Raw genomic sequence first — 55922 nt, forward strand, 5'->3', positions numbered from 1 at the left:
CCTGAACGGTTGATCCCCGATCGGGCGTTGCAGCTCAGCAGTTCCGAAGCGCACTATCTCCGTCGGGTGTTACGGCTCAGGCCCGGAGACCCCATTGCGTTGGTCGATGGACGGGGCTCCCTATGGCAAGCCTCACTCCTGGATGGTGAGCAGCTTCAACTCAGCAGCGGTCCCTCCCTGCAAATGTCGCCTCTTTCACCACGACTCGGACTCGCCGTGGTGGGCGTCCGTCGCGGCATGGATGACCTGATGCGGATGGCCACCGAGTTGGGAGTGGACCAGATCCAGCCACTGCGTTCCCAGTGGCGCACGCTGCAGGCGGAGGATCGGCCGGACCGGTGGCAGGTGATTCTTCAGGAGGCGGTGGAGCAGAGCGAGCGACTTTGGAGCCCGAAGCTTGCCCCTTGTCTGGATGTGAACGAGTGGTGGGCTGCTCAGGCACCGGATTCGGCACTCGCGCTCCCAACAACCCGTCAGGACGGGCTCGTTGACTTACACGACTGGCTGCTTCAGCTGCCTGCTGCAAGCGATGCCGGGGCACCGCGTGAAGTCTGGGTGGCCATCGGCCCCGAGGCGGGTTGGAGCGCTGCTGAGGAGGAGGAGGCGATCAGACAGGGCTGGACCCCTGTCAGTATCGGCGACACGATTTTGAGAACCTCGACTGCTGCCATTGCGGCGGCCACTCTGATGACCGCCTGGCGTCGCCAGCCAAGTCCCGGCACGTAGGTCCTTAGCTCTTGAACAGCGAGGCAGCCATTGACTTAAAGCCGCGAAGGTTGGCTCCGGGGCGACGACGCTGGGGCCTGAGGCCATTGCCAGGCTGCAGAGCATCCGGGGCGTAAGTGGCCACGGTCATGGGCGGCCGGGCCGCAGCGGATGCTGCGAGTTCGGCCGCGATGGCTTCGGCGGTGGTGAGGGAGGGACCCTTGGACTCCGTGGAGTCAGTCGCCTCGATTGGAGCGGGTGTTGCGGTGGCCTTGGCTGTCGCCTTGGCATTGGCCTTGGCAACATCGGGTTTGCTTGGTTCCGCTTTGACGGGTGCAACCGTCACGGCTTTCACTGGCGCAACGGTGACCGACTGCTTGACGGCCTTCTGTTCCGAGTTGGCGTCCGCGCCCTCCAGATCAAGGAAAAAGCTTTTGTTGTTGAACACCATGCCAAGCAACGGACAGTGACGTGTGTCGATTATCCGTCGGCCGGTGGCCCTGACGGTCGATCCTTAGGGCAGTGCAACACAGATCGATGCCTCTGCCGAGTTCCGATGGCTCCTCCTGGCTGCTGGCTCTGGTGATCAACGGGCTGTTGATCGCCATGGCCCAGCGCCTGCCCTTGCTCACTCGATCCGGATGGGTTCATGCCGCTGCCTTAGGAACAATGTTGTGGGGATGCCTGGGCTGGCGCGGTTGGCTGGCGGTTGTCGCCTATCTAGCCCTGGGTTCCCTGGTCACCAAACTTGGGTTCGCCCGCAAGCAGGCCGCCGGTCTTGCGGAGGCCCGTGGTGGTCGGAGGGGACCCGCCAATGTCTGGGGTTCGGCATCCACAGGCGCTTGGCTCGCCCTGATGGTTGGAGCCGGCGTGCAACCCTTTGGCCTTCTGCTGGTGGGGTTCTCGGCCAGTTTCTGTGCCAAGTTGGCGGACACCTTCGGCAGCGAAATCGGTAAACGCTGGGGGCGCACCACGGTGTTGATCACCACCTGGAGGTTGGTGCCCGCTGGTACGGAGGGGGCGATCAGCCTGGAAGGGACCGCTGCCAGCGTTGTGGGTAGCGCTCTGATGAGCCTGATTCTGTTGTTGCTGGGTTTGCTCGATAGCTGGCCGCTCACGGTTTTGGTGAGCGGCATCGGTGTTCTCGCCACCCTGCTGGAAAGCGTGATGGGTGCGCTGTTTCAGCAGCGCCTGCCGTGGCTCAGCAATGAGCTGGTCAATGCCATTCAGACCGCAGTAGCCGCTTTGTTGGCGATCGGTGCGGCTTCCATGCTGTCGCTGGTGCCTTGAGCCATGGTCTTGAGCTGCGCGAGGGTCTTTTTCAGCACCCGAGACAGCATGGAGGGATGAACTCCTTCGCTCGCTGCCAGGGTCCTAAGGGGACGGCCCTCCAGGTAATAGGCGAGTAGCCAGCGGCGCTGGACTGGTGGGATGGTCATCAGCGCCTCACCGAGCCAGTCCAACGCTGGGTCTGGTTGCTCCAATTCAATGGCTGCGAGTCGATCGAGCCTGCTGACGCGTTCAGCTTCATCGGGATCGCAGTTCTGAGCTGGACCATCGAGGCTGAGCACCGGTTGCTGCCAGGCCGCCTCAACGGCCTGGCGCCAGCGGTCCGGTGTCACGTTGAGGCGTCGGGCCAGCGTTTGGTCATCCAGTAAGCAGCCATTGGTGTTGAGTGAGTTTTCCTGGATCCGTTGGCCCTTGGCGTGGAGATCGCGGAGCCGCCAAGGGATGCGGAGTGTCGCCTGACGATCGCGCCTGAAGTGCAGGACCTGACCGTGGGCGCGGCTCATCGCATAACTGCTGATCTTCAGCCCTCGGCTGCTGTCGAAGCCATCGACAGCGGCGATCAGTCCAAGCGTTGCCTCCTGGAGTAACTCATCGCGTTCGCCGCCGCCGCGTCTCCATTGGTGGGCACTGGCGTGATGGGCCAGCCCCAGATGTTCCAGAACGGTGGCGTTGCGCCGGCCAATCGAAGCAGGCAATTGGCGCCTTAGCTCCTGGCGTTGGCGACGGGCTAGTCGTAGGGCCTGGGCGGTTGCGTTGGTCGCAGAGTCTTGGTCGATGGTTGGCATGACGGTCGTCAGGGCTCCAGTGGGGGGCTGCTGACACCCTCATCGCCTTGCCCTTGGGAAACCTCATCTTTTGGGGTGATGTTTTTGCGCCCCGGATTGATGTCAGGCCAGGGTCGGTGTGAGTTGCCCCTGCTCCATCAACCCCGCCCATCGCAGCAAAGCAGACCAGTGTTTCACCCGCTGATGCAGCCAGTGATGCCCCTCGGTGTTCAGGTGGATGCCATCAGGTTCGATCCATCGCAGCCAATCCGGCTCCGCAAGCATGGCCTGATGTAGAGCCAGAAAGGGCACGTCTGCCTCCAGGCAGGCCTCCTCCAGGGCTGCCTCATACAAGGCCACGGAGTCGTTGCCGTACCAGAGACAGTCGGCGAACGGCATCACGCCCTCATCGACTGCGGTGAGTCCAAGAACGAGCACTTGGGTGCTGGATGCCATGCCATTGAGCAGTTGACCGCAGCCGAAGCGGAAGGCCTCAAGGGAGAGTTGGGGGCGTCCGTTGGCTCGACCCACCCTGGCGGTGTCATTCAGGCCGACGGAGAGCAACAGTCCCTCGGGCTGTTGACGTCGCAGCTCGCCGCGGACAGCCCATTCCCGCTGCCAACGCTCCGCAACTTTCTCAAGACCATCACCGCGCACCCCTAGGGGATAGATCACCGGTGCGGATGGGGTTTGCATCCAGTCGCGACGCAGTCGCTCACACCAACCTCCCCCTTCCCGATCTCCCCAGCCGTAGACACCGCTATCGCCGATGACCGTCAATTGACGGGGTCGTTGCTCCATCCCTGCTGTGTCAGGCCCGATCAGCTTTGCAGCCAACGCTGCCGTTGGCGGTCGCTGAGGGCTTCTCCCGTCAAAGTGAGAAGGGAGAAGGCGCCGATCAGCAGCCAGACCGCTGCCCAGTGGAAGGAACTCAGCGATTCAATGAGCGCCCAGCCGAGCCCTGTTCCGCCGACCAGCCCCACCACGATGGTTTCGCGCAGGATGACATCTGCGCGATAGGCGCCGTAGGCGAGATACGCGCGACTTTGCGGGGCTAGCTGGCCATAGAGCCAGCTGCTGGCGCTGTCTGCTCCTGCCACTGTCATGGCTTGATGGCGCCGGTGATCCTGTTGATCGAGCCCCTCCCGGAGCAAACGGCCAAGCACCCCAGCGTTTTGGAGGCCGAGCGCGAGAGCCGCCAGGGCAAGGCTGGGTTGGTTCGCCAGCAGCAGCATGAGCAGCGTCAGGGGAGGGGGAAGCAAGCGCAGGGCACTCCAGATCAAACTCTGCACATGGGGTGCGGCGCCCCTGTTCCAAAGAAGTTCGACGAGAGCTGGCAGTCCGATGGCCAGTCCGGAGGCGAGCAGGGTGAGCCTGAGGGTATCGACGATCAAGCTTCCCCAGGCCAGCTCCGTGCTGGCTTGCAGAAGCTGGTCCCTATCGGGTAGTGGCGGCCATTGCCATGCGAGCGCAGCTCCATCGTCGGGAAAGAGTTGCTGCATCCACAGGCCCCCGACGACTGCACTGATCAGCAACAGGCCCAGAAGGAGCAGTTGACGACGTTCGGCTGCGCCGAACCTCTCCTTCGGTCGAGTCCGCCAGAACCGCAGTCCCTGTTCGAGAGCAACGCTGCACACGATCAGCAGCCAAAGACCACTCCAGAACTCATGGAAGCGAAGGGATTGAAGGCTGAGCTGGAGCTCTGTGCCAAGGCCCCCCAGGCCGAACACCCCGAGCAGCGTGGCACTGCGCAAGGCGCACTCCAGGCGGTAGCCGCCATAGCTCAGAAGGCTTGGTGTCATCGCGGGCGCGAGGGCCGTGATCATCGCGGCGTCCGCCTGAGCGCCGGTTTGGAGTTGGGCGATCAGTGAGCTGCGGTCAAGGCTGTCCAACTGGTCACGCCAAACTCTTGCCACCAGGGCGCTGTAGGGAATCGCGATGGCGAGCACAGCCACCCATGGGTGGAGTCCGAAGATCTGCAGGAGCAGCAGACCCCAGATCAGTTCATGGATGGAGCGGGGCAGGGCGAGAGCATTGCGCAGGATCCGGGCGGGCCAGCGGGGGGCGCCACGACTGAGCCAGAACACATCAGCGCTGAGTAGAGCCAGTAGAGCTCCGCTGAGACCGCTAAGGCCCCAAGCTGCAAGCGCTGTGGCCAACGTCACCTGCAAGGCGCGAACCATCGCCTGCAGGACCACTGGATCCAGGCTTGGCTGCAAGGCTCCCAACAGGCAGTCCAGCCAAATTCCCAGTCCACCGCTGTGGATGGCCGGCAGCACTACGACCAGCACAGGAATCAGCGCGAGCGCAGGAAGCAGGCAGAGCAGCGGCGGCGCTGGACGCAATCGGATCATGAGCTGTAGAGGGCCTGCAGCTGGCCGGACTGCAAGTCCGATGGCCTGAGGTCGAGCACCAGTTGCCCCTTGCGTAGACCGATGACCCGATCGAAACGATGAATCAGATCGGGGCGATGAAGGCTGATCAGAACGGTTTCCGCGCTGGTCTGCCGTAGGAGCCGCGTCAGCAGTTCATCGATCAAGGCTGGGTCAAGGCTGGCCAAGGGTTCGTCGGCCAGCAGAACTTCAGGTTGTTGGCGCAGAAGTCGTGCGATCGCTACCCGTTGGCGTTGGCCGCCAGACAGTCGTGTGACAGGAGTCTGGAGAACGTCTGCCGGCAGGCCCGCCGCCTCCAGCACGCGTCGGCAGTGATTCGTTTCGAGGGGGATCAGAAGATTGAGCAGCGCCCAGCCCAAGGAGCGCTGTCCAAGGGCACCGGCGTTGATGTTCTGTTGGACATTCAGTTCTTCCACGAGACGCAGGTCCTGCCAGAGCGTTCCAATCGCTCGCCGCTGGCGTCGCCGCCGTGGTGGCAATCCTGTCCAGATCACCTGTCCTTCATCAGCGTTCAGGCTTCCATTGATGACTGCAATCAGTGTGCTTTTCCCCGAGCCGCTCGCTCCAAGTAGCGCGACCCGCTCGCCGGGCTGGAGGGAGAGAGAGACCCCCGTTAAGCGGGGCGCCTCTCTCCCGATGACACCGACGGAACGAAGTTCCAGCGTGATACTCACCGAATCTTGCCCAATTGACGGCCTACTTTTTTAATTGACTCGTACTGTGATTCCTTGGCTGGAATAAAGGAGTCTGCAGCGAATAGCTCGAGAATGGTTCGACCATTTTCGCTCTTTTTATTGATGTTAAGCAGAGCTTTCTGTAGTCGGTTTGTGAAACCTTTCCCGAAGCGCTGATCCAGGCCAGGGCGCACCACCCAGTGGTAGTCAACGTAGGTAGGGGTCTGCCAGATCACTCGCACCTTCTTGGTGTCGACTCGACCTTCTTTTAAGGCGCTGTTCCAAACCTGCGAATTGAGGGCACCAGCCTGGTAGGCACCACTCTGGACAAGGGCAATGGTGGCATCGTGGCTTTTGCTAAATCCAGCCCGTCCGCCAGCAAACTGGCTAGGGCTGACCCCTGCTTGTTGCAGAAAGTACTGGGGCATCAGGCGCCCTGACGTGGAGCTTTCGGAGCCGAATGTGAAGCGTTTCCCACGTAATTCGGTGAGTTGCTTTTGGCTTTGAATTGGTTTGAGCCCGCTGGCCGTGTTGGCGATGAAGACGCTGCGGAACTTGGCATCGATATCCCGTTGCGCCAGCACGCGGGCACCTGGAGTCTGCAGACGTGCCTGTACGCCTGTTAGGCCTCCAAACCAGACCAGATCAAGGCTTCCGCTGCGAAACGCACTCACGGATGCGGGGTAGTTGCTCACCGGCACGTAGCGAACGGCGACTTTGAGCTCATTGCTCAATTGAGTGGCCAGAACGCTGTAGAGGCGATTCAGTTTTTCAGGGTTCTGATCGGGGATGGCCCCGATGCGCAGCAGCTGCTGCGCCATGGTCGGAAGGGCCGTCGTCATCAGGCCGATCAAAAGGCCTAGGACGACAACGGCCCTTCGTTCTCGTGCTGGCATGGGATCAGAGGAATCTGGGATGGGTGATTAGTCCCTCAGTCGATCCAGCAGTCGCTCGAGTCGCTGAAGGCCATCGCTGATCGTCTCATGCGAGACCGCGCAAGACAGGCGAATGCAGCGCCCATCACCAAAGGCCTCCCCGGGGATCAGGGCCAGCCCTTCCTCGTCTAAAGCCAATCGACAGAATTCCATGGAATCCACCACTCCCTCCGGAAGCTGGGGGAAGGCATAAAAAGCGCCGCGGGGCGCTACCAGGGTCAAACCCTCGATGGCCTGGAGCCCTGAGGAGAGCAATTGCCGCCGGCTGCTGTAGGTCGAGGCCATGGCTCGGACGCAGTCGCGGGATCCCTCCAGGGCCGCCAGGGCTCCTCGTTGCGCGAAGCTGCACACGTTGCTAGTGCTCTGACTCTGAAGTGCCGCCGCGGCTTTGATCACGTCGCTGCGACCAGCGAGGTATCCCAGCCGCCAGCCGGTCATGGCCCATCCTTTGGCAAAGCCGTTGACGATGAACGTGCGCTCGGCAAGATCCGGGGCCACCGCAGCAAGGCTGTGATGGCTCTCGCCATCCTCGAGCAGCGCTTCATAAATTTCGTCACTCATCACCAGTAGGTCGGGATGGCGGCGGAGTAACTCGGCCAGGGCTTCCAGTTCCGTTCGCTCCATCACGCGTCCCGTTGGATTGCCCGGGGTGTTGAGCACCAGAAGGCGACTGCGCGGTGTAATCGCCGCCTCCAATGCCTGAAGGTCGAGGCGAAAACCGGTTTCGGCACTGGAACGAACAATCCGTGGTTCGGCCCCTGCTAAGCGAGCGATTTCCGGGTAGCTCAGCCAGTAGGGCCCCGGGATCAGGACCTGATCCCCAGGGTTGAGCAGCACCTGGAACAGGTTGTAGATCGCTTGTTTTCCTCCGTTGGTGACCAGCACATTGGCCGGCTCACTGGCTACCCCGTTGTCGTTGCTGAGTTTTTGAGCGATGGCCTCCCGAAGTAGGGGATCCCCCGCTGCTGGTCCATAGCGGGTCAAGCCGTCCTTCAGCGCTTGGATCGCAGCCTCAACGATGAAGGTGGGCGTGTCGAAATCCGGCTCGCCAGCGCTGAGACTGCAGATGTCCCGGCCCGCTTCCTGCAGTTCTTTGGCCCTGGCACTGATCGCCAGTGTCAGCGAGGGTTGCAGGGCTACGGCCCGTTGAGACAAAACTGACGGGCGTGACATCAACGCGGCACTCCCCCACCGGGTGCGCTGGAAAAATCCATCCTGCCTGATCTGGTGTTCCAGACAACCTTTTTTTATGACGTCAGGTTCAGCGAGCTCTCATCCTTCGCTCAGTTGGGTTCTGGCTGCCAAAGAGCCGAAGGCCCTCGCGGCGTTTTATGCCTCCTTGTTTCAGACCGCCCATCGCCCCGGTCTTGCTGCCACCCATTGGTTGGTGGATCTGCCCGATGGAGGGCTGCTTCAGATCTATCGACCCTCTAGACAACGATCGTGCCCGGTCCCTGGTCAGGCGTTGGCTCCCTGTCTTCAGCGCACTGAGGTGAGCCCTCATCAGGCTTTTGCTGCCCTACAGCGATGGATTGCTGACGCCTGTCAGCTCGGTGCATTCATCCGAGAGGAGCCTCGTCTGGAATCCTTCGGGGCGGAATGCTGGCTGGAGGATCCTGAAGGCCATGGGGTGTTGTTGCTCGTGCGTACCCCATGAGTCGCTGCGGTCCATAGGATCACGTCGGCAGCAGGGTGTGTGTTGGCCTGGGGATCCGCAAAAGCCACCGATCGGATCGAATTGGCTGCCGCAGCCCTTGCCCATGCCTGCAGCTCTTGCACGGCTTGTGAGCTCTCCGGTAGCCGCAACAGGGTGGTGGTCAGTCGTGGCGCATCCACGGCCTCGTTGATGTTGATTGGTGAAGCTCCTGGAGCAACGGAGGATCAGCAAGGACGCCCCTTTGTTGGACGTTCTGGACGATTGCTCGATCAGCTCCTCATCGAAGCTGGCTTGGATCCAGAGCGGGATCTCTATGTGTGCAATGCGCTCAAATGTCGCCCGCCAGGTAACCGCAAGCCAAAGCGTGGCGAACTGGAGGCCTGTCGACCTTGGCTTGAGCAACAGATCACCCTGGTGAATCCCTCCGTGGTTTGCCTGTTGGGGGCCACTGCTCTCGCTGCGGTCCTCGACCTGCGCGATCCGATCAGTGGACTGAGGGGTCGATGGATTGAACGGGATGGTCGGCGATGGATGCCTCTGTTTCATCCCTCCTATCTCCTGCGCAATCCCTCCCGTGATCCTGGAGGGCCATTCGCGCTCACGCTGTCTGATCTGCGTCAGGTCAGGGCTCGGCTGTGTCAGGGTGATGCCGCTTCCGGCGCTCCGCTCCCTTGACCGCCACGACCGTGACTCCCATCAACGACCAATCACGTCGTTACGACACTCAGATTCATCGGCGGGTAACACGCACCGTCATGGTGGGTGATGTGCCGATTGGCAGCGACCACCCTGTCGTGGTGCAGTCGATGATCAATGAGGACACCCTCGACATCGAGGCAGCTGTGGCCGGCATCCGACGCCTGGCAGACGCGGGATGCGAGATCGTGCGTGTGACCACTCCTTCCATGGCCCATGCCAAGGCCATGGCTGAGATCCGTGCTGCACTGCGTGGTCAGGGCTGCACCGTTCCGTTGGTGGCTGATGTTCACCACAACGGCATTCGGATCGCCCTTGAGGTGGTCAAGCATGTGGATAAGGTTCGCATTAATCCAGGCCTGTTTGTTTTCGATAAGCCCGACCCCAGTCGGCAGGAATTCACTCAGGAAGAGTTTGAGGCGATTGGTGAACGGATCAAGGACTCCTTCGCTCCGCTTGTTGAAGCTCTGAAGGCTGAGAACAAGGCGCTGCGTATTGGAGTGAACCATGGCTCACTCGCTGAGCGGATGCTCTTCACCTATGGCGATACACCGAGGGGGATGGTGGAGTCGGCGATGGAATTTGTGCGCCTCTGTGATGCGCTTGATTTTCACAACATCGTGATTTCCATGAAGGCTTCGCGGGCGCCTGTGATGCTTGCTGCCTATCGACTGATGGCCGATACCCTCGATGCCGAAGGCTTCAACTACCCCCTTCATCTGGGAGTGACGGAAGCCGGTGATGGCGACTATGGGCGTGTCAAGAGCACAGCAGGAATCGCCACGCTGCTGGCAGAGGGTTTAGGCGACACGATCCGTGTGTCGCTCACTGAGGCGCCTGAGAAGGAGATCCCTGTGTGCTTCTCAATCCTTCAGGCCCTTGGTTTGCGCAAGACCATGGTCGAGTACGTGGCCTGCCCGAGCTGCGGTCGCACTTTGTTTAATCTTGAAGAGGTTCTCCATCAGGTTCGGTCGGCGACCTCCCATCTCACGGGATTGGATATTGCTGTGATGGGCTGCATCGTCAACGGACCTGGTGAGATGGCTGATGCTGACTACGGTTATGTGGGTAAGACCCCTGGCGTGATCTCCCTGTATCGAGGACGCGAGGAGATCCGCAAGGTGCCGGAATCCGAAGGGGTGGAGGCACTGATTCAGTTGATCAAAGACGATGGCCGGTGGGTGGAACCGGCCTGAAGTCGTTAGGGTGAAGGATCAGTCCTGACGGGACGTCATGCCCTCAATCCCCAAGCCTCCATCAGCTCCTTCGCGGCGAAGCACCTGGCTGGTTTTGCTTGGCGCTGGGGGCTTGTCTGCTGCTGTGGCGATGGCAGCACCTGGGTTGGGTCTCCCCAGCAGTGGCTCCTCTTCGATCACCGATAGCCCCAAGGAAGTGATCGATCAGGTTTGGCAGATCGTCTACCGCGATTACCTTGACTCCACGGGCAAATACGATTCAGAACGTTGGCAGTCTCTGCGGCGTGAGCTGCTCGCCAAGCCCTATGCCGGCACCGCTGAATCATATGAGGCGATTCGGGGCATGTTGGCAAGCCTTGATGATCCCTACACGCGCTTCCTTGATCCGAAAGAATTCAAGGAGATGCAGATCGATACCTCTGGTGAATTGACTGGTGTAGGTATTCAGATCTCCCTGGATAAAGAATCAAAAGAGATCGTTGTTGTCTCACCGATCGAAGGGACTCCGGCTTCGAAGGCAGGGGTGCAGCCCAAGGACGTGATCGTTTCCATCGATGGCAAATCCACCAAGGGGATGACCACCGAAGACGCGGTGAAGCTCATCCGCGGTAAAGAGGGCAGCGAGGTTGTGCTGGGTTTACGTCGCAAGGGCCAGGTGGTGCAGGTGCCACTGGTACGCGCTCGAATTGAGATCCACTCAGTCAACAGTCAGCTCAACACGGCTCCCAACGGCAAGAAAATCGGTTACATCCGCCTGAAGCAGTTCAATGCCAATGCCGCCAAGGAGATGCGGGCTGCTATCCGCAAACTCGAAGCGGAGGGTGCTGAGGGATACGTGCTGGATCTGCGCAGCAACCCCGGTGGGCTTCTCGAGGCCAGCGTCGACATCGCCCGTCAGTGGATCGATGAAGGCACGATCGTGAGTACGAAGACGCGAGAAGGCATTCAGGACGTGCGCCGCGCGACCGGCAGTGCTCTGACCCAACGTCCGGTGGTTGTTCTCGTGAATGAGGGTTCCGCCAGCGCTAGCGAAATTCTCTCCGGCGCCCTTCAAGACAATCAGCGTGCTCAGTTGGTCGGCAACAAGACGTTCGGCAAAGGTCTCGTTCAATCCGTTCGCGGCTTGGCCGATGGGTCGGGGATGACGGTCACCATTGCCAAGTACCTAACCCCGAAGGGGACTGACATTCACAAAAACGGGATCAAACCCGATGTGTCGGTGCAGATGAGCGAAGAGGAGATCAAATCCCTCAAGCTCGAGGATCTCGGTACCGCCAAGGACAGCCAGTACCGCGTTGCTGAGACAACGCTCATCAAAGCTTTGGCTAGTCCGAACAACGGCCGTGCCTACCAACCCAATTCCGCCAATCTCAAATCCGCGCTACCTGTGCGGCCTGCTCAGCCCTAGAGCGACAGCCTGACATCGCTGCCATCACTAGGGTGCTGGCAGTTACCCACCAGGGCCTATCAGGCAACCGGTTGCATCAAGCCGCCACCGGGATTGGAATCGTCGTCGTCGTTCTGGGTGTCGTTCTGCCAAAGGGCATAGACGCCGAGAGCAGCAGCGCCAATGAGGCTTCCGAAGAGGCCCATGGATCCTGCATTGCTGATTGGATCGATGAACTCACCCACGACAACCCCTCGAATCCCCCGGACTGTAACGAAGAATTGCGCAATGTGTCGGGCTCTTCTCATTTTTAAGGGCCTTGGCGCTCGAGGCGGACGCAGGACGCGTCAGACCGAGAGCACCGCCTCATTACGCGCCCTGTCTTGAGCCTCACGCTGCTCTGCGTTGAGGCCCTCAGCATCGGGGATCTGAGCAGCCATTGGCTCGAGCCAGCCTTTGAGCTCTTCGAGTTGCTTCTCCATCGGCAAGACACCCAGGCCACGGGCGAGCACCTTGGCGGTGGTCCCACTGCCGGCCTGGTAGACCAACCGACCATGAAGATGCTGGGGCAAGCCTTGGCGGAGCAGGCGGAAGGCGGGTTCCTCCATTGGTGTTTCCAAAGCGATATTCGGCTTCTCCGGCCGAATGCGCGAGAACCCGCAGCGCTTGGCCAGTAATTTCAGCTCCATCAGTTGCAGGAGTGACTGAACCGGCCCAGGGAGGGCGCCGTAGCGATCGGCCCATCCGGCGGCCAGCTCCACAAGGCTTGCGGAGTTGGCGCATTCGGCGGCCGCTCGGTACGCCCCCATCTTCTCGTCGGCATCGGTGATCCAGTCGGCCGGGATGAAGGCGGTCACCTGTAGGTCCACCTGGGTGTCGTCCACAGCAGGAATGTCCTGGCCTTGAATCTCCGCCAATGATTCCTGCAACATCTCCATGTAGAGATCGAAGCCGATTGCTTCCATTTGGCCGCTCTGCTCCACGCCGAGCAAATTGCCCACGCCTCTGATTTCCATATCGCGCATGGCCAGTTGATAGCCACTGCCAAGCTGAGCAAACTCCTGGATCGCCCGTAAGCGTTGGCGTGCTGCATCGCTGAGGGATGCATCGCCGGGATAGAAAAGCCAGGCGTGGGCCTGAATGCCGCTGCGCCCCACTCGACCACGGAGCTGATAGAGCTGAGCCAGGCCGAACCGATGGGCGTCCTCGATCAGGATGGTGTTGACCCGAGGAATATCAAGGCCGCTCTCCACGATTGTGGTGCAAAGCATCACGTCGGCTTCGCCACCGTTGAAGGCCACCATGGCGCTCTCCAGTTCGCCTTCGGCCATCTGACCATGGGCCACCAGCAGCTTCAGGCCAGGGAGCATCTGGCGCAGCTGCCCGGCCACCTCGTCGATGCCCTCCACGCGCGGCACCACGTAGAACACCTGACCACCCCGATCCAGCTCCTGGCGGATCGCACTGCGTACTGCTTCCTCATCGAGGGCCGCCAGGTGCGTCTTGATCGGGCGTCGTAGCGGGGGCGGAGTGGTGATCAGGCTCATTTCCCGAACACCGGAGAGGCTCATGTACAGCGTTCGTGGAATCGGGGTTGCCGACAGGGTGAGGACATCGACGTCCTTGCGTAGCGCTTTGATTTTTTCCTTCTGGTTGACTCCGAACCGCTGTTCCTCGTCCACGACCAGCAGGCCGAGTTTGTCGAATGCTGTGCTCTTGCTGAGCAATTGATGGGTGCCGACCACGGCGTCGATCGTGCCCTTCTGAAGGCCTTCGAGGATGGCTTTGCGCTCTCCAGCGGTTCGGAACCGGTTGAGAAGAGCCACCTTGATTGGATAGGGCGCGAACCGTTCCGACAAGGTGCGCCAGTGCTGCTGCGCCAGCACGGTGGTGGGCGCCAGCATCGCCACCTGCTTGCCTGCAGTGATGGCTTTGAAAATGGCCCGTATTGCTACCTCGGTCTTCCCGAAGCCCACATCCCCGCACACCAACCGATCCATCGGTTGTGGTTTCTCCATGTCGCGCTTCACATCAGCTGTGGCCTTGAGCTGATCAGGAGTGGGCTCGTAGGGGAAGGAGTCCTCGAGCTCCTCTTGCCAGGGGCCATCACCAGGGAACGCGAATCCAGGAGCTTGATGGCGTTCCGCGTAGAGCTTCACAAGGTCGAGCGCCACTTTGCGAACGGCCTTGCTGGCGCGCTCCTTGGCCTTCACCCACGCGGAACCGCCCATCTTGCTGAGCTGCGGCGGCGCGTCACTGTTGGCGCGATAACGGCCAAGACTGCCGAGCTGGTCGGCAGCCACCCGCAGGATGCCATCGGCGTACTGCACCACGAGGTAGTCACGCACCTCGCCGCTGATCGCAAGTTTCTCAAGCTTCTGGAAGCGACCGATGCCGTGGTTTCGATGCACCACGAAGTCGCCGGGACGCATCTTGTTGGGATCCACGGTGCGACTGGCGGCCTTGCGGCGGCGACGCACATAGCCGTTGCTGCCAAGGTTGTGCTGGCCGAAGAACTCCCGGTCGGTGATCAACACCACCCGCCATGCGGGCAGTTGCAGTCCTTCGAGGTCCGCGGTGCCCTTGGTCTTGAGGGCGACTGGTGTCCCCTGTTCGATCAGGCGTTCGATGGCTGGTGCATCCGCCGCATTGGGCACGAAGCGGCTGATGCAGTCGTGTTCCTCCAGCAAAGCGACGGCACGGCTCGGTTGTGCTGAGAGCAGCCAGATAGCCTGCTTCTCGGCCTGGTACGTCTTCAGAAGTTCGCCGAGTTTGCCGAATTGGTTCGGGTAGGCCGGCACCGGACGGCTGGTCAGATCAAAGGCATTGGCGTGGTCGTCTTGCTCTTGAAGTTCCGCCAGGTCGAAACCGTTGAAGTCCTCTGCCAGTTCAAGCGCTGCTTCGATCGATCGGTGCAGGGCGGGGACCGCGGGTTGGAGCTCGGCGTAGTGCTCTTCGACATGCTCGAGCCACTGTTGGCCATGGGCACGCCCGTGGCGGCGCTCATCAATGGCGATGCAGCAGCCCTTCGGTAGGTAATCGAGCAGCGATGCCGGTTCGTTCCAGGCCAGCCCCATCAGTCGGCGCATCCCTTCTGGGGTTCCGCCTTCGAGTAATTCGTTGAGCCCCTGCTCGCTCAGCAACGCATCCAACCCGTCGGGCATCTGCTCGCGCAACTGTTCGGCGATCAGTGGGCTGAAGCCCGTGGGGGTGAGGCGCAGGCTGTCGATTGCATCCAGCGAGCGCTGACTCGCTGGGTCGAATTCCCGCAGCTTGTCGAGTTCGTCACCGAAGAACTCGAGGCGCACAGGAAGTTCGCTGCTGACAGGGAAGATGTCGACAATGTCGCCCCTTCGGCTCCAGGTTCCTTCCTGATCGATGCTGGAGACACGCTCGTAACCCAGCTGGCTCAAGCAGGTGGCTAGCTCTTCAAGATCAACCGTGTCGCCTTTGCGCAGGTTCCGGCAGCGGGCGGCTAGGGCCTCGGGAGGCGGGAGGTGGGGCTGAAGGCAGCGTTCGGTGGCAACGATCGCCAGATCTTTGCGTGTTTCAGCGCTTTGCAGCTCGCTGAGCACCTGAAGCTGCCCCCAGGTGATTTCAGTGGTGGGATCGAAAGGCTCATAGGGAGATCCTTCGCTAGTTGGATACAGCTGGGTGCTGTCCCAGCCCATGAGTTCCAGCAACGCCGTCCAGCGCCCCGCTTCCTCCAGGGTGGGGACCACCACCAGCAGTGGCTGGTCGCCTCGTTTCGCAAGAGCCGTTGTGACCAGAGCGCGGGCGGCACGGTTGCCACCGCGCAACAGCAATCGATCGTCCCGCCCGCAACGCTCCAGCAATTCACCGGTGAGCCCTGAGCTCTGCAGTAGACGCACCAGGGAGCTGAGGGGCATGGCGAGGTGTCAATCGGCAACGCATGATTGTCGCAATCGGCTGCCTGCGGCCGTGAACACGAGTGATACGGAGAGCTTCGATGCCCCGCTTCCGTTGCCCAGAATGCTGTTGCGGGCCGGCCATTGTCCTTCGCCCTCCCCGGGGAGCGACTCCGATCTGTTCCCGTTGCGGCACGGTGCTGGAGCGGCAGCCGGTGGTGCGGCCGATTCCACTGCTGGTGCTTCTTGCGGTGGGGTCGGTCCTGGTGGCCCTGTCGATTCCAGGCCTGTTTAGCCCTCCTCCACCGCCTCGGACACCGGCACCCGTTCGCTCGGTTTGAGATGAAGCAACTGCTCTTCAAGCAGCATGTTGAACTGCAACAGCTGCTCATCACTGAGCTGCTGTCTGGAGCTGGCCTGGAGCTGCCCTTGGAGGAATTCACGAGCCTGCTGAGGGCTCCAACTCAGTGTGGCGAGCATGGCGTCCCCCTGCTGGATCAGATCACTCCGGCGCAGGGGCACGGGTGCTTGGTCGCCGCTGATTCCTGGTTCAAGGCTCCGTAGGCGGTTCAGGAAGGCCACCAGGTCGCTGTAGCGGGTGAGCCGATGGCGGCTGCCATGGCCGAAAGCACGTTCGAGATAGCGGCGTTCCTGTTCACGATCCCAGCCGATGCGTTGCAGCTCAAGGTCGATCGCCGTCAGTTCATCGCTCCAGTCATCCGGATCGGTGGGGGCTTCGCTGGGTGGAGTCGGTTGCGGTTCAACGTCGCGCTGTCTCTCTTCAGCCGTTGACGCCGCCGTTGAATCGGGTGTGGTCTCTTGTTCTGGAGACGACTGAACGGTTGGTGTTGCCTTGACGGGTGCCGGGGCACTGGTTTGCTGGGGCCTCAGGCGTGCCTGGAGCCGTTGCAGGGCACGGTCCTCCGCCTCCTCGGCCGTCCTGCCTTCGCCTAAGGCGCTGGCGTGCAGCCCCTCGGCTCCGAGCCATTCCACCTCCACCACGCAGCGGCTGGTGTCGATGTGGCAAAGACGGGCCCGGGTGTTCATCCCACTGCATGGCGCTGCCCATTTCTAGGCTGATCCCTATGGATTCAGCAGCACTGCACTCGCTCACCCCCTGGTTGGATGGGGTCGATCGCTGGGGCGAACTCTTACCGCTCTTGCCGGTGCTGGTGTCGCTTGAGTTGATTCTCTCGGCAGACAACGCCATTGCTTTAGCCGCGATTGCAAGGCAGCAACGGGATCCACTGCGCGAGGGGAGGGCCCTCAACCTCGGCATCGCGATCGCCTTCCTGCTGCGCATCGCCCTGATCCTGATGGCCGGTTGGGTGCTTCGCTTTCAACCCCTGCAGTGGCTGGCCGGTGGCTATCTCCTCTGGTTGTTCTTCAGCCATCTGTTCTCTCGTTCCCAGGCGTCTTCCAACGCCACTGGAGAGCTCGAAAACTCGGATTCCACCCCCTTTCTGCGCACGGTGTTGGCCCTTGCCTTGACGGATCTTGCCTTTTCCATCGACAGCGTCGCCGCAGCGGTGGCGATTAGTGATCAGTTACTCCTTGTGATCTGTGGTGCACTGATTGGTGTCATCGCTCTTCGTTTTACGGCCGGTTTGTTTGTGCGCTGGTTAGAGCTCTATCCACGCCTCGAAACCGCCGGTTACAGCGCTGTGGGCTTTGTCGGCCTCAAACTGATCGTGGCCCTGATTCTTCCTGGTCTGGTGGTCCCGGAATGGTTCACCCTGGTGACCGTTGCTGTTCTGGTGCTCTGGGGTTTCTCCTCTCGTTCTCTCCCTTTGCTGGAGGAGCCTTGAAGCGATGCTTGTGGAATTGAGGCAGGCCGGCTCCGAACAGCCGATCGATCGCATTGAGCTTGAAGACCCGCCTCATCCAGGGCGTTGGTTTCTCCACGGCGAGCGAAGCTTCTTGGTGCTTCAGCGCCGTCACCGCTACACGCTGCGCTCCGGTCGCTATCAGCTTTCCAGCCTGGTGCTCCTGGTGACGGCTCAGCATCGCCCCCACGATGCTCGGCCTTGGCGTCATGGCTGGGTGATCGGGGATCCCTCCTGTGCCCTCAATGCCCTCAGTCCTTTGATCCGTTGTGCTGTCTTACCGGAGGGTCCCTGCGAGCAGTGTCTGCATCGTGTGGAGCGCTGATCCGCGGTGGTGTTGTCCTCCAATCAAATCTCAACCCGCCGAGATGGGCACTGGTTCGAGGCACGACTGGTGTCAGGTCATGGCGTGGCGTCTGGACGTTCCGCTGATTCGCCCTATCCGATGGGGACGATTGCGATGCAGCAACCCCTATTCGCGTCCTTGGGACTCGATCTCTCCGACTGTTGGCCTGGCACTCTGAATCTTTGTTTTCAACCGTTGGAAATCGGTTTGGAGGCTCCAGATCACACGTTTGTGAATCTCCATTGGACCGATCGACATCCCCCCGAGACGTTTTCCTTCTGGCGAATCGCGCTGCGATCGGATCGAGGGCAAGAGTGTCCCGCTTGGATCTACAGACCCCATCCCGAGACCAAGCAACGTCACTGGCAGCCACCCACGCTGGTGGAAGTTCTGGCACCGCCCATTGACCATCTCTCCCCAGGAGATTCCCTTTGGCTTCATGATCCGCAGGATCGGCTGGTTTTGATCGATGGGGTGCGTCTTCGGGCGCGGCTTCTGGAAGCCTTGAAGTTTCGTGTGTTGGCAGCCGAAGAACGCTTTTTCGAAGCCGATTCAACGGTTCAACGACGGCGTTGGTTGGCGACAGTCCACCCAGAAGCTCTGGCGCTCAGTGATGCTGATCTCGAGCGGGTCTGGTACCAGGCCCGCAGTCTTTATGGATCGCATTGAGGGTGCTGCAAGCTCCTAGGGTGACGGATCTGAGGGATTCGACCATCACGGCAGCTACCACACCTGAAAGCCAGACCGCTACCGCCTTTGAAGCATTGGGTCTGAGCCAACCCCTGCTTCGAGCTCTCAAGGAGAAGGGGTACACGACACCATCGCCGGTGCAAGCCCAGGCGATTCCTGCGGTGATCGGTGGTCGAGATGTGATGGCGGCAGCGCAAACAGGCACCGGTAAGACCGCGGGCTTCACCTTGCCCGTGCTTGAACGCCTCAGTCATGGAGCTCGGGCTGGCCGTCGTCAGATCCGCGCTCTCGTGCTGACCCCCACCCGCGAACTGGCCGCCCAGGTCCTCGAGAACGTTCGTCTTTACAGCCGCCACTTGCCCTTACGCAGTGATGTGGTGTTCGGGGGGGTAAAGATCAATCCTCAGATTCAGCGCCTGGCCCAGGGTGTGGATGTGCTGATTGCCACGCCAGGTCGCCTGCTCGACCTTCATCAGCAGGGGGCTGTTCGTTTCGACCAGGTGGAATGTCTCGTGCTTGATGAAGCCGATCGCATGCTCGACATGGGCTTCATTCACGACATCCGGCGGGTGATTTCGAAGCTTCCTGAGCGCCGTCAGACCTTGTTGTTCTCGGCGACCTTCAGTCCTCCGATCCGCAAACTCGCTACGGGTCTGCTTCACCAGCCGGTTCAGATCCAGGTCACGCCCGCCAATCAGACGGCTCGTTCCGTAGAGCAGGTGGTGCATCCCTGTGACATGGGCCGCAAGGCTGAATTGCTCAGTCATCTGATTCAGACCAATGACTGGCAGCAAGTGCTGGTGTTTTCACGCACCAAACACGGTGCAAACCGGGTGGCTGAACGACTCAGTCATGAGGGGCTCATGGCTGCGGCGATTCACGGCAACAAGAGCCAGGGTGCCCGTACCCGAGCCCTGCAGGGCTTCAAGGACGGCACGGTGCGTGTCCTGGTGGCTACCGATATCGCCGCCAGGGGCATTGATATTCAGCAACTCCCCCATGTGGTGAATCTCGACCTTCCGAATGTGGCTGAGGATTACGTGCATCGGATCGGCCGCACGGGCCGGGCTGGTGAACGTGGCCATGCAATCTCCTTGGTTTCTGCTGAAGAGGCCCTTCTGCTGAAGGCGATCGAACGCTTGACCGGTGAGTCCCTCTCCAGGGTCGAGGTGCCTGGCTTCGAGCCCACCGTGCTGAGTGCTCCCCCGTTGGACCTCAGTGGAGGTCGAGGCCGTCGGCCCAGGTCATCGATGTCCAATGGCCGGGCCTCTCGGGGGCCTCGAGCTGGAACAGGAGGCCGCGCCCGTCGGGCATGAGAGGCACGTATGCGTTACTGAATTGTAACGAAACCGTGTTGTTAAGTCGGTCTGTCTCCCAGCTTTTGTCCGGCTGATGCCTGCAGTTGTTGCAGCAAGGCCTGGCCGCTGCTCCGGCCCTTTCCTTCCAGTTGGGCTTCTCGAACCAGCAGCGGGCAGCCGCTGCTGCTGACAACAAGACCAAGATCGGGACAACAGGCCAGCACCGTGCCGGGCTCCTGCTCTCCTGTGGGCCAACGACCCACCAGGGCCCGGGCTTGATCCGACAACTGGTCTTTGAGGCGATCGATCAGCGGTTCTGTGGACAGCAGTTTCAGTCGCTGGCCCTGCCAGCGGGTCACGGCGTTGGGATAAAGCCCCATCACGCGCCTATGGATGGCTAGGGCTGATGTTGTCCAGTCGATCTGTGCATCCTCTTTGTTGAGCATGCGTGCGTAGGTCATGCCCATCTCGCCCTGGTCCTGAACTCCAAGCCGTAGCCATCGCTCTGATTCGCTGCCTGGGCCAGCGGCCTCAATCTTGGGTAAGGCTTCCACAATCAGCTCCGCCGTCAGTCGGCTGAGCCGATCAGCCAGTTGCTCGGCATTGTCCAGAATTCCAATGGCACAGCGTCGCTCTAGCAGCACAGGGCCTGTGTCCAGTCCTTCTTCCATGGCCATCACACCCACGCCCGTTTCCAGATCGCCCTCAATCAGGCTCCACTGAATCGGTCCTGCCCCACGCCAGCGGGGCAGGAGGGAACCATGGCCGTTCCAGCAGCCCAGGGGCGGCTGCTGCAGGATCGCAGGAGGAAGAATCTGACCGAAAGCCACCACCACATAGACATCAGCACCGAGCGCTGCCAGCTGCTGCTGGCATTCCAGGTCGTTGCGGATGCGTTCCGGCGTGTACACCGGCAGCTCCAGCGCCTGGGCCCTTGCCTTCACCGGTGAAGGCATCAGCTGTTTGCCACGACCACGACGACGATCCGGTTGGCTCACGACGCCAACGACGGTGTGACCTGCATCCACCAGCGCATCAAGGGTGGGCACGGCGTAGTTCGGCGTGCCCCAGTAGAGGATCTTCACCGCTTGAGTCCCCTTAAGCCTCGCCGGTGATGGCCAGTCCGTCGACCCAAACATGGGGGCAGACACCCTGGTGGGTCACGATCGCTTCCTCCAGATGCACGATGCCCTTCAGCACGTCTCTGAAGTCTCCGGCGACGGTGGCCGCCTCGACGGAGATGCGTTCTCCCCCTCGAACGAGCCAACCGTCGAAGGGCAGTGAGAACGCTCCCTGACTGGCCTTGACCCCAGCGTGGAGAGCACTGAGGCTTTCGATTAAGACGAAGGTCTCGTTGCTCTGGGCGTGATGCAGATGCGTGGTTCCACTGCTGGTGCCCTCACTGGTCCCCACCTCAAACCAGTCCGGGCCAACCGAGACCTTGGCACCCAACCCGGCATGGCCAGTCGGCTCAACGCCGAAATGACGCGCCGTTGCCTCGGAATGCAGGAAATTCACCAGTGCACCGTCCTGAATCAGGCAGAGCTTGCGTGTGGGTGTTCCCTCCCCATCGAAAGGGGCTGCTCCGATGTGATCAGGATGCAGCCCGTTGTCGTGAAGGGTGAAAAAAGGAACGGCGACTTGATCCCCGATTGAGTTCTCACGGCTCAGGCTCACACCATCAAGCACTGCGCGGGCATTCACCATGCTGCTGAAGGCTCCGAGCAGGTCCAGAAATGCCTCCGGTGTGAAGCACACCAGATACCGACCCGTGTCGATCGGTTGGTAACCGAGATGGCTGATGGTGCGTTCTGCGGCTTCCTTGATACAGCCCTGCACATCCAGCTGATCACTACCGAGCGCCAGTCGGACAGCTCCGCCGCTACGGGGCTTGCGGCCGGTTTCCTCCGCCCTTGCATAGAGGTAAAGACTCGCCTGGCTCCGCTGCATCTGCCGCAGGGCACCATCGCTGTTCAGATAGATCCGCTCACTGCAGCCCTCGCTGAGTCCGTTGTAAGGAACGGTCTCAATGGCTGCGTGGCGTTCAAGTAACTGATGCTCAGCGTCCTTGAGCGTGTTCAGAAGGGTCTGAATCCCTTGGGCTGGTTGCAAGGGGCGGTGGAGCTCCGGCGTTGGCGCTTTGGCCAGGGGTGAAAACGCTGGGATGTCCTCACTGTTGCCGTAGTCACTGGCTCGGCGTGCTCCCTGGAGTGCCCGCTCCAGTCCAGAGGCAGAGAGGTCGGTGCTGCTGGTCATACCCACCAGCCCCTTGTCGTTCCAGACGCGCACGGTGATCGAGCTGCGTTGGGACGCCTTCATCTGTTTGGCTTCTCCGCGATCCACCTGAACCGATGCGCTGGTGCTCCGGCTTGCCCCGAGGTCCCACTGGTGGATTCCCTCTCGCTGGGCAAAGGACTGAAGGTGTTCGCGCAGGGCGGCGGTATCGATGGCGTTGCTCATGATCAGCGGCCTCCCACGGTGATCGAATCCACCTTGATGTGTGGCTGCCCCACCGTGACAAAAACGCTTCCGCTCACTGAGCCGCAGAAGCCAGCAGCCAGATCCAGGTCGTCTGCACACATGGAGATCCTTGGCATCACCTCTTTCGCTTCACCGATCAAGGTGGCCCCCTTCACAGGCCTGCCAAGGGTTCCGTTTTCGATCAGGTAGCCCTCCTCCACTGAGAAGTTGAATTGACCGGTGGGGCCGACACTCCCGCCTCCCATGGATTTGCAATAAAGGCCTTTGTCGGTTGAGCTGATCAGATCTTGCGGGCTGTGCGGGCCTGCCGCGATGTAGGTGTTGCGCATGCGACTGGCGGCTGCAAAACCGTGGTTCTGGCGTCGTCCGCTACCGGTGCGGGGATGACCAGTTCGCAATTCTCCGGCGCGATCACTAAGGAACCTTTGCAGCACACCGTTCTCGATCAGAACCGTGCGCTGAGATTCCATCCCTTCATCGTCCATCGCAATGGAGCCAAAGGCGCCCTGGCTCAGGCCTTCATCAATGGCGGTAACAGCCGGATGGGCGATGGTTTCCCCGATTCGGTCCGCGAACGGTGTGGTTCCTCTCTCCACCTGGGTGGTCTCCAGTAAGTGGCCGCAGGCTTCATGGAAGATCACCCCACCGAAACGGTTGGCGAGCACCACGGGCATTTGTCCGCCATCTACGTAGTCGGCTCGCAGCATGGTTGAAGCGCTCTGGCAGACATCAGCAGCTGATGCATCAAGATCCCAGCTCTGGAGATCATCGGGACGATCGGTTGATCCGTAGCGGCGTCCGATGCTGGCGCGGTGATCACCGTCAGCCGCCAACACACTGAGGCCAGAGGATTGATGAAGACGAATATCTCTGGCGAACGTTCCATCACTGGCTGCCACGAGCACCTCCTGCCAGTCACGGGCGTAACTGCCGCGGCGGACCTCGAGGTGCTGGCCAAGGCGCTGCAGAACAGCCGTGCCTTCGAGGAGCCTTTGTGTACAGAGATCAAGGTCTGGTGCGCGTCCTAACCAATCGGTCTTGCCGACGGAGAAATCGCGGAACTCTCCGAGACCGTTGAAGTTGGAGAGGTGGGCTCCCGATGCTGAGCTGAGATCCAAGCCGAGCATGGCCAGCGCCTGCTCGAGTGCCTGGAGGAGACCTGACTCACTGAGGTCATTGGTGCTGACGAACCCATCGCGGTCTCCGCGAAACACGCGCAGACCGGCACCCATCGAGAAGGCAGGGCTCACGCTGGTGATTCGATCCTGTTCCGCAAGAAGGTTGAGGTGGTCGGTGGTTTCGAGAAACACCTCCACGAGGTCAGCTCCCGCTCGCCGGCCAAGACCGAGGAGTTGTTCCAGCTTGTCTCGCCAGGGAGTCAGTGTGGGGTCCAAGCCAGTTGCCTGAACATGAGCGGGATGGGAAGCGACCAAGCCCCTCGTCTGCATCAGCTTTCAATTATGGGGAAGCGGAAAGGTCGTGGTGACCCCGCTTCCCCTAGAACGCCGACTGATCTCAGCGAACGGCCGGCTGGAGCGCCTCGCTGCGCACGGGTTTCATCAGGAAGAGCGTGGCCATCTCGAGACCGTTGCCCACCCAGTAAGGAAGCTTGCGGAGCAGCTTGATCGAGGCTGGAGCTTGACTCTCGTCGGCAGCGCTCAGAGCAGCGTTGTTTTGCACCAATCGCTCCAGGCCTTCCCAGAAGCGGGGATTCTTGACATCAAGAACCACTGGGAACACCCGGGCCGAAGTCTCATTGGTCTTGTCAATCACCACCCGGTCGTAGTCGCGCGCATCAAGACCAAGGGCCTCATAAAACTCCTTACGGGCAACGTCGCGCACGTACATCGTCGCGAAGACGGCCAGCAGGAAGAAGCGGCACCACAGCCTGGCGGTCAAGCCACGCACGGTATCGGGCTGGGCCTTCATCAGGGCGTCGAAGAAATCGCCATGACGGTTTTCGTCCTGGCACCAATTCTCGAAGAAATTGAAGATCGGGAATATCTTGCTGTCTGGATTCTGTTCCAGGTGACGGAAGATCGTGATGTAACGCCAGTAGCCAATCTTCTCGGACAGATAAGTGGCGTAAAAGATGAACTTCGGTTTGAAGAACGTGTATTTCTTGTTGGCAGTCAGGAAGCCGAGGTCGAGCTGTAAGCCGAAATCGCTCATCGCCTTGTTCAAGAAGCCAGCATGGCGGGCTTCGTCGCGGGCCATGTGCGCGAAGCACTCGGCGAGCAATGGGTTGCGGTTCTTGATTCGACGGCTGAGTTCCTTGTAAAGCAGGAATCCAGAAAATTCAGAGGTGCAGCTCTGCTCCAGAAACTCAACGAAGACTTCGCGAGTTTGTGGATCGAGTTTGTCGGCTGCGCCGTCAAATTCGCCATTGCGAACGAAATGATGGCGGTTGTAATCCTTGCGGAATTCCTCGCAGATCGCCTCGAGCTCCGCCTCGTTCGGGCGGAGGTCCATGGCGGCCATGGCCTCGAAATCCGTGGTGTAAAAGCGTGGCGTGAGGATCGTGTCCTTCACGGGGTCCTTCACGGCAACGGACGAGCCGGCGTTAGCCGCAGCTTCCGTTACGGCGGTGGGAGGCACCATCGGATCTCAGTCTTGGTGACATCCATCGTAGGTGCCGCCGCCCTGCCTCCGATGGTTGATGTAACGGCTCAGTTGCCTCCCAGCCACTTCTGTCCGTTGAGGCGTTGCAGAAGGCGTGAGAGCAGCAGCGGGAGGCTCATGCGCTTTTCATCAATCAGAAACGACTCCAGGAGGCTGGGTTCGGTGCCCGGGTCGGCCAGGGCAATGGTTTTGCCGGCATTGATCGAATCGTCGTTGAAGCAGAGCCAGAAGCGCCGCCCGGGCGGCAGGCTCCCCGTCACCATCCAACAGTCACCACCCACAACAGGCCGTTCACCCTGGACGAGTTCCAGGCTTTCGGGCGTGATGCCATGGCTCTGGAGGCCCTTCAGCAGGCCCGGGATCAAATCGTCATGAATGAAGCTCGTGAAGGGCTTGTCTTCCAGCTTCGGGGGTTTGACCGGCTTGTCCTTTTTGGCGGCAGCGGACTGATCCGCCTGAGCCGGACTGGTTCCGTCAGCTTGGTTCTCCAGGGCTTTGTCTGCCTGAGGTGTTTCGCTCACGGGACCGTTATCGCTGGCGGAACTGTAATCAGTGCAAGGCGGCCCTCACCAGTCATCGTTGACCTGGCTCGACCAGTCGTCGTGTCCCGTACCCATGGAGCTGGCTGCAGCCGTTGGTCCACGCTGCTCCCCTCGTTTGATCACCCGATAGGGCACGGCAACGGTGGGTGCTGGGTCGCGCACATCCCGTTCAGGCCAGACCTGAGGGGAGTCATTGGATGGGTTGGGCTCACGGGACCTGTGCTCGGCATCGACGTCGCCGGAACCACGACGATTTGGATCTGGCCAGGGAGCCCAGGGTTCTCTTGAAAATGGCTCTCGACGTACATGGCGTTGCAGGGGCCTCTGCTGAGTGCTGAGCAAGAAGGCGCCAGCGCCGCTCACGAGGGCGCCTCCCGCCGCCGCGATTGCGATCCAGGCGCCCAGGGGCAGCACCGGCGATCGCCAGGTCAGGAAGCGCAGGGAGCTGCTTTGGCGCCCGTTCAGGCTGGCAACAAGAGCCAGTGCCACCAACGGGGTCAGAGACGGAACCAGGAGCAGTCTCTGCAGTGGTGTCATCGCTGATCCCCTGTCCAGCGCTGGATTGGTGCGAGATCTTCATCCAATCCGTCAAAGAGGCGAACGACCAGAAAATCGACCATGTCGTCGAGGGTTCTTGGCTGGGTGTACCAGGCGGGGATCGGAGGGGCAATCCGCGCACCAGCTTCCGCAAGGTTGGTGAGGTTGCGCAGATGAATCAGATTCCATGGCATCTCCCTTGGCGCAATCACGAGGGGACGGCCTTCCTTCAAGTGCACATCGGCGCAGCGCTCGACCAGGTCCGTGGCCACACCCGCGGCAATGCGCCCGACGGTGCCCATGCTGCAGGGCACGATCACCATGCCCCGAGTGCGGTAGCTGCCGCTAGCGATGTTCGCTGCCTGGTCATTGAATCGGTGGCATTGGAGGGCCCCGGTCTGGCAGTCAAGACGATCGCGCCAGAACTGTTGTTGCTGTTCGGGATCGAGTGGGACGCTTTCACCCCGCTCCGCTTTCCATACCTCATGGGCACCGCGACTGAGAACGAGATGAACGCTTCGCCCCCGTTGAAGCAACAGTTGCAGCGCCCTTTCTGCAAGCGGTTGGGCTGATGCCCCTGTCACCGCGAGCACGTAGGGGTGATCAGCGCTTTGCTGGGTGCTCGAGGCTGAGGTGGCTGGCATGCTCGCTGTCCTCAGTGCTCATTCACTAAGACGGGAATCGATGCTTCCTGCCCGGATCCAGGGGCTGTGGAGACGACCTCCGCCGCGTCATCGGCACTCGCTACGACCTCGAGATCAATCTGGTTGCGCAGCACATCCACTTTCATGATTTTCACCGTCACGGCATCCCCGAGTTGATAGCGACGCCGATTGCGACGACCGACGAGTCGGTTCTGCCTGGAGCGGTACTCGTACCAGTCATCGTTGAGTGAACTGACGTGGACCAGTCCTTCGATCATCGAGGGTGGCAGCTCCACAAAGAATCCGTAGCTCTGCACGCCGCTGATCACTCCGGGCTGCTCCTGGCCCACCATCGGTTCACAGTGCCGCGCCTGCATCATCGCGACGACATCCCGGCGCAATTCAGCCACCTGACGACGCCTGGCATTCAACTTTTGCAGCAGTCGCTGGGGCGCTAATTCAGAAATTTTTTGGCTCTGAGATTGGCTGAAGAGTGGCCACTCGATCCTGCTACCGCAGCCGCGTTCACCAAGGACAACCTTGTCCTTTTGTCGGACACTCGGCCGGTCCTTGCCCTCCAGAAGCACCGCTGAAAGCAACTGCTGATTGATGAGATCAGCGGCGTGCAAGGTGGGGCAGCACCAGGGTGCCGTTCGTCTGGGTGTAGAGCTCGACCTATCGGTCTCAGCACTGGCGGTCACCTCACTGTCGTCATTGGCTCCTCCTTCCCCAGGTTCTGTTGTGGCGTCGATCTCGAGGAGCGGTGCGGGAAGAGCCTGGCAGAGCTGACGGTCGAGCACACGTCGCTGGGGGCAGGATGCAATGGCCTGGGCCAGCTCCACGGGAGATGGTGTTCCGTCCTCCTCGAGTTCCAGAGGAAGCTCCAGGGCCACGGCCGCTTTGGCAACGTCCGTGAGTGCTGAGGCCTCCGCTTCCGGGGCCAACAGCTCCAGCGCCTTGACCTGGAGATCTTGGCTGTGCTGTGACCAGGTCCGATCGGCGGCCATGACGAGAACGGCCAGAATCGACTGCGGATCTTGTTCGTTCAGCGGGCTGATCCATTGCTGACGATCTGCATCGGGCCATGAACGGCCCAGGTCTCCCAGGCTTTCAAGCTCAGGTGCCGCGAGGTCCAGCTCCAGCACTCCATTGCGGATTGCTTCGGCCTGCAGGCTGCGAGCGCAGAACAGGAGTGTTTCCAGCTGACCGATCTGGTCTTTGATCGGTTTGAGGGCTGCTGGCACGCTTCTGGCCTTTGGCTTTCGGGCGCCGAGAGCCTCGAGTTGCGCTGGGGTGATCTCGGCGACGGGCCGGATCCGGCTGAGGCAGAACAGCCAGTCACGCACATCACCCTCAGCATTGATGTCGAGCCGGAGAGTGATGGCATCCTGCTCTTCACCGACGGTGAAACGGCAGGCCTCGTCGAGGGGCCCGTTGAGCAGAGGTTGCCAAACCTCTCCAAGGCAGAGGGCTTCCCCCCGCTCCTTGATCCAGGCATCAAGAGCCTGTCCGGGTGCGAGACGTTCGGCCACGGTGGGCGCATGGACCCACAGGCGGGATCCTCCCTCGTGGGGCTCGACGTGAACCGCAGGGAGTGCCGGGGCCCCTGCGCCGCTCCAGCTCCGCAGAAGAAGACTGGGTTGATCGCAGAGCTGTTGGCGTTTTTTGGCGTTGGGAGTCTTGAGACTGGATCGAGGTGCTTCCGGTCTCTCATGCAGATTCGCCTTGGTCAGCAGGAGCTCCCGATCACCTGCGGCTCCTGCATCCAGTGGTAACGGCCTTGCTACATGACCTCGGGCTGCAAATTGCGCCACTGGGTAGCGATCAACCTTCACTTCCACAAGGGAGCCGCTGTGCTCTCCCGCTTCAGCGAGTTCAATCGTGGCCAGAAGCCTGTCATCAAGAGGCAGCGCAACAACCCTGTTCTCCTGCTGGTCGAGATGGGCGAGAAGACTTGTGGTTTGGCGCTCGAGAATGCACTGGACCCCGCCCTCCGGTGAGCGACGACGCCCACCCTCGCGGGTGACTTTCACCAGCACTCGATCGCCATTCCAGGCGTGATTGAGCTGGTGGTCGCGGATATAGATGTCTTCACCACCGTCATCACGGATGGCAAAGCAAAAGCCTTTGCTGCTGCATCGCAGCCGGGCCTCGATCATGTCCGGATTGTCGGTCCGCTGGATCGAGCCTTCCTTCGGACAGGTGATCACACCAAGTTTTTCAAGCCCCTGAATGGCGAGTTGCAGGGTGTCTTTTTCCGAACGGTTGCTCAGTCGGAAGATCTTTTCGAGTGTTTCGGATTCAACTGAACCGGAAACAGGGACCTGGTCGAGCAGATCAGCGACCGTGAACTTCATCGTGGAAAGTGTGCTGGCCGGCCTTCAGGACCGGGAGAACGATCACCCTGGAACGTTCAAGGACGAACCTCCCAAGGGAGTTCTCCAAGAATGGTGCAGCGTTGTCCGGGTGAAATCAGAGTTTAGGCGAAGCCCCATCCTCGACGTCCTGGGCTAGCTCAGCCCCTTCTTGGCCGCCTGGAAAGCCGCCAAGGAGGGGCCATAGAAGCCGAAGACCGATCACGAGGAAACCCAGGGATGCCAACAGCTGAAGCAGATCAGCTGGTATGAAATTGGCCATTGACCCACCGGCGATGGCGCCGATGAGACTGGCCACGACAAGGGCTGAGGACGAGCCGAGAAACACCGCCAACGGCCTGTTGGATGTTCCACTGATCGCAACGGTTGCTAACTGCGTCTTGTCCCCAAGCTCCGCCAAAAACACGGTCACGAAGGTGGAGATCAGGAGCGTGAGATCCATGGTTGATCAGTTGTTCGCGTTTTGAAGCATCGATTGGAGGGCCTGGACCCCCAGCCAGAGTCCGAGACCCACCATCAACAGGCCCGCCATCTGCTCGAGTCGCTCAGGTGGCAGCACCTGCGAGAGCCAGCGACCAACCAGAACCCCCACCAGGCTCGAGCAGATCAGTGCCATAGCCGCGCCGAGGAAAACGAGCCAGGGCTGGCCCGATTGGGCAGAGAGAAGCAAAGTTGCTAATTGGGTTTTGTCACCGAGCTCCGCCAGAAACACCGTGGTGAAGGTGCTGAGCAGCACGGCGGTGAAGCTCATGGAGCCGCTGGACTCCTCAGCTCGCTGGAGTTCAGCCATTCGATCGCCGCAGACTGCGATTGAACTTACGTAGTTCGCGGCTGTTGCCGCCATGCTCTGAGCGGATTTGTTGGCGGCAGCAGGCAATCGCGAAGTCATTCGCTTTTTCGTCCGCTAGATCAAACAAGCCCGCCAGGTTGCTGACGCGGCAAAAATCTGGGCGCTCGTCATAAATCCTGCAGCTCCTTGCACCGGTGTCGTAGTGCTTGCACCAACCATCGGGGCCGGCCATCTCTAAATACAACGCTCGCTGCGCTTCTGATAAGGCCGCTAGGGCCTCCGGGCGGTCATCAGGGGACAGCCGGCAGCAGGCACCGCAGAACCGGATACAGGTCCAGGTGTCTTGGCGCTTCGACATCAGCAGCTGCTGTGACAAGCCATCACAGTGACAGGCCCCCTAGAACAGCGAATGGGCAAAGGCCCCGTAGCCTGGTAAGACGATTGCTCCGGTTCACCGCGCCGACCCTATGGGACTCGATTTTCACCTGATCGCCAATTTCGCTGCCCTGGCTCTGATCACCCTGGCGGGTCCGGCGGTGATCTTCATCCTTTTCTACCGACGCGGCGCTCTCTGAAGCTCCCCCAAAGCGTGGTACACAGGCTTTCTGGCGATCAGCCGTCCGACATAGGCGGCGATCACCGCTGCCATCACCACCCCAGCGAACAATTGTTGATCGCCTGTCAATCTCCAGGCGAAAACGATTGAAACCAGCGGCAGTTGGGTCGCTCCTGAAAGTCCTGCGGCCATTCCTAGGGCAATGCCCAGATCTTGGCTCATGCCCAACACGGCACACACGGTGTAACCCAGCATCGCTCCAAAGGTGAGTGAGGGGTCGATGAGTCCTCCAGGGACTCCAGGTGCCAGAGCGATCATCGGTGCCACCACACGGGTGAAGGTGATCCACAGACTGGTGACACCGGCGATCAGATCCCCTCCTTGAGGGTCGAAGCTGGGCATGCCTTCATGAATCAGCTGGCGAATCAGGGCTTCCCCATCGGCCGTGCTGGTGCCAAAGCTCAGGAGCCCTAATGCAGTCAGGCCAAAGCCAAGGGCCAGGCCAATCCTGACCGGCTGTCGGCGCACCACGCCCATCAGCCGTTTTGTGGACCATACGAGGCCTCGGTTGAACAAGCCACCCACGAGTCCGCCGACAATGCCGATCGGCAGGGCCATCATCAGTTGATCCGCCTCTGGCGTCATCACATTGATCACGCCTAGCCCGAAGATCGGTTGCCCCCCGAAATGGCTAAATCCCGCGGCCGCAACGGAAATGACCAGAGCGGGCCAAATCGTCACGATGGCGTAATTGGCGGTGAGTTCCTCGAGCATGAACACCGCCCCCAGTAAGGGAGTGTTGAAGCCACCGGCTAATCCGGCTCCTCCACCGATCGCCACCATCTGTCGTTCGGTGAGGCTTGGAAGCCAACCACCAAGACGACGCTGGAGCGCCCTGGCGACAGCCGCCCCGAACTGCACCACAGGCCCTTCTCGGCCCAGGGGGAACATGGCCACGGTGGCGATCGACCAGAGCAATCCTCTCTCCACCGTCCCCGCTGCTGCCATCGCTCGCTGCAGCTTGGATGGGTCTTCAAGACCATTCATGGTGGAGGGGATGCCAGAGCCAGCACCGTCTCGCCATGGCCCCCGCTGCAGCAGTAGAAGCGCTGGCATGACGGGCATCGGCAACAAGATGATCAGAAGCCCCAGGGGTGTCCAGGACTCGAAATGGGTGGGGAGCTGGTTGTAGAGGAGCTGCTGCAGTCGATCGATCCAGTTGAGGGGCAGGCAGGCAAGGCCGATCAGAGCGCCAACAAGGATCAGCCCAACAAAGTGCCGAATCTGCGAGGGAAGGGCCGAGGCTCCCGAATCAATCAGACCTGGAAAGAGCCCTTCGCTTCTGCGGGTATCAAGACTCATGGGTGAAGACCAAGGCCGATGGCGGCGTCCTGCAGCAGGCCTGCAACGTAGGCGTGGCTGGAGCGAATGTCGTCGCTATCCAACACGCCGTTGTCAAGACAGTTGACCTTGAGGCGGTCACCGGTCTGATTGACCAGCTCCATGCCCCGATCCCCATGGCGCCGACAGGTGTAGAGCAGATTCCCTCGCTGCAGCACCATGCTGCTGAAGTGCTCTCTTAAGGCCAAGACCTCGAGTTGAAGGCGTTCTTCCCCCTGCCAGCGATTCAGCGAGAGGCGGAAGATGACATCCACCCGTCGAGGAATCGGCTGCTGGGGGTCCCAGCGCCAGGCGATCGCCTCGCGGCATGAATCCCCTTGTTGCAGGCTCAAGCGCTTATGGCCTCCCCTGAGCGTCTGCTCTCGGGTGACTTCACAATCTCTTGCCCAGAACAGTGGCGCTGGATGGCCGACCCCAAAGGGCTCCAAGGTCTGAAGCTCCTGCCAGAAGGCTCTGGTAATTCCCTCGAGAGGCAGCAGTGCTTCAGGGAGGATCCTTCGCGCACTTCCCTGGTCGTCTAGCCATTCCGCGGCAAGCCCATTGAGTTGTTCATGCAAGACGTGCACATGCTCGGCGCGAACGCTGAACCCAGCCGCTGCTGGATGGCCTCCGAACCGTTCCAGGTGCTTGGCGCATTGCTGCAAGGCTCGATCGACCGCAAACCCTTCCGGGGAACGCACTGAAGCGCGTAGAAGCCCTTCTCCATCGCCAGCTAGTAAAGCGACGGGTCGTCGATAACGCTCCATCAACCTGGAAGCCACGATGCCGATGACCCCGTGATGCCAGTGGCCCTGGGCGAGCAAGACAAAGGGGGGGAGTCCCTGCGTATCGGCTTCGAGCAAGGCCAGCGCTTCTGCCTCGATCGCGTCGCATAGCTCTCGCCGCTGTCGATTCAGAGCATCACAGCGGCGAGCAAGCTCGACGCCTGCGTCACGATCGTCCTCGGTGAGTAGCTCCACCACGAGGCGTGGATCTCCAAGCCTGCCGACCGCATTGATCCTTGGTGCGAGCTGAAAGCCAATGTCGTCGGCGCGGAGGGGGCGTTCTTCCAGGCCGGAGAGTTGCTGCAGAGCGCGAAGGCCGATGCAGCTGCTGCGATGCAGATGGCCAAGCCCTTCGCGGAGCCAGGTGCGATTCGCTCCTGTCAGCGGCGCCATGTCGGCAATGGTGCCAATACAGAAGAGATCTCGGGCGGCGCCGATCGCATCCGGTTGACCCAGCGATTCGGCAAGGGTTCGCGCGAGCACGTAGGCGAGGCCCACCCCCGCAAGCCCCCGATAGGGCGAGTCCTCCGGAGTGGTGGAGGGGTGAATTAATGCCAGGGCTTGAGGGGCTTCAACCGGCAGGGTGTGATGGTCCGTGAGGATCACGTCCATGCCGAGCTTCTCTGCAAGCGAGAGCGCTTCCTGGGCGGAAACACCGTTATCAACGGTCACCAGCAGTCGGATGCCCTGCCCATGCAAGCCAGACACCATGCCTGCATTCAAGCCGTAACCATCGTCCATCCGGCTGGGGATCGCTGGTTGTGGCTTGGCTCCGAGGGAGGACAGCGCTCTGATCAGCAAGGCTGTGCTGGTCATGCCGTCGGCGTCATAGTCCCCACAGATCGCCAGGGATTCACCCCTTAGGCAGGCCTGAGTCAGCCGCGCCACTGCTGTCTCCAGCTGGGGGAAGTGCTCGGTGGTGGAAGGCAGCGCGGGGGCATTGAGCAGAGCCTGCGCTGAATTGAGATCGTGACCTCGACGAAACAACACCGCCCGAAGGGCCAGTGGCAGCGGTAACCCGTTCAATGGATCTCTCCCACAGGGCGGCGGGAGCTGCCAAGCCGATGGACTGGAGGGGGGGGGCACGGCTGCAGCGTTCGGGTGAGTGCATTGTGCGCTGTGGTTCAAGCTGGTTTGCAGCGGTGGCTGTCTTGTTGTGTTGGCTCTGGAAGCCGTCTTCTGGGATGTGGATGGAACCCTGGCAGACACAGAGATGGATGGTCATCGGCCAGCCTTCAATGCAGCGTTTGCGGAAGAGGGACTGCCCTGGATCTGGGATGTGCCGCTCTACGAACAGCTGCTGCTCATCGCGGGTGGACGTCAGCGCATGGCGGCCTATGCCGATCAATTGGGGACTCCTCTGGCCAATGCCCAGCTCGATCGATTGCGGGCTCTGAAGCAAAAGCACTATCGGCAACGTTGTCAGGAGGGGGCGATCGCTCTCCGTCCTGGAGTTGAGCGCTTGATCGAAGCCTTTTCAGAGGCTGGATGTAGCCAGTGGATTGTTACCAGCAGCGGCCGATCGTCCGTTGAGTCCCTCCTGATTGGCCTTTTTGGAGCCAGCCGACATCCCTTCAATGGCTTGATCACCGCCGACGATGTGCGATCAGCGAAACCGGATCCAGAGCCTTATCTCAAGGCGCTGACGATCAGTGGCTGCAATCCCTCATCCGTGTTGGCGATCGAGGATTCGCAGGCCGGTCTCGAAGCGGCGACAGCGGCAGGTCTCCCTTGTCTTCTGACCCCTTCGCCCTGGGAGCATGAGCTGCTTGCTCGTCTTGACGGGGAGGTTCCTCCCGCCGCCGCAGCGCTGCTGCACCTTGGTGAAGCAGACCTTCCGGCCCGGCAATTGTCAGGTCCCCCTTGTCCTGGAGGGGTTGTCACGCTGGAGTACGTGAACGGTCTTGTGCAGAGCAGTCGTTGATGCTTCGGCAGCGCACCCGCTACGCCCAGCTTGAGGAACGTCTCGGATCCCAGCTCAGCATGAGTTTGGTGGGGCCCTGGAGACGACGAAGCCTTGGTTTGCTTTGCCTGTTAATCGGCTTTTTTTTAGGCAGCATCCTCACCACCTACTACCTCCAGATGATTGGTCAGCGGCCCTTGGTGGTGCTGGTGTTGGTTCTGGTGCTTGAGCTTCTGGTGCGCTTGCGCAGTCGTGTGCAGGCCAATCCCTGGCCATTGTCCTGGATCGCTCTCGACAACCTGCGTCTTGGCGTGGTTTATGCCGTGGTGCTGGAGGCTTACAAACTTGGTTCTTGAGCCCTCGCCTTGTTCAGATCCTCTCTCCGTGCCAGGCCTGGAGCCGGTGCTGAACAGCCTGGGGATCAGCGATAGCCGCGCTTGGCGCACGCGCTGGGCAGATGTCGGCGGCTCCTCTTTGGCCCTTGAGGCCTGGGGACACCCAGTGACGGATGCTTTTGTCTGGTCTGTGGGGTTTCCGTTACTGACAGCGCTTGAGGGGGCCGCGGACCATCCTCAGCGTCAGTTGTTCGGCCTGAGCGGTCTACCGGGCTGCGGAAAAAGCACATTGACCCGCTGGATTGCTGCTGCAGCGAAGGTGATCGATCTTCCAATTGCGGTGATCTCTCTGGATGATTTCTATTACCCAGGCGAGGAGCTTGATCGGGTCATGGCTGGCAATCCCTGGCGCGTGCCCCGTGCTTTACCGGGAAGCCATGATCTGTCTCTTCTTCAGCGGGCGATGGAGTCATGGCGAACGAGCGGTCTCCTGCGTGCGCCCTGCTTTGAAAAATCGTTGAGACATGGCAAGGGTGATCGCAGCGGCTGGAGCGAACAGCGCGGTCAGGTTTGCCTTCTGGAGGGATGGTTCGTCGGCGTTCGCCCCAGCAGCCAGCTGGGTGACGACCCCCTTCTGACTACCGCGGAACGGGACTACCAACCGCTTGTTCAGAAGCATCTGGGTCGCTATGTCCCTCTTTGGGAGTCACTCGATGGCCTTTGGCATCTACGGGCCTCAAACGTGGAGGCCACCCGCCACTGGAAACGTCAGCAGGAAGAGACCATGCACCGGCGCACCGGTGTCCAACTGCCCGCTCCTGCGCTCAACAGCTTTGTTCGCATGATCGAAACAGCAATGCCCCAGGCGTCGTACCAACACCTGGAGCATGCCAACGTTGTCGTGCACCTCAACGACACCCGTGAGGTACTCGAACTGACTCGTGCCTGAAATCAGGCTTCGCTATCGCTGTCGTCCACGGGATAGACAAATCCCTGTGCGCGGCCGCTGAGCACGGACTTGCCGATGGACAGGGCTCGCTGGGCCGCTGTGGCGGCTTTCGCTTTCCACACGGCATGACGCTGATTGCGCTTGCTCTTTGAGGTCTTTTTCTTGGGTACGGCCATCGCCGGCGATTTCTGCCAAACAGCGATCTTCCCCTGCCGAGAGTCCCTCCGTCAAATCGCTAGGCTTCCGCCAATGCAGCGTTGCCGTGAGTTCAGGTCAATCGGACCCCGCACAGCGTGTTGATCCACTGGCACGTTTCAAGCCGGAGCCCCCACCCTCCTACAGCGAGCTTCTCCAGCAGATCAAGGCTGGTGATGTTGAAGAGCTTCAGCTCGTGCCGGCCCGGCGCGAGGTCATCGTTCGCTACGACGACGGCCGTCAGGCCACGGTGGCGGTTTTTGCTAATGACCAACAGGTCTTGCGAACGGCCGAGTCGGCGGGAGTTCCCTTGACGGTTAAAGACATCCGCGGTGAGCAGGCCCTGGCAGGGCTGGCGGGCAACCTCGCCTTAATCGCTTTGGTGGTGATTGGCCTCTCCCTCTTGTTGCGTCGTTCCGCTCAGGTGGCGAACCGCGCCATGGGGTTTGGGAGGAGTCAGGCGCGAGTGCGCTCCCAGGATGACGTGGTGGTGCGTTTCGAGGACGTCGCTGGCATTCAGGAGGCGAAGGAGGAGCTGCAGGAGGTGGTCACCTTTTTGCGTCAGCCCGAGAGCTTCATTCGACTCGGAGCGAAAATTCCCCGTGGTGTGCTGCTTGTGGGCCCCCCCGGAACTGGAAAGACGCTGCTTGCCAAGGCAATCGCCGGTGAGGCCGGGGTTCCCTTCTTCTCGATGGCTGCGTCGGAATTCGTCGAATTGTTTGTCGGTGTCGGTGCCAGTCGTGTTCGCGATCTCTTCCGCAAGGCGAAGGAGAAAGCCCCCTGCATCGTGTTCATCGACGAGATTGATGCGGTGGGTCGTCAACGCGGAGCCGGAATCGGTGGCGGTAACGACGAGCGTGAGCAAACCCTCAACCAGCTGCTCACAGAAATGGATGGATTTGCCGACAACTCCGGCGTCATCCTTCTCGCCGCCACGAATCGTGCTGATGTCCTCGATTCAGCCCTGATGCGTCCAGGCCGGTTTGACCGACGCATTCATGTCGACCTTCCTGATCGCAGGGGCCGTGAAGCCATCCTTTCGGTTCATGCACGGACCCGCCCCTTGGCAGAGGATGTCAGCCTCCAGGATTGGGCCCGTCGCACCCCGGGATTCTCCGGAGCCGACCTGGCCAACCTGCTCAACGAAGCCGCCATTTTGACGGCTCGTCAGCAGCAAACCTCGATCGGGCATGCGCAGATCGAGGCTGCATTGGAGCGCATCACCATGGGGCTCACAGCGGCTCCGCTGCAGGACAGCGCCAAGAAGCGTTTGATTGCTTATCACGAGATTGGTCACGCCCTCGTGGCTGCCTTGACCCCCCATGCCGACAGGGTCGACAAGGTGACGTTGCTTCCTCGCAGCGGCGGTGTCGGTGGATTCACCCGCTTCTGGCCTGATGACGAACGTCTCGATTCCGGTCTCATCAGCAGGGCCTCTCTGGAAGCACGTCTTGTGGTGGCTCTCGGTGGTCGTGCCGCAGAGACCGTCGTGTTCGGTGCAGGCGAGGTGACCCAAGGGGCAAGTGGAGATTTGCAGATGGTCAGCCAGCTGGCTCGGGAAATGGTCACGCGGTTTGGTTTTTCGGAGCTAGGACCGGTGGCCTACGAGGGTGCCGGGAATGAGGTTTTCCTTGGCAGGGATCTGATCCATTCGCGTCCTGCCTATGGCGAACGCACGGGGCGCGAAATCGACCTTCAGGTGCGTCGCCTGTCGACGAACGCTTTGCGCCAGGCGGTGGCTTTGCTGGAAAGCCGCAGAGATGTGATGGATCGCCTGGTTGATGCTCTCATTGATGAGGAGACGCTTCACACCGATCGATTCCTTGCCTTGGCGGGGATCGACGATTCAGCCGTCGCCACTAGCGTGGTGTAGTTGATCAACCGGGCCCGGTGCCGACTGCCCGAGGGGTGAAAGTGTTCAATAGGGGCCAGGCATTTCGCCTTCTATTGCCTCTTCTTTTGGTCACTTGCCTGACCTGGTTTCTCTTGCGCGTCCAGGTGGAGTGGGCGTGGTTTTCCCAGTTTCAGTTCGAGCAGGTCCTCGCCCTGCGTTGGGGTCTGCAGGCTGCGGGATTCAGTCTGGCGGCCGTGGTTGCAGGGGCCACCGTCCTCTGGCGGCGCTGGTGGCTTAGGTCAGCAAACGTGCCGGGCCCACCCGTGTTGTGGTCCCTACGTGGTCGCGCTTTTGGGCTCGTACTCGTCGCAAGCCTCCTCCTGGTCGCGGCTGTACTCAGCGTGTTGTTCAGGCTGGCCTGGCTGGCCTGGATCGATCCTTTTTCCCTGAGCCAGTGGTGGAGTGTGTCTCCGTCGTCCGGCTGGTCCCTCAGCCTGCCCATCGGGGTGGCCGCTCTGACCTTGGTGCTCGGTGTGCTGCTGGGCAGTTGGGGGCTCCTGGCTCAGGTTGTCGGTGGTGCGATGGTCTGTTGGATCGCTGGAAGGGCCTGGGGACTTTGGGCTCTGGCGTGGACGATCCCAGACGTTGGCATTCGCGAACCTCTGCTCGGTTCTGACGTGAGCTTCGGTCTGGGGCGTTTTTCTGCATGGGCACTGGCGATTGAACTGCTGCTCTTTCAGCTCCTGCTCACCCTCGGCACCGCGGTCTGGGCACGTCTGACCCGTGCCCCAGGCCTCACTGATTGGTCCATCCCTGGCTTGACAGGTCTTGAAAGGCAGCGATTGCGTCCACTTCTGGCCATTCTCTGCCTATTGGTTGCCTCTCTGCTTTGGCTCTCAAGGCACCAATTGCTCTGGTCACAGGACGGAGTTGTTGCTGGTGCTGGGTGGCTTGATGTTCATGTTGTGCTGCCCCTGCGTCAGCTGGCAGCTCTCGCCTTTGCCCTGTTGGGCCTGTTGGTGATTCCTTATCCCGCGGGCGTTCGTCGGCGTCGCAGGCTTCGCCTGTTCATGGCAGCGATTGCTGCATCGGCCTTGCTTGCTGAGCTGTTCATTGCACCTGCCATCCAGTGGCTGGTGGTCAAACCACGGGAGCTGCGCCTGGAATCCCCTTACTTGGAGCGATCGATTGCGGCGACCCGTCGTGCTTTTCAGCTCGATGCAATCGTCAGCCGTGACATCAACCCTTCACCCCGTCTCCAGCCCGATGATCTGGTCGAAGGTGCCAGCACGCTCCGCAATATTCGCCTCTGGGACAGTCAGCCCTTGCTGGCCACCAATCGCCAGTTGCAACAACTACGCGTTTACTACCGCTTCTCCAATGCTGCGGTCGATCGCTACCAGTTGCACACCGACAAGGAGAAGCGACAGCAGGTGATCATCGCGGCACGGGAGCTTGACCAGGCGTCGCTGCCCGATCGTTCGCGCACCTGGTTAAATCGTCACTTTGTATTCACGCACGGCTTTGGCTTCACCCTCAGTCCAGTTAATACCAAGGCCCCAGATGGTCTTCCCGAATATTTCATCAGTGATCTCGGTGCTACGGCCCGTATTCGAGGTAATGCTGCTCTGAATATCACTGCTGAAGAGGTGGAAAAGCATGTGCCGATTGGCCGCGCTGCTCTCTACTTCGGCATGCTGCCCTCTCCCTATGCCGTTGCACCAACAAAGGTTGAAGAATTTGATTTTCCAGAAGGCGATCGCAATCTCTACAACCATTACTCAGGTTTAGCCGGTGTCCCCCTCTCCAACGGGTTTCAACGTTTAGCTGCTGCTGTTTACCTCCAGGAGCCAAGACTTCTCAACACGGGTTCTCTTGAACGTGATTCCAAGCTTCTGCTCCGTCGCGACGTCAAGGAACGAGTTCGCACTTTGGCTCCATTCCTGCATTTTTATGGTGATCCCTATCTCGTTTCGGTTCCAATTCCAGAAACTGCTGAGGGGTATGACGTGCAACAGCATCAATACTGGATTGTTGATGGCTTTACGACCTCTAATACCTATGCCTATGCCTCAGGTCTCCCTGATGGGCGATCACTTCGCTACGCAAGAAATTCCGTCAAAGCAGTCGTTGATGCCTACAACGGCACGGTTCATTTGTATGTGAGCGAACCGGACGATCCGATCATTCTTGGTTGGCAGCGCTTGTTTCCACAACTTTTCAGCCCTCTCGCTGAGATGCCAAAGGTGCTCCGTCAACACCTCATGGTTTCACCCAGTATGTTTGCATTGCAGGTGCAGCAGCTTCTCCGATATCACGTTACCGACCCTCGCATTTTTTATAGCGGTGATGATGTTTGGCAGGTTCCACTTGAGCTCTACGGGAAAGATCAGATCCCTGTTGCTCCTTATCACATCACTGCCCAATTGCGGACCAATCAGTCGTCGGAGTTTCTTCTCCTTCAACCCCTGACACCCTTAGCCCGGCCCAACCTATCGGCCTGGTTGGCCGCCCGGAATGATGATGATCACTATGGAGAACTGGTTCTTCTGCGTTTCCCCACCGATATTCCGATCTTTGGTCCAGAGCAGATTCAAGCCTTGATTAATCAGAATCCCACAATCAGTCAACAGTTTGGTCTTTGGGATCGAGCTGGATCTGAGGTTGTGCAGGGGAATCTACTTGTTGTTCCTTTGGGCAATGCTCTGCTGTATGTCGAGCCAGTGTATTTACGAGCCAGGAGGGGTGGTTTGCCCACGCTTACGCGTGTGGTAGTGAGTGATGGAAGTCGTGTTGCGATGGCTCCAAATTTGCTGGCGGGCGTTCAGGCTTTGCTTCAAGGAGAGTTTGATGGGACTTTTGTTGATGATCTTTCTGGCCAAGAAAAAGCCGCCCTTGAGGGCGGCTCGAATCGTTGAACGAAGCTCTCTGTCAGTTGAGATGCTCAGTTCACGGCTGCGAAGAACTCCTTGGAACCCACGGGATCGGGCTTCATGGTCTTTTCGCCAGGAGTCCAGTTGGCGGGGCACACCTCGTCGGGGTGGGACTGCACGTACTGGAAGGCCTGAAGAACACGCAGGGTTTCATCAACATTGCGACCCACGGGCAGGTTGTTGATGGTGGCGTGCATGATCACGCCTTCGGGATCGATGATGAACAGGCCGCGCAGAGCAACACCGGCTTCTTCGTCGAGAACGTTGTAAGCCGTGGAGATCTCCTTCTTGAGATCGGCAACGAGGGGATAGGCGATGTCGCCAAGGCCGCCCTGGTTGCGTGGGGTTTGAATCCAAGCGAGGTGGCTGAACTGGCTGTCAACGGAGACGCCCAGCACTTCAGTGTTCTTACTGGAGAAATCGGCGTAGCGATCGCTGAAGGCAGTGATTTCAGTCGGGCAGACGAAGGTGAAGTCCAGGGGATAGAAGAACAGCACCACATACTTGCCGCGGTACTGGGAGAGGCTGATCTCCTTGAACTCCTGGTCCACTACAGCGGTGGCTGTGAAATCAGGGGCCTGTTGGCCCACGCGCAGGCAACCGTTAGCGGTCATGATGAAGGGGCGAGGGTTGAGCAGCGGAAGCGTGGCGGCTAAAGTAAAGTCGAAACGACTTCCAGTTGCGCTCGACAATTTATCACGACAGGCCTTCCACTTGTCGTGATCTGGTGTACGTCGATGGTTTGGCAGGTCTACAGTCAAGCAATGATCAAACGCTCCATGGCCTGGGATCAGGCACTTCTTCGCAAATTCAGCAGCACCGGCCATTTTCGACTGCTCAACCAGGTGCGTAGTGAGCTGAAGGCTCAGCCGCTCAATCGCGACCCCGAGACCAGGGAGCTCACGCTTCAGGCCCGTCCGTTGAGGGGGCAGCCTGTTCGTGCTCAACGTCGCCCCAATGCCCTGGAGTCGTCGGATTCAGAGCCCCTATTGCCCTCGCGCCAGGCCGAAGCCCCAAGTTCATTTCGAGAGCGTCTCAACGCCATCGACATGCGTTGAGACTGCAAACGGAGCCGGAATTGTCACACGAATGGCTCGGGGGAGACTTGAACTCCCGACCTTGGGGTTATGAATCCCACGCTCTAACCAGCTGAGCTACCGAGCCGTGTCAGCCGATACTTTAAACGATCACTGGTTGCGCTCAGGCGCGACGAGACGGTAGGAACGCCATGGGATCTGAGGCCGCTCCCCCGGGTTGGCGAATCTCAAAATGCAGGTGAGGGCCGGTGCTCCGCCCAGTGCTTCCCATCAGCGAGATGGTGGCGCCCTGAGGAATGACTTGCCCCTTGCGCACGATTAAACGGCTGTTGTGGGCGTAGCGCGTGGATGTGCCATCTCCATGGGAGAGCTCAACGAGGTAGCCGTAGCCACTGCTCCATCCTGAAAACACCACAACACCGTCTTTGGCAGCCTGAATCGGAGTGCCTACATTGTTAGCGATATCGATTCCCTTGTGCATGCGGCCCCAGCGCCATCCATAACCGGATGTGAAGACTCCCTTGGTGGGCCAAATGAAAGACTGCTTGCCCATGGGCTTGCGGCCACCATCCGGAAATCCAGGAAGTTCCGGCCAGCTCGCGCCACCAGAGGCACTGGGACGGATGGCTAACAGCTCGCGAGGTGAAGCTTCTGCCACGCGAATCTGTGATCCGACGACAAGACGCGCAAGGTCGAGACCAGGATTGAGTTTGCGTAGTTCGGTGGTCGTCAGCCCATGCTTTCGAGCGATCGAGGCAAACGATTCGCCGTCCCGCACTTTGATCTCAGTCAAAGGGGCAGGCGGAGCGGTGAGTGGAGCCGTACGTCGTACGGAAAAGCGATCGAGGGCTGTGCTGGTGTGGAGCTGAGCTTCTACACGCTTGGGGAGCATCAGCCACTGCCCAAGAGCGAATGAGCTTCCGATCCCTTTTTCATTCAGCTCTGCAAGGGTTTGCGCAGGCAGCCCGACTTCAGCGGCAAGAGCCTCGAGGCTGATCTCTGATTTGGTCTGAATCCAAAAATGGCTTTGAACTGGTGGCAGAGCTGCAATCAGCTGTTGGTCCGAACTGGCGCGATCACTGTCAGCGAAGCCAGGCTGATGACCCAGAACTACAAGGCCGATCACCGGAAGCACTGAAGCTGTGGTGAGAACCAGCAGGGGCTTCATACAGAACGGAAGCAAGGACACCCCCGGAGAAGCCGCCACGACCCGGAGTCGGGCTGAAGGTAACGGCTAGAACAGTTCCCGGCAAGGGCGCGTGGATCAGCCTGTGAATCACCACAGCCCCAGCTGAAGTCCAGCGTGAAAGCTCACAAGTGCTGCAGCGACTGAAAGGTTGAGGCTTCTCACCTGTTCACCGCCCGGCATTGGAATTGTGCAGATTTCATGACATTGATCTCGGATTGCCCCGGGCAGCCCGGAATCCTCGCGACCGAACAGCAGGATGTCTCCCCTCTGGAAGTGCATCTCAGGCAAGGTCCTGCCGCCGTGGCGACTGCAACCAATCAAGCGGTGTCCATCCTTGGGTAGCGACCTCAGGAATGCAGCGAGATTCGGATAGGTGCTGAGCTGCACGTGGGGCCAGTAATCAAGCCCTGCACGCTTGAGGTATCGATCCTCCAGGCTGAAGCCGAGCGGTTCGATCAAGGCGAGCGGGAGCTGAAAGGCCGCACAGGTGCGGGCGATATTGCCGGTATTCGGTGGAATCTGGGGTTCAAATAGGGCCACTTGCAATGGGTGCTTAGGTTCGGCGCCGTTCATGGCACCTTCACCCCAAAGCGGTGGAGATCCAAGGCACGCCCTTGCACCACGAGCCAGCTTTGCCTGGATCGACGCTCCAGCTCCTGGGCAAGCCAGCCAAGACGATCCCGGAACAAGCCTCCTACCGCAGTGGCAGGAACCACTCCCCAACCGGTCTCCTCAATGACGATCACCACGGGGCGACTGCGTTGCTGCAGGCTGTTGCACAGCGACTCACAAAGGGCGGTCCATTCGTGATCGGTTGACTCAAGGTTTGAGGCGACAAATCCACCCAGGGAGTCGATGAGGAGTGATTGTTCTGGCTCGATCTGATTGAGGGCTGATGCAAGATCAGCGCCGCACTCGACCAGCCTCCAGTGCTCTGGTCTTCGTTGCCGGTGAATGTCGATCCGTTGTTGCCAGGAGTGATCGTTGGGTCTGCTTTCGGATGTGGCGAGATAGGTCACCGATGGTTCCTGACTGATCAGGTGTTCCGCCCAGCGACTTTTCCCGCCCCGAGATGGCCCGCTGACCAGCACAAGCTGATTGGGTTCAGCCACCACCATTCATCCCCCGCAGGGTCGCCACAGAGGAGGGACTGACGCGATTGAGGTAGCGGAAGATCCAATATTTAAAGATGGTTGCAAGGATCACGGGGAAGGTGGCGATAAAGAGGAGAATGAAATTATCTCGTGCTGGGAATCCGAAATGATTGGCAATTCCGTCGAGTAGCACTGTCCATCCTTCGGGGCTGTGAAATCCGACAAAAATATCTGTGAACAGGATGATTGCAAACGCTTTGGCTGAGTCGCTGAGGCCATAGACGGCTTCATCAAAAAAGCCTCGCAGAACTCTGAGCTCTTCCCTGCTCACGACGCAAACGACGACGAATGCGATCAGAGCAGCTAGATCAGATAGAACATTCTTAACGGCATGGGTGCTCTCGGAATCGGCTTCCTCCTTTAGTTCCTCGGCTTTTACCGCAAGCGCCTGTTGCAATTCTTCCTGGCTTGGAATAGCTTTACCTCGTAACAGTGCGTCAAACTCAATCTCTGCCTTGTAAACTCTCAGTTTCTCAACAGCTTGCTCCTCAAGTTGGGGTTTTGGATAGCTGAGAAAAGGCAGGTCTGGGGCATAACGGTCCACCATCGGGCTAATGATGTAGGTCCGACTGACCTGTTGAATCAGTAAAGGCACCAAGATCAGTAACAACAGCACCTTGAGGGAGATCAGCGTCGAATCCCTCCTTCGGCGGAATCCGGCCACCAGCGTGGCTTCAGCGGTAGGATCCAGTTGACGCCTTACGGTGTCAACCACACCGAGCAAAGACCTCGGCAGCGGATCGGGAGCCCGACTCATCGTTGGAGCTGAAGCCGTGCGCCTGGGGGTGTACCGATTCACAACACTTTCAATTAGCTGAAGCTGGCGCAGTTCTTGCATGTCCAGCTGGCCTCTCTGTGATTCGAGGCTGTCGAGCGTAGTGCGACAGACATTCAGAGCTGACTTGAACTTTCGCAGGATGGTGGCCTGCACCGAGCGTGGTACGGAGAGCTCAAGCTCAGTCCGTATGGGGCGATCTCCGTAGTACTCCAGTTCAAGGCTCTGGATCAGCAGGGCTGCCTCGTAGCCCCTGTCCAGATCACTATTGAGGTCGCGGGCATTGGCCTGACCGAAGGTGCTGATCCAGTTGCGCATCGCCATGGTTTGCGTTGTTCAGCGGGAGAAAACCCACCAGGTAGCCATTGGCACGATGGTTCCCACCACCAGCAAGACAATCACCCAAGTGAAAGCATTGCTTTCTTCGGTTTCTTCCTTCGTCGGAATGTTGGTCGGCAGAGTTGTCCGTTCGACTTCAACCGGTGGGCCTGGGTCTTCCCCACCGTTGAGGACCACGTCAAGGCGTTCGATTCCATCCAGACTGGCTTGCCGATAGCGGTCACCATCCCGCAGCGGCTGACTCATGGTGGTGCGTCCGGTGCTACGCAGCAGCTCCACAGGAAGCCTGCTGGAGAGTGCAGAGTCCGCCACCACAGCGGCCTGTTTGTTCTGGGCTTCGATCAACATCAGCAGAAGAGGGGCTTCACCTGCTGTGCCACTCCAGCGTTCGAGAAGCTGCTCACCGAAGGAGTTCAGGGTGAGACCGTAGTCAAGGCGACGCACAGTGATCAGACGGGCATCGAGACGCTGTTGATCGAGCTCTTGGAGCCTGGAATTCAGCTCAGTTCGGCTCGATCGGCTCAACACCTCGGCTCCGTCAAGGACCGGATCTGAGGGGCGGACCGATGGGAAATCAACGGGTGCAACAGCCAGGGCCGTCGGGACGAGCAGCCACAAGGACAGGGCGGTAGCCGAAAGAACGGCTAGGAGCTTTGAAATCCTCAGCATGCGTTGGTGCCAGATGGAGGCAGTCTGCCGTTAGGAGAGCAGGCTGTCGCGATTCAGGGCCATGATCGCCTCAACGATGCCTCTGGCGCGCGAATCGGGTAAGTCCACTTTGCGGGTCAGGGTCTCGAGAAAGGCTGTTTCTGCTGAATCGACAGAGCGGTCGGCATGGACCAATTGCGTGGCCAGGGCCAGGGCGGTTTCCTGTTGCTCCAGATTCAATTGGGGCAACGCCTGATCGACAAGCTGTTCGAGGCCTTGCTCGCGCAACACAGCCAAAAGTCCGTCAAAGAGGGCAGCCATCTCGGATTCGCTGGCGTTTTTGTACGGCGTTCGATGTTCAAGATGGCGACGCAGGGCGTGGGCCTCGTCTCTTCCCAGCACACCGTCACAAGCCACAGCTCCAAGAGCGACGGCAGCAAACGCTTCGGCCTCGGTCATTCCCGCTGGTGTGATCTGCCCCATTTGAGCAAGAGTGCAGCGATCTGACAGCAGCCACGACATCACCCATGCCACCAGCCGCCCGAATCAGCCTTTCTGCCGGACTGTTGGTGCTTCTGATGGCTGCTGTGAATGCAACGACTGCTCCGTCCATTCAGCCGAGCCTTGAGCGGGCTGAAGTGCTGGCGGGTTTGGCAGGTGTCGGTCTCATGCTTGTGGCCGTCCTCTGGACCAGAGCAGTGCCTAAAGCTCCTGAGGCAGTCGCTCTTGAAGGGGATCAGTCCTTTTGGCTTGTGGATGGGCTGCCGGATCCCGTTCGCCTGGAGTTGGCCTGGGGGAGCCAACTGCTCCTCACTGCCACATCAGCAGCCACGATGCTTGTCTACTGGGATGGGAAGGTGCTGATGAGACGTGGATTGATCTGCAGCAGCCCGTTTAAGCCAGGCGCGATCTGTGAGCGCTCCACGGAGCAGGGCCAGTTGATTTCTCTGGTGAAAACTGCCTTATATCCAGGGCGCACGGAATTCGATTCTGTGCTTCCCGATCTACCGGCTGTGATGGTTCAGCCTCTTGAAGCCAGAGGCTGGGTGGTGCTTGGAGGCTGGTCAGAGCGCTGCTTCAGCCGTTCCGATGAGCGTTGGTTCAGTGGATGGTGTGAGCGGCTCAGAATGACACTGGTGCAGGCTGACGAGTCTTCTTTGTTGACCGAGACCGACCCTCATCCAGGCTGAGTTCTGAACGGACTTTGTCTCCCGGTGCAGAGAAGATAACGGTGCCTTTTCGACCCACTTTGCCTCTGAGCACCTGGCTGCGGGTGACTTGATTGTTGCTCTTTCTGCGGAGCACAACGTTCCCCTTGGCCAGAACAGCATCGTTGCTCCAATTCCATTCACAGTGATCAGCTTCGAGTTGTTCGCCGGGTTGCTGAAGTCTGCAGTCCTGACTGACCTTCAACGTGCTTTTTTTCAGGTCGACAAGGAAACCACGGCCTTCGATATTGGATCGGTCGAGGCGACCATCGAAGCGGCGTTCGCTGCTCAGGGTCTCTTTCTTGAAGTTCCATCGGGTTGTGAGGGCGTTCAGAAGGCCTTTGCGTTGAGGAAACTGCACCCGCACTGGTTCAATCAGATCAATCACTCCCTCTTGAGTATTGCCCGACAATCGGCTGGCTTGAAGTTGTTGAAGAGTGTCTTGCTTCTCGCGTCGCTGGCCAAGCACAGGACCCTGGGCTTGCAGTGCACCATCACCGAGATTCCAGATCGCTTTTTGGGTGCGGAGCACGCTGTTGGGATTGACGCCTGGCTTCCTCGCTTGCCCCCACTGCTCGAGCTGCACGACACCCATGAGGGTGAGATCTTGGCTGTCTTGTTGGAGCTGAGCACTGCTGGCACGGAGTCGATTGCTCTGGTCATCGGCCTGGGGGCGTTGGTCGATCACCAGCAGAGAGCGCCCGGGGGTCCAGCGGAGGCGATCTCCACGGATCAACACCTTTTGGCCCGTGAGTTGTTGAAGCTGCACATCCCCTTCCAGCAGAACCTCTTGGCCATCGTTGAGGACAACTGCGGTCTGCGCTTTGATCGTGAAGGTCGGTTTGTTCTTGTTGTAAAGCAAGCCTGAGGGATTTCGGGCTCGCACAAGTCGGCGACCGAATTCGTAGCGAGCTTCCGGACTGTTTAGGTCCCAGTCCCTTGAACCATCTGCTTTTTTCTGCCGCAGTTCCAGCGAACGGAATACAAACGGAGGCGCGGCAGGAGCTGCGCTGTCATCGGCGGATTCACAGCCGCACAGCACCACAGAGATCAGAACGATCCCTCCAGCCAGCCGAAGACCCGGTGTTGGTCTCATCAGAGTGGTCCGTCGAGTTCGAGTCGGGCCATGACCGGTTGCGGTTGAGGGAGAGCGGATCCGCAGCGCAGCTTGCCCCAGATCAGCTCGCTCTTCCAGCGTGTTGGAGGGGCATCGAAGCCCAGTTGGGCAAGAATCCTGGCGCTGAGGTCTGGAACGAGGGGTGAGAGGAGGAGGCCGACGAGCCGACTGCACTCGAGAACGGCATACAGATCGGCCCCCACGATGGTTTCCTGCCCTGGTTGTTTCATTCGACTCCAAGGAGCCTGTTCATTCAGGAAGCCATTCGCGCTGATGGCCAATCCGAGAATGGCTTCGCACGCTTCCTGAAAGCGAAGCTCAGGCATGGATTGATGCACGGTCTGAATCACCGTCTCCGCTTGGGCTTTGAGGGGATGGTCCGCGAGGGCCTCCGGCTCGATCGGCGGTACGGCATCGCTGAACCACTTACGGGCCATTGATGCGGTGCGATTCAGCAGATTACCGATCGTGTTAGCGAGATCGTTATTCACCAAGTCACTGAATCGCTGTTGCTGGAAATCTCCGTCTTCACCGAATTGAATGTCACGAAGTAGGTACCAACGCACGGCATCATGACCGCAGCGTTCCAGCAGCACATCGGGATCCAGCACGTTCCCCAGTGACTTGCCCATTTTCTGGCCTTCTCGCGTCAGAAAACCGTGGCCGAACACGCGTTTGGGAACCGGCAGGCCCGCCGACATCAGCATGGCCGGCCAATACACGGCGTGAAAGCGAAGAATGTCCTTGCCAATCACTTGAACGTCTGCAGGCCAACCCACGCTCTCCAGGCGTTCCAGGTCAATGGCACCACCATCGTCGAGCAAGGCGGTGAGGTAACCAAGCAGAGCGTCAAACCACACGTAGAACGTATGGCCCTCATGCCCGGGGACCGGTAGTCCCCAGGAGACATTGACTCTGGAGATTGAAAAGTCGCGAAGGCCTCCCGCCACGAAATTCTGAATTTCTTTGCGGCGGCTGGCTGGGGCGATGAACTCCGGCTGCTGAATCAGCTGTTCGATCCTCTCCTGGAAATTGGAGAGGCAGAAAAAAAGATTTTCTTCATCGCGCCATTCCAGTGGCTTCTGATGGGTTGGACAGCAGGGGTCCTTGGCGTTGGCAGGATCGTCCTTGAATTCTTCGCAACCCACGCAATACCAACCGGTCTGGCGGCCGCTACGGATATCCCCGGCCGCCTCACAGCGAGCGAAAAACGCTTGCACCAGGGGGCGATGACGGTCTGCCGTCGTGCGCACAAAGCGATCGTTACTGATCCCCCACTGCCGCCAGGCCTCCTGGTAGCGGGCCGTGATTCGATCACAGTGGTCCTGGGGGGCGATTCCCTGTTCGCTCGCCGTTCGCTGAATCTTTTGGCCATGCTCGTCAACGCCAGTGATGAAGACCACCTCTTGACCTTCCAGGCGCTGATAACGGGCTAGAGCATCACAGGCAATCGTCGTGTAAGTGCTGCCGAGATGGGGCTTGTCGTTGACGTAATAAAGCGGAGTTGTGAGGCTGTAGGTCATCGCTTCGGCGGTCACTCCTGGCCTCAGGCTTGACGCTGGATCCTAACGACCGCTCCTCGCCGCATCTTTTGCGAAGGTTCTCCCCATGGCCTCTCCTGAGCAGCTTGATCCCTCACTCCAGGTCTGGCTCGCGGCCCTGCACCAACTGGCTCTGGCCGATGGTGATTTTGACGCCGTAGAACGGCGCATGCTCGCCGAGCACCTCTCGGAAACCCTGCCGGAATCGGAACTCGACTGGGAGGCGATGGGGCCGGTGCACGATGCTGATTTGGCGCGGCTTCTCGCGGCAGATCCCACCGTCGCGGAACAGTTCCTGCGCACCGCCGTGGTGGTAGCCCTTGCCGATGGCCATCTCAGCCGCGCAGAACTCGATCTGCTGCAGCACTGGGCCGAGTTGCTCGGCTGTGATCAGGCGCCGCTGGCGGGCCTGCAACCCTGCATCGACCATCTCAGCGATGACGACTGGCATCCTTTGGAACCGCTCAAGCACTGGCTTGATGAACTCGATCCTTCCGATCCGCGGGTGGCCGGATTCATCGTCAATCTGATCCCCTCTCAGTGCCCGTTTGAACGCGACATCGTCCTATTCGGCCACAAGCTGGTGCACATCCCGCCGATGTGCAAACTGAATCCTCTTTACGACCAACTCGTGGGACTTCGCTTCCGCTGCCTCGGCCATCTTTCGCAAGAACAGCAGTTGCGCATCTGCCGCAAGGATTCCGCCCAGGCATGAGCGCCTCCCTCGATACGGTCGAAGTGCTCGTGTGGGGGGGCGGCACCGGTGGTGCGGCCGCTGCCATCCAGTCCGCTCGTGGCGGTGCCTCCACGCTTCTACTGACCCCAGGCAGTTGGCTCGGGGGAATGGTCAGTGCTGCTGGGGTGTGCTGCCCCGATGGCAATGAGCTCACCCCCTGGCAGACAGGACTATGGGGTGCCTTTCTGCGGGAGTTGGAGCGTCGTGAACCGGACGGGCTTGATCACAACTGGGTGAGCTGTTTTGGCTACCGCCCGACCACGGCGGAGCAGATCCTCCAGGACTGGGTGGCCGCTGAGCCCAAGCTTCTCTGGTGGCCCCGTTGCCGCTTGCTGGAGGTCGAACGCCAGCACTCCTTGATCACGGCGGTGCGCGTTGACGTCGACGGAGAGCAACGCCGGGTGGGCTGTCAGGTGGTGATCGATGGCAGCGATCGGGGGGATCTGCTCCCCTTGGCGGAGGCGCCTTTCCGCTTTGGCTGGGAGGTGCAGGAGCAATGGGGTGAGCCGAGTGCCCCAAGCCGCCAACGGCTAGCAACGGAGCCTTTTTTCCAAGAGCAACCGGTGCAATCCCCCACCTGGGTGGTGATGGGCCAGTTGCAGAACGCGCACCTGCAGGCGGATCCCGCCCGCGGCATCGATCCTGACGGATGCCCCAAGCTGCCGGCAACGTTCGAACGCGCCTGTGAGGCCTTTGGCCTGGAGCGCACCCTCACCTATGGGCGCCTGCCTGGTGGCTTGGTCATGCTCAACTGGCCCCTGCATGGCAATGATTGGCACTGGGGGCTGGATCGGGCCTTTGGCGGAGATCCACAACAGGAGGCGGAGCTCTATGCCGAAATGCAGGCCTACAGCCTGCGTTTTGCCGAGGCCCTGATCGAGGCAAGTGGAGGGTGGCTGCAACTCGGCGATGCGTTTCCTGCCGAATCAGGCAGCCCGGCCCCTTGGCTGGCGGCCATGCCCTACTGGCGGGAGGGGCGGCGCATGGTGGGACGCGCCACGGTGATCGAGCAGGATCTGTTGCCCCTTGGCGAGGGGGCTTCGTGCGCTGCCATGCCGATGGATGCAGCCGGTGCGCTGCAATCGATCGCTGTGGGCAATTACGCCAATGACCATCACTATCCCGGGCCGGATTGGCCCTTGGCAGCCAAAAGCTGCCGTTGGGGTGGGCGCTGGACGGGAACACCGTTCTGCATTCCCTACGGTGCGCTGGTCAGTGCCGAGATCGACAATCTGCTGGCGGCTGACAAGGCCATCAGCACCAGCCACATGGCCAATGGCGCCACTCGCCTGCAGCCCCTTGTTCTCAATGTGGGCCAGGCGGCAGGCGCTGCTGCGGCCCTGGCGGTGCAGCTGAACTGCAGGCCCGCGAATCTGTCACCCCTTCACGTTCAACAACGGCTGATTGGGGATCCGCAGGCGCCATCAGCTGCGTTGCCTCTTTGGGACACGCCATGGCATCACCCGCTATGGCGTGATCGTCAGCGTTCAGCGCTGGCCGATCCCACAAGCTTGATGCACCAGGCACCGACTCCGCCCAGCGGGTTTGTCTCTGACGCCGACTCAGGTGGTGTCCCAACCGCACGGCAGGTCTCGCACTGGCCAGGGCACTTGGTGCCTGATGGCTCAGGGGGGTTCACCCTCCACCAGGGCCAAGGGATCTCCTGGCCGCTGATCACCTTGGAACCTTCGATCCATCACTGGCTGGCGCAGCTTGAGAGGCCGATCGACATCAACCTTGTTGGGGTTGTGAATCGATGGGGCCCTTGGCTTCGCGTGATTGCTGTGGCGTGAATGGAACAATGCTGAGTGCCCATGCGTTCCGGCGCAACTGAATGCCCACTGCACTGACGCGCTTTCTGGGTCCCTGGAGACCCGGTGATCTGGATGGCTTCCTGGCTCTGGGCCTGAACAATCTGATTCAGATTCTGCTGATCATCAGCCTCTGCCGTGGCATCCTCGGTTACCCCGATGCCCTGCTGTTCGGGCAGATCCTGCCAGCGGTTGGCGTCAGCCTGTTGGTCGGCAATCTGGCTTACACCCACCTGGCCAGACGCCTCGCTGCTCGTGAACAGCGCAGTGACTGCACAGCACTCCCCTATGGGATCAACACGGTCAGCTTGTTCGCCTACATCTTCCTGGTGATGCTGCCCGTGAAGCTGGCGGCTCTGAACAGTGGCCTGCCGGAGGCAGCCGCTATCACACGCTCCTGGCATGCTGGCATGGTGGCCTGCCTGGGCTCAGGCCTGATCGAAACGGCGGGTGCTTTTTGCGCCGATCGCTTGAGACGCTGGTTGCCTCGTGCCGCATTGCTCTCCACGCTCGCCGGCATCGCTCTCGGTTACATCGCCCTTGGTTTTCTGTTGCGCACTTATGCCAATCCACTGGTTGGATTGGCGAGTCTGGCTGTCATTTTGCTTGGTTACTACGCCAGGGTTCGGTGGCCTTTACCCACGGGGTTGATGGCCGTGTTGCTGGGCATGGTGCTCGCCTGGAGTAGCGGTCTGATTCATCCCTCGGCAAGTGGTTGGCAGGCAAGCCTCAGCACAGTCACGCTTCAAACCCCAACACTGCAACTCACCACCCTCTGGCAGGCACGCGCCGACTTGGTTCCCTGGCTTGGGGTGATCGTGCCGATGGGTCTGTTCAATGTGATCGGGTCCCTACAGAATCTCGATAGCGCCGATGCCGCAGGAGACCGCTACGGCACCCGCTCCTGCCTCCTGATTGATGGCATCGGCACGTTGGCAGCCGCGGCCTTGGGATCCTGCTTTCCGACAACGATCTACATCGGTCATTCAGGCTTCAAAGACCTCGGGGCCCGTTCGGGTTATTCGTGGCTCAATGGTGTGGTGATGGGAGCAGCCTGCTTCCTTGGACTGTTCGGCCTGATCGCACTGCTAGTTCCCATTGATGCCGGCATGGCGATCGTGCTCTACATCGGGATCGCGATGACGTCACAGGCGTTTCAGGCCACACCCTCCAGGCATGCGCCGGCCGTGGTGTTGGGGATCCTGCCTGGCCTGGCGGGATGGGGAGCGCAATTGCTGAAAGCTGGCCTGCGAACAGGAGCATTGGGGAGCGAGGCCAGACCCTTCAACGAGGCGATGATCACCCAGTTGGCATCAGGTGATGTCTGGGCTGCGGGTGCCTTTGCGCTTGAGCAAGGACAGATCATCACAGCGATGCTGTTAGCGGCCCTGTTGGTCTTCGCCATTGAAAAGCGGTTTCTTGCTGCGGCGGTCTGTAGCGGCTCAGCAGCTGTTCTGGCCTGGTTCGGGGTGCTGCATGCCTGGACGTTCTCAACAGCAGACACGGTTTTAAATCTTGGCTGGGGTACTGGCCAGCCATGGGCGATTGCCTATGGCGTTATCACTGTGTTGATTCTGATTGCCCGGGTGCTTCCGCAAGATTCTCAAATCGATTGATCAGCCTGGACTTGGAGGGGTTCTTCTGCTTCACCGACCCTGGTGCTGCAGCGACAAGGCCAAAGGCTGAGATGATGACGGCAAGGTTGGCTCAGACCTTGGTGCTTGGCTCTTTACTGATTACCTTCAACATTCCCAGCCCTCATCTGGAGGGCACGCTGTTACCGCGAGGTTTCTTCCTCGGCGTTGGCTTGATCTATCTGGCAGCCCTTGCCGTCGACCGACTGGCGGCGAGCTGGCGAATTCCAGGGGCTGCCGCTGTCTTGCTCCTGGGCCTCCTCATTCCCACGGCATGGTTGAACCAGTCCCAGCTCCTTGATGCCATTCACGAGGAAACCGTGCATCGGGTCAGCCTGGCGCTGCTGATGTTCTACGCCGGTCTTAGGACCGATTTCAGGCGTATTCGCGGTATGGCCATGGCTGGTCTGCGGCTTGGCTCTACAGGCGTTGTGATCACAGTTGCGACTACGGCTTCGGCACTGCTTTTACTCTCGCCTTGGCTCTTCCATCACATACCACCGGCCGCCGCGTTGCTGGCTGTCTGCTGCCTGGGAGCCACGGACAGTGGGGCCATCGAAGATCTGCTGCAAGCCGTTGGTCATCCGATCCGTGCGCGCTTGAGGCATCTCTTGCAGTTTGAGGCGGCGGTGAGTTCGCTGGTCACATTGCTGGGGTTTGGGATGTTAGCTGGTGTTCTACAGGCCAACCACCATGGTGATCATCAAGCACTGCATGGTCTGTTTGCGATGCGGCTGACTGAACAGCTCGCGGCTGTAGGTCTTCACCTGCTGGCAGGTGTCATGGCCGGCCTGGTCGTGGGTGGCGTGGCACCGCGCTTGATTGATGCCCTGGTGCGTTCTGAGCCGATGTTGTTGTTGGTCACAGTGGCGCTGGCGTTCGTGGCATACGGGTTCGGCCAGATCCTTGGTGGTGGAGGGCTGCTGGCCGTTTTCGTGGCGGGCGTGTTGCTATCGAATGGTCGTTACCGAATCGGTCGCTTTGAGCAGCAGGCCCTGTGCCGGGTCATGCATCCGCTCAACACGGCCGCTGAAATCACGGTGTTGCTGCTGCTTGGTTTGCTGGTGAAGCCCGTGGCATTGCTGTCAGTACTGGCTCTAGGTCTTGCACTCGCGGTGGTGGTTCCCGTGGCTCGGCTGCTGATGGTCATCGTGCTGTTGCCTGCAAAGCGGTTCCCCTGGCACAATCGCCTCGTGGTTGCCGGATTTGGATTGCGGGGGGCAGTGCCCTTGGCGTTGGCGGTGTCGATGACGGAAGAGCTACCGCATCTCAGTGGCGTTGCAGCACCCTTGGCCGAACCCTTGGGAGAGCAACTCTTGGCTCTGCTTTTTATTATCGTATTGGCTGATTTGTTGCTCCAGCCTCTGTTGGTTCGACATTCAAAACTGGTCAACCCAAATAATGTCAAACCCTAAATGTCAATCAACTGGCCCCTAATGATCGCCGACTACGAGTTCAGAAGGTGCTGACGGAGTGGAAGTTTCCTATTTCCAGGATAAAATCGTTATAATCAGAACTGATAGCATTGTTATGGGCTATTGGTTAGATCCTTAATGCTGATGGTGGTGACATCAGAGCTGATCTGGGAGTTGAGATTGAACATCTCACGGCACCGTTGGGATTGGCTGCCGAAAGAGGAATAGAGTGTGTTGGGATTACCGTCCACAGCCATCATGAGTCCGTATTGATCGTTCAAATTGAGGCTGATATCAGTGAATGTGGCCGACTCTGCATACCCAGGCAATTGCTCACTGGTGAGCAAGAGATCGTCTGCTTGAGCACGCACGTGAGTTGCTTGGAGGTAGCCAGCATCACTGGGAGCCTGCCCATCAATGAGGCCAGTGAGATCGTCAACGCGATAGAAACCGAGGTCGTTGTTGTAGGCGCTTAGGCGATGGACGGTGCGAGCTGTTCGATCGCGCGGAGCTCAGTGGCTTGCTGGTGCAAGTGGATGCGCTGCATAAGAACCGTCCTTTTTCCTCGAGCTCGAGCAGCGTGTCGGTAACTTCCTGTTTGCCGTTAAACAAAGCCGCCTCAGGTTTTTCGGATCATCCGGGATCGGCTGACCGACGGCGGCAAGGCGCTGTTCGAGTGCTGCCACCGCGAGCGCATGCGTGGCCGTGATCTGCGCTGGACCCCGCGGGGA

General features: G+C 60.1%; 55 protein-coding genes and 1 tRNA gene (1 of these 56 only partly in view). 22 read left to right on the forward strand and 34 right to left on the reverse strand.

The genetic code is table 11. The features are described from left to right. Nucleotides 1–726: the 3' portion of a 16S rRNA (uracil(1498)-N(3))-methyltransferase gene (locus H0O21_RS09690; protein WP_185189531.1), read on the forward strand. Its footprint begins 30 nt before the window's first position; the window shows 726 of its 756 coding nt (coding positions 31–756); its start codon lies beyond the left edge, outside the window; it ends in the stop codon at nucleotides 724–726. A gap of 4 nt (nucleotides 727–730) precedes the next feature. Here H0O21_RS09690 and H0O21_RS09695 read toward each other — a convergent pair whose 3' ends face one another. Further along, nucleotides 731–1156 (reverse strand): hypothetical protein, encoded by a 426-nt coding sequence (locus H0O21_RS09695; RefSeq protein ID WP_185189532.1) that lies wholly within the window; start codon nucleotides 1154–1156, stop codon nucleotides 731–733. 86 nt (nucleotides 1157–1242) lie between these two features. Between H0O21_RS09695 and H0O21_RS09700 the strand changes: the two genes are divergently transcribed. Beyond that, on the forward strand, nucleotides 1243–1995 hold the full coding sequence (locus H0O21_RS09700; RefSeq protein ID WP_185189533.1) for a DUF92 domain-containing protein: 753 nt from the start codon (nucleotides 1243–1245) through the stop codon (nucleotides 1993–1995). On the opposite strand, the gene H0O21_RS09705 is transcribed toward H0O21_RS09700, so the two are convergent. The 6 genes from H0O21_RS09705 to H0O21_RS09730 all read right to left on the reverse strand — a co-directional run bounded on the left by H0O21_RS09705 (nucleotide 1932) and on the right by H0O21_RS09730 (nucleotide 7934). Continuing rightward, on the reverse strand, nucleotides 1932–2780 hold the full coding sequence (locus tag H0O21_RS09705) for a sigma-70 family RNA polymerase sigma factor (protein WP_185189534.1): 849 nt from the start codon (nucleotides 2778–2780) through the stop codon (nucleotides 1932–1934). The two genes, H0O21_RS09700 and H0O21_RS09705, sit on opposite strands and share 64 nt — an antisense overlap. A gap of 102 nt (nucleotides 2781–2882) precedes the next feature. Continuing rightward, the gene (locus H0O21_RS09710; RefSeq protein WP_185189535.1) at nucleotides 2883–3560 is read right to left on the reverse strand and encodes a GDSL-type esterase/lipase family protein; all 678 of its coding nucleotides are present in this window, start codon (nucleotides 3558–3560) and stop codon (nucleotides 2883–2885) included. 20 nt (nucleotides 3561–3580) lie between these two features. After that, complete coding sequence (locus tag H0O21_RS09715) at nucleotides 3581–5113, reverse strand: phosphonate ABC transporter (protein WP_185189536.1); 1533 nt, start codon at nucleotides 5111–5113, stop codon at nucleotides 3581–3583. Then, complete coding sequence (locus tag H0O21_RS09720) at nucleotides 5110–5826, reverse strand: phosphonate ABC transporter ATP-binding protein (RefSeq protein WP_185189537.1); 717 nt, start codon at nucleotides 5824–5826, stop codon at nucleotides 5110–5112. The genes H0O21_RS09715 and H0O21_RS09720 overlap by 4 nt, the downstream gene beginning before the upstream one ends. Beyond that, on the reverse strand, nucleotides 5823–6722 hold the full coding sequence (locus H0O21_RS09725) for a putative selenate ABC transporter substrate-binding protein (RefSeq protein ID WP_185189538.1): 900 nt from the start codon (nucleotides 6720–6722) through the stop codon (nucleotides 5823–5825). The genes H0O21_RS09720 and H0O21_RS09725 overlap by 4 nt, the downstream gene beginning before the upstream one ends. A gap of 27 nt (nucleotides 6723–6749) precedes the next feature. Then, nucleotides 6750–7934 (reverse strand): pyridoxal phosphate-dependent aminotransferase, encoded by a 1185-nt coding sequence (locus H0O21_RS09730; RefSeq protein ID WP_185189539.1) that lies wholly within the window; start codon nucleotides 7932–7934, stop codon nucleotides 6750–6752. Nucleotides 7935–8010: 76 nt separating this feature from the next. On the opposite strand from H0O21_RS09730, the gene H0O21_RS09735 reads away from it, so the two are divergent. From H0O21_RS09735 to H0O21_RS09750, 4 genes are all read left to right on the forward strand, one after another. Beyond that, nucleotides 8011–8418 carry a VOC family protein gene (locus H0O21_RS09735; RefSeq protein WP_185189540.1) on the forward strand — a complete coding sequence of 136 codons (408 nt, stop codon included), beginning with the start codon at nucleotides 8011–8013 and terminating at the stop codon, nucleotides 8416–8418. Nucleotides 8419–8493: 75 nt separating this feature from the next. Beyond that, nucleotides 8494–9093, forward strand: a complete 600-nt coding sequence (locus H0O21_RS09740; RefSeq protein WP_370523111.1) for a uracil-DNA glycosylase — start codon at nucleotides 8494–8496, stop codon at nucleotides 9091–9093. 20 nt (nucleotides 9094–9113) lie between these two features. Next, a complete protein-coding gene (gene ispG / locus H0O21_RS09745) occupies nucleotides 9114–10310 on the forward strand; it encodes a (E)-4-hydroxy-3-methylbut-2-enyl-diphosphate synthase (RefSeq protein WP_185190972.1) in 1197 nt (398 codons plus the stop codon). 37 nt (nucleotides 10311–10347) lie between these two features. Further along, nucleotides 10348–11718: a S41 family peptidase gene (locus H0O21_RS09750; protein ID WP_185189541.1), complete on the forward strand. Its 1371-nt coding sequence runs from the start codon at nucleotides 10348–10350 to the stop codon at nucleotides 11716–11718. A 59-nt stretch (nucleotides 11719–11777) separates the two neighbouring features. Here the strand turns inward: H0O21_RS09750 and H0O21_RS09755 are convergent, their stop codons facing one another. The 3 genes from H0O21_RS09755 to H0O21_RS09765 form a co-directional block, all read right to left on the reverse strand. After that, nucleotides 11778–11942 (reverse strand): hypothetical protein, encoded by a 165-nt coding sequence (locus H0O21_RS09755; protein ID WP_164498766.1) that lies wholly within the window; start codon nucleotides 11940–11942, stop codon nucleotides 11778–11780. 102 nt (nucleotides 11943–12044) lie between these two features. Next, entirely contained in the window at nucleotides 12045–15587 is a 3543-nt protein-coding gene (gene mfd, locus H0O21_RS09760) for a transcription-repair coupling factor (RefSeq protein WP_185189542.1), read from the reverse strand. A gap of 270 nt (nucleotides 15588–15857) precedes the next feature. Continuing rightward, nucleotides 15858–16613: a hypothetical protein gene (locus tag H0O21_RS09765; protein WP_185189543.1), complete on the reverse strand. Its 756-nt coding sequence runs from the start codon at nucleotides 16611–16613 to the stop codon at nucleotides 15858–15860. 38 nt (nucleotides 16614–16651) lie between these two features. Here H0O21_RS09765 and H0O21_RS09770 point away from each other — a divergent pair, with 38 nt between their 5' ends. From H0O21_RS09770 to H0O21_RS09785, 4 genes are all read left to right on the forward strand, one after another. Then, nucleotides 16652–17374 (forward strand): DUF475 domain-containing protein, encoded by a 723-nt coding sequence (locus tag H0O21_RS09770; RefSeq protein ID WP_185189544.1) that lies wholly within the window; start codon nucleotides 16652–16654, stop codon nucleotides 17372–17374. A 4-nt stretch (nucleotides 17375–17378) separates the two neighbouring features. Then, a complete protein-coding gene (locus H0O21_RS09775) occupies nucleotides 17379–17717 on the forward strand; it encodes a DUF6464 family protein (RefSeq protein WP_131457430.1) in 339 nt (112 codons plus the stop codon). Nucleotides 17718–17723: 6 nt separating this feature from the next. Further along, nucleotides 17724–18407 carry a hypothetical protein gene (locus H0O21_RS09780; protein WP_240789396.1) on the forward strand — a complete coding sequence of 228 codons (684 nt, stop codon included), beginning with the start codon at nucleotides 17724–17726 and terminating at the stop codon, nucleotides 18405–18407. 113 nt (nucleotides 18408–18520) lie between these two features. Then, nucleotides 18521–19744 carry a DEAD/DEAH box helicase gene (locus H0O21_RS09785; protein ID WP_185190973.1) on the forward strand — a complete coding sequence of 408 codons (1224 nt, stop codon included), beginning with the start codon at nucleotides 18521–18523 and terminating at the stop codon, nucleotides 19742–19744. Between the two features lie 41 nt (nucleotides 19745–19785). Here H0O21_RS09785 and fmt read toward each other — a convergent pair whose 3' ends face one another. The 11 genes from fmt to H0O21_RS09840 all read right to left on the reverse strand — a co-directional run bounded on the left by fmt (nucleotide 19786) and on the right by H0O21_RS09840 (nucleotide 30075). Next, complete coding sequence (fmt, locus tag H0O21_RS09790; RefSeq protein ID WP_185189545.1) at nucleotides 19786–20811, reverse strand: methionyl-tRNA formyltransferase; 1026 nt, start codon at nucleotides 20809–20811, stop codon at nucleotides 19786–19788. Nucleotides 20812–20824: 13 nt separating this feature from the next. Further along, nucleotides 20825–22186, reverse strand: coding sequence for a TldD/PmbA family protein (locus tag H0O21_RS09795; RefSeq protein WP_185189546.1), 1362 nt, complete (start codon nucleotides 22184–22186; stop codon nucleotides 20825–20827). Nucleotides 22187–22188: 2 nt separating this feature from the next. Next, the gene (locus H0O21_RS09800; RefSeq protein ID WP_185189547.1) at nucleotides 22189–23655 is read right to left on the reverse strand and encodes a TldD/PmbA family protein; all 1467 of its coding nucleotides are present in this window, start codon (nucleotides 23653–23655) and stop codon (nucleotides 22189–22191) included. A gap of 67 nt (nucleotides 23656–23722) precedes the next feature. Next, nucleotides 23723–24808: a magnesium-protoporphyrin IX monomethyl ester (oxidative) cyclase gene (acsF, locus tag H0O21_RS09805; RefSeq protein WP_185189548.1), complete on the reverse strand. Its 1086-nt coding sequence runs from the start codon at nucleotides 24806–24808 to the stop codon at nucleotides 23723–23725. 68 nt (nucleotides 24809–24876) lie between these two features. Then, nucleotides 24877–25350, reverse strand: a complete 474-nt coding sequence (locus H0O21_RS09810) for a DUF2996 domain-containing protein (RefSeq protein ID WP_370523033.1) — start codon at nucleotides 25348–25350, stop codon at nucleotides 24877–24879. 45 nt (nucleotides 25351–25395) lie between these two features. Beyond that, nucleotides 25396–25908 (reverse strand): hypothetical protein, encoded by a 513-nt coding sequence (locus tag H0O21_RS09815; RefSeq protein ID WP_185189549.1) that lies wholly within the window; start codon nucleotides 25906–25908, stop codon nucleotides 25396–25398. Then, complete coding sequence (locus H0O21_RS09820) at nucleotides 25905–26552, reverse strand: flavin prenyltransferase UbiX (RefSeq protein ID WP_185189550.1); 648 nt, start codon at nucleotides 26550–26552, stop codon at nucleotides 25905–25907. The genes H0O21_RS09815 and H0O21_RS09820 overlap by 4 nt, the downstream gene beginning before the upstream one ends. An 11-nt stretch (nucleotides 26553–26563) precedes the next feature. Then, nucleotides 26564–28909 carry an RNB domain-containing ribonuclease gene (locus H0O21_RS09825; protein WP_185189551.1) on the reverse strand — a complete coding sequence of 782 codons (2346 nt, stop codon included), beginning with the start codon at nucleotides 28907–28909 and terminating at the stop codon, nucleotides 26564–26566. A gap of 115 nt (nucleotides 28910–29024) precedes the next feature. Then, complete coding sequence (locus H0O21_RS09830; RefSeq protein ID WP_185189552.1) at nucleotides 29025–29369, reverse strand: TMEM165/GDT1 family protein; 345 nt, start codon at nucleotides 29367–29369, stop codon at nucleotides 29025–29027. 6 nt (nucleotides 29370–29375) lie between these two features. Further along, nucleotides 29376–29717 (reverse strand): TMEM165/GDT1 family protein, encoded by a 342-nt coding sequence (locus tag H0O21_RS09835; RefSeq protein WP_255440975.1) that lies wholly within the window; start codon nucleotides 29715–29717, stop codon nucleotides 29376–29378. Next, entirely contained in the window at nucleotides 29710–30075 is a 366-nt protein-coding gene (locus H0O21_RS09840; protein ID WP_185189553.1) for a YkgJ family cysteine cluster protein, read from the reverse strand. Before H0O21_RS09840 ends, H0O21_RS09835 begins: the two co-directional genes overlap by 8 nt. A 109-nt stretch (nucleotides 30076–30184) precedes the next feature. Between H0O21_RS09840 and psb30 the strand changes: the two genes are divergently transcribed. Beyond that, the gene (psb30, locus tag H0O21_RS09845; protein WP_074159310.1) at nucleotides 30185–30292 is read left to right on the forward strand and encodes a photosystem II reaction center protein Ycf12/Psb30; all 108 of its coding nucleotides are present in this window, start codon (nucleotides 30185–30187) and stop codon (nucleotides 30290–30292) included. On the opposite strand, the gene H0O21_RS09850 is transcribed toward psb30, so the two are convergent. Continuing rightward, nucleotides 30271–31635: a chloride channel protein gene (locus H0O21_RS09850; protein WP_185189554.1), complete on the reverse strand. Its 1365-nt coding sequence runs from the start codon at nucleotides 31633–31635 to the stop codon at nucleotides 30271–30273. The genes psb30 and H0O21_RS09850 overlap by 22 nt on opposite strands. After that, a complete protein-coding gene (gene recJ, locus H0O21_RS09855) occupies nucleotides 31632–33524 on the reverse strand; it encodes a single-stranded-DNA-specific exonuclease RecJ (RefSeq protein ID WP_185189555.1) in 1893 nt (630 codons plus the stop codon). Before recJ ends, H0O21_RS09850 begins: the two co-directional genes overlap by 4 nt. A gap of 19 nt (nucleotides 33525–33543) precedes the next feature. On the opposite strand from recJ, the gene H0O21_RS09860 reads away from it, so the two are divergent. Genes H0O21_RS09860 through H0O21_RS09870 form a run of 3 tightly spaced genes read left to right on the forward strand, consistent with a single transcriptional unit; the run spans nucleotide 33544 to nucleotide 35625 of the window. Continuing rightward, nucleotides 33544–34362, forward strand: coding sequence for an HAD-IA family hydrolase (locus H0O21_RS09860; protein ID WP_255440976.1), 819 nt, complete (start codon nucleotides 33544–33546; stop codon nucleotides 34360–34362). Continuing rightward, the gene (locus tag H0O21_RS09865; RefSeq protein ID WP_185189556.1) at nucleotides 34362–34697 is read left to right on the forward strand and encodes a DUF565 domain-containing protein; all 336 of its coding nucleotides are present in this window, start codon (nucleotides 34362–34364) and stop codon (nucleotides 34695–34697) included. Before H0O21_RS09860 ends, H0O21_RS09865 begins: the two co-directional genes overlap by 1 nt. A 28-nt stretch (nucleotides 34698–34725) precedes the next feature. Continuing rightward, nucleotides 34726–35625 (forward strand): hypothetical protein, encoded by a 900-nt coding sequence (locus H0O21_RS09870; RefSeq protein WP_255440977.1) that lies wholly within the window; start codon nucleotides 34726–34728, stop codon nucleotides 35623–35625. Between the two features lie 2 nt (nucleotides 35626–35627). Here the strand turns inward: H0O21_RS09870 and rpmF are convergent, their stop codons facing one another. After that, nucleotides 35628–35801, reverse strand: a complete 174-nt coding sequence (rpmF, locus tag H0O21_RS09875; protein WP_185189558.1) for a 50S ribosomal protein L32 — start codon at nucleotides 35799–35801, stop codon at nucleotides 35628–35630. An 86-nt stretch (nucleotides 35802–35887) separates the two neighbouring features. Here rpmF and ftsH point away from each other — a divergent pair, with 86 nt between their 5' ends. Together ftsH and H0O21_RS09885 are read left to right on the forward strand one after the other, a co-directional pair. Next, nucleotides 35888–37693 carry an ATP-dependent zinc metalloprotease FtsH gene (gene ftsH / locus H0O21_RS09880; protein WP_185189559.1) on the forward strand — a complete coding sequence of 602 codons (1806 nt, stop codon included), beginning with the start codon at nucleotides 35888–35890 and terminating at the stop codon, nucleotides 37691–37693. Nucleotides 37694–37728: 35 nt separating this feature from the next. Next, nucleotides 37729–40572 carry a UPF0182 family protein gene (locus tag H0O21_RS09885; protein WP_185190977.1) on the forward strand — a complete coding sequence of 948 codons (2844 nt, stop codon included), beginning with the start codon at nucleotides 37729–37731 and terminating at the stop codon, nucleotides 40570–40572. Nucleotides 40573–40598: 26 nt separating this feature from the next. Here H0O21_RS09885 and H0O21_RS09890 read toward each other — a convergent pair whose 3' ends face one another. Continuing rightward, complete coding sequence (locus H0O21_RS09890; protein ID WP_131457459.1) at nucleotides 40599–41201, reverse strand: peroxiredoxin; 603 nt, start codon at nucleotides 41199–41201, stop codon at nucleotides 40599–40601. A 150-nt stretch (nucleotides 41202–41351) separates the two neighbouring features. Between H0O21_RS09890 and H0O21_RS09895 the strand changes: the two genes are divergently transcribed. Then, nucleotides 41352–41645, forward strand: a complete 294-nt coding sequence (locus H0O21_RS09895; RefSeq protein ID WP_185189560.1) for a hypothetical protein — start codon at nucleotides 41352–41354, stop codon at nucleotides 41643–41645. Nucleotides 41646–41677: 32 nt separating this feature from the next. Here H0O21_RS09895 and H0O21_RS09900 read toward each other — a convergent pair. The 7 genes from H0O21_RS09900 to H0O21_RS09930 all read right to left on the reverse strand — a co-directional run bounded on the left by H0O21_RS09900 (nucleotide 41678) and on the right by H0O21_RS09930 (nucleotide 46212). Next, nucleotides 41678–41751 (reverse strand) — tRNA-Met (locus H0O21_RS09900). Between the two features lie 36 nt (nucleotides 41752–41787). Beyond that, nucleotides 41788–42792, reverse strand: coding sequence for a peptidoglycan DD-metalloendopeptidase family protein (locus H0O21_RS09905; RefSeq protein ID WP_185189561.1), 1005 nt, complete (start codon nucleotides 42790–42792; stop codon nucleotides 41788–41790). Between the two features lie 108 nt (nucleotides 42793–42900). Then, on the reverse strand, nucleotides 42901–43386 hold the full coding sequence (locus H0O21_RS09910; RefSeq protein ID WP_185189562.1) for a tRNA (cytidine(34)-2'-O)-methyltransferase: 486 nt from the start codon (nucleotides 43384–43386) through the stop codon (nucleotides 42901–42903). Further along, entirely contained in the window at nucleotides 43383–43931 is a 549-nt protein-coding gene (cobU, locus tag H0O21_RS09915; RefSeq protein ID WP_185189563.1) for a bifunctional adenosylcobinamide kinase/adenosylcobinamide-phosphate guanylyltransferase, read from the reverse strand. Before cobU ends, H0O21_RS09910 begins: the two co-directional genes overlap by 4 nt. Further along, the gene (pxcA, locus tag H0O21_RS09920; protein WP_185189564.1) at nucleotides 43918–45066 is read right to left on the reverse strand and encodes a proton extrusion protein PcxA; all 1149 of its coding nucleotides are present in this window, start codon (nucleotides 45064–45066) and stop codon (nucleotides 43918–43920) included. Before pxcA ends, cobU begins: the two co-directional genes overlap by 14 nt. A gap of 12 nt (nucleotides 45067–45078) precedes the next feature. Next, nucleotides 45079–45750 (reverse strand): photosystem II repair protein Psb32, encoded by a 672-nt coding sequence (psb32, locus tag H0O21_RS09925; protein ID WP_185189565.1) that lies wholly within the window; start codon nucleotides 45748–45750, stop codon nucleotides 45079–45081. A gap of 30 nt (nucleotides 45751–45780) precedes the next feature. Further along, nucleotides 45781–46212 (reverse strand): tellurite resistance TerB family protein, encoded by a 432-nt coding sequence (locus H0O21_RS09930; RefSeq protein ID WP_255440978.1) that lies wholly within the window; start codon nucleotides 46210–46212, stop codon nucleotides 45781–45783. 44 nt (nucleotides 46213–46256) lie between these two features. On the opposite strand from H0O21_RS09930, the gene H0O21_RS09935 reads away from it, so the two are divergent. Continuing rightward, nucleotides 46257–46919 (forward strand): cofactor assembly of complex C subunit B, encoded by a 663-nt coding sequence (locus H0O21_RS09935; RefSeq protein WP_185189566.1) that lies wholly within the window; start codon nucleotides 46257–46259, stop codon nucleotides 46917–46919. Here the strand turns inward: H0O21_RS09935 and lptC are convergent. After that, nucleotides 46852–48033, reverse strand: a complete 1182-nt coding sequence (gene lptC / locus H0O21_RS09940; protein ID WP_185189567.1) for an LPS export ABC transporter periplasmic protein LptC — start codon at nucleotides 48031–48033, stop codon at nucleotides 46852–46854. The two genes, H0O21_RS09935 and lptC, sit on opposite strands and share 68 nt — an antisense overlap. Further along, a complete protein-coding gene (locus tag H0O21_RS09945) occupies nucleotides 48033–49577 on the reverse strand; it encodes a methionine--tRNA ligase (protein WP_185190979.1) in 1545 nt (514 codons plus the stop codon). The genes lptC and H0O21_RS09945 overlap by 1 nt, the downstream gene beginning before the upstream one ends. Before the next feature lie 85 nt (nucleotides 49578–49662). On the opposite strand from H0O21_RS09945, the gene H0O21_RS09950 reads away from it, so the two are divergent. The 4 genes from H0O21_RS09950 to H0O21_RS09965 are packed head-to-tail and all read left to right on the forward strand — an operon-like array spanning nucleotide 49663 to nucleotide 55191. Further along, the gene (locus H0O21_RS09950; RefSeq protein ID WP_185189568.1) at nucleotides 49663–50310 is read left to right on the forward strand and encodes a Mo-dependent nitrogenase C-terminal domain-containing protein; all 648 of its coding nucleotides are present in this window, start codon (nucleotides 49663–49665) and stop codon (nucleotides 50308–50310) included. Then, nucleotides 50307–52124, forward strand: a complete 1818-nt coding sequence (locus H0O21_RS09955) for an FAD-dependent oxidoreductase (protein WP_185189569.1) — start codon at nucleotides 50307–50309, stop codon at nucleotides 52122–52124. The genes H0O21_RS09950 and H0O21_RS09955 overlap by 4 nt, the downstream gene beginning before the upstream one ends. A 41-nt stretch (nucleotides 52125–52165) precedes the next feature. Next, on the forward strand, nucleotides 52166–53758 hold the full coding sequence (locus tag H0O21_RS09960) for an NCS2 family permease (protein WP_185189570.1): 1593 nt from the start codon (nucleotides 52166–52168) through the stop codon (nucleotides 53756–53758). Then, the gene (locus H0O21_RS09965; protein ID WP_185189571.1) at nucleotides 53755–55191 is read left to right on the forward strand and encodes a cation:proton antiporter; all 1437 of its coding nucleotides are present in this window, start codon (nucleotides 53755–53757) and stop codon (nucleotides 55189–55191) included. The genes H0O21_RS09960 and H0O21_RS09965 overlap by 4 nt, the downstream gene beginning before the upstream one ends. Nucleotides 55192–55922 lie beyond the last annotated feature (731 nt).

Source organism: Synechococcus sp. HK01-R (genome assembly GCF_014217855.1).
Lineage (GTDB): Bacteria > Cyanobacteriota > Cyanobacteriia > PCC-6307 > Cyanobiaceae > Synechococcus_C.

Bases quoted from the DNA above. Each gene is read 5' to 3' on its own strand.
- H0O21_RS09695 (WP_185189532.1), bottom strand. From the start codon at position 1,156: ATGGTGTTCAACAACAAAAGCTTTTTCCTTGATCTGGAGGGCGCGGAC.
- H0O21_RS09700 (WP_185189533.1), top strand. From the start codon at position 1,243: ATGCCTCTGCCGAGTTCCGATGGCTCCTCCTGGCTGCTGGCTCTGGTG.
- H0O21_RS09705 (WP_185189534.1), bottom strand. From the start codon at position 2,780: ATGCCAACCATCGACCAAGACTCTGCGACCAACGCAACCGCCCAGGCC.
- H0O21_RS09710 (WP_185189535.1), bottom strand. From the start codon at position 3,560: ATGGAGCAACGACCCCGTCAATTGACGGTCATCGGCGATAGCGGTGTC.
- H0O21_RS09715 (WP_185189536.1), bottom strand. From the start codon at position 5,113: ATGATCCGATTGCGTCCAGCGCCGCCGCTGCTCTGCCTGCTTCCTGCG.
- H0O21_RS09725 (WP_185189538.1), bottom strand. From the start codon at position 6,722: ATGCCAGCACGAGAACGAAGGGCCGTTGTCGTCCTAGGCCTTTTGATC.
- H0O21_RS09730 (WP_185189539.1), bottom strand. From the start codon at position 7,934: ATGTCACGCCCGTCAGTTTTGTCTCAACGGGCCGTAGCCCTGCAACCC.
- H0O21_RS09735 (WP_185189540.1), top strand. From the start codon at position 8,011: ATGACGTCAGGTTCAGCGAGCTCTCATCCTTCGCTCAGTTGGGTTCTG.
- H0O21_RS09750 (WP_185189541.1), top strand. From the start codon at position 10,348: ATGCCCTCAATCCCCAAGCCTCCATCAGCTCCTTCGCGGCGAAGCACC.
- mfd (WP_185189542.1), bottom strand. From the start codon at position 15,587: ATGCCCCTCAGCTCCCTGGTGCGTCTACTGCAGAGCTCAGGGCTCACC.
- H0O21_RS09765 (WP_185189543.1), bottom strand. From the start codon at position 16,613: ATGAACACCCGGGCCCGTCTTTGCCACATCGACACCAGCCGCTGCGTG.
- H0O21_RS09770 (WP_185189544.1), top strand. From the start codon at position 16,652: ATGGATTCAGCAGCACTGCACTCGCTCACCCCCTGGTTGGATGGGGTC.
- H0O21_RS09775 (WP_131457430.1), top strand. From the start codon at position 17,379: ATGCTTGTGGAATTGAGGCAGGCCGGCTCCGAACAGCCGATCGATCGC.
- H0O21_RS09795 (WP_185189546.1), bottom strand. From the start codon at position 22,186: ATGAGCAACGCCATCGATACCGCCGCCCTGCGCGAACACCTTCAGTCC.
- H0O21_RS09800 (WP_185189547.1), bottom strand. From the start codon at position 23,655: ATGCAGACGAGGGGCTTGGTCGCTTCCCATCCCGCTCATGTTCAGGCA.
- acsF (WP_185189548.1), bottom strand. From the start codon at position 24,808: ATGGTGCCTCCCACCGCCGTAACGGAAGCTGCGGCTAACGCCGGCTCG.
- H0O21_RS09815 (WP_185189549.1), bottom strand. From the start codon at position 25,908: ATGACACCACTGCAGAGACTGCTCCTGGTTCCGTCTCTGACCCCGTTG.
- H0O21_RS09820 (WP_185189550.1), bottom strand. From the start codon at position 26,552: ATGCCAGCCACCTCAGCCTCGAGCACCCAGCAAAGCGCTGATCACCCC.
- H0O21_RS09825 (WP_185189551.1), bottom strand. From the start codon at position 28,909: ATGAAGTTCACGGTCGCTGATCTGCTCGACCAGGTCCCTGTTTCCGGT.
- H0O21_RS09830 (WP_185189552.1), bottom strand. From the start codon at position 29,369: ATGGATCTCACGCTCCTGATCTCCACCTTCGTGACCGTGTTTTTGGCG.
- H0O21_RS09835 (WP_255440975.1), bottom strand. From the start codon at position 29,717: ATGGCTGAACTCCAGCGAGCTGAGGAGTCCAGCGGCTCCATGAGCTTC.
- H0O21_RS09840 (WP_185189553.1), bottom strand. From the start codon at position 30,075: ATGTCGAAGCGCCAAGACACCTGGACCTGTATCCGGTTCTGCGGTGCC.
- psb30 (WP_074159310.1), top strand. From the start codon at position 30,185: ATGGGACTCGATTTTCACCTGATCGCCAATTTCGCTGCCCTGGCTCTG.
- H0O21_RS09850 (WP_185189554.1), bottom strand. From the start codon at position 31,635: ATGAGTCTTGATACCCGCAGAAGCGAAGGGCTCTTTCCAGGTCTGATT.
- H0O21_RS09865 (WP_185189556.1), top strand. From the start codon at position 34,362: ATGCTTCGGCAGCGCACCCGCTACGCCCAGCTTGAGGAACGTCTCGGA.
- rpmF (WP_185189558.1), bottom strand. From the start codon at position 35,801: ATGGCCGTACCCAAGAAAAAGACCTCAAAGAGCAAGCGCAATCAGCGT.
- H0O21_RS09890 (WP_131457459.1), bottom strand. From the start codon at position 41,201: ATGACCGCTAACGGTTGCCTGCGCGTGGGCCAACAGGCCCCTGATTTC.
- H0O21_RS09895 (WP_185189560.1), top strand. From the start codon at position 41,352: ATGATCAAACGCTCCATGGCCTGGGATCAGGCACTTCTTCGCAAATTC.
- H0O21_RS09905 (WP_185189561.1), bottom strand. From the start codon at position 42,792: ATGAAGCCCCTGCTGGTTCTCACCACAGCTTCAGTGCTTCCGGTGATC.
- H0O21_RS09910 (WP_185189562.1), bottom strand. From the start codon at position 43,386: ATGAACGGCGCCGAACCTAAGCACCCATTGCAAGTGGCCCTATTTGAA.
- cobU (WP_185189563.1), bottom strand. From the start codon at position 43,931: ATGGTGGTGGCTGAACCCAATCAGCTTGTGCTGGTCAGCGGGCCATCT.
- pxcA (WP_185189564.1), bottom strand. From the start codon at position 45,066: ATGGCGATGCGCAACTGGATCAGCACCTTCGGTCAGGCCAATGCCCGC.
- psb32 (WP_185189565.1), bottom strand. From the start codon at position 45,750: ATGCTGAGGATTTCAAAGCTCCTAGCCGTTCTTTCGGCTACCGCCCTG.
- H0O21_RS09930 (WP_255440978.1), bottom strand. From the start codon at position 46,212: ATGGGGCAGATCACACCAGCGGGAATGACCGAGGCCGAAGCGTTTGCT.
- H0O21_RS09935 (WP_185189566.1), top strand. From the start codon at position 46,257: ATGCCACCAGCCGCCCGAATCAGCCTTTCTGCCGGACTGTTGGTGCTT.
- lptC (WP_185189567.1), bottom strand. From the start codon at position 48,033: ATGAGACCAACACCGGGTCTTCGGCTGGCTGGAGGGATCGTTCTGATC.
- H0O21_RS09945 (WP_185190979.1), bottom strand. From the start codon at position 49,577: ATGACCTACAGCCTCACAACTCCGCTTTATTACGTCAACGACAAGCCC.
- H0O21_RS09950 (WP_185189568.1), top strand. From the start codon at position 49,663: ATGGCCTCTCCTGAGCAGCTTGATCCCTCACTCCAGGTCTGGCTCGCG.
- H0O21_RS09955 (WP_185189569.1), top strand. From the start codon at position 50,307: ATGAGCGCCTCCCTCGATACGGTCGAAGTGCTCGTGTGGGGGGGCGGC.
- H0O21_RS09960 (WP_185189570.1), top strand. From the start codon at position 52,166: ATGCCCACTGCACTGACGCGCTTTCTGGGTCCCTGGAGACCCGGTGAT.